The sequence below is a fragment of the Bradyrhizobium sp. USDA 4541 genome (assembly GCF_024171085.1).
GTDB lineage: Bacteria > Pseudomonadota > Alphaproteobacteria > Rhizobiales > Xanthobacteraceae > Bradyrhizobium > Bradyrhizobium australafricanum.
In genome coordinates this window covers 1,997,461-2,052,988 of record NZ_JALJZF010000001.1, presented here as the reverse complement: position 1 = coordinate 2,052,988, position 55,528 = coordinate 1,997,461, and the positions used below count along the sequence as shown (strand labels likewise).

General features: G+C 61.9%; 57 protein-coding genes and 2 pseudogenes (2 of these 59 running past the window's edge). 29 read left to right on the top strand and 30 right to left on the bottom strand.

Annotation, left to right across the window (positions count from 1 at the left end; all coding sequences use genetic code 11):
* Positions 1–666, bottom strand: partial view of a GntR family transcriptional regulator gene (locus J2R80_RS09565; RefSeq protein ID WP_253638431.1) — the 5' portion only. The gene continues 3 nt to the left of window position 1, outside the view; the window shows 666 of its 669 coding nt (coding positions 1–666); the start codon lies at positions 664–666; its stop codon lies beyond the left edge, outside the window.
* A 471-nt stretch (positions 667–1,137) separates the two neighbouring features.
* On the opposite strand from J2R80_RS09565, the gene J2R80_RS09560 reads away from it, so the two are divergent.
* A complete protein-coding gene (locus J2R80_RS09560) occupies positions 1,138–1,365 on the top strand; it encodes a helix-turn-helix domain-containing protein (protein ID WP_253638430.1) in 228 nt (75 codons plus the stop codon).
* Between the two features lie 375 nt (positions 1,366–1,740).
* Here the strand turns inward: J2R80_RS09560 and J2R80_RS09555 are convergent, their stop codons facing one another.
* Positions 1,741–2,304, bottom strand: a complete 564-nt coding sequence (locus tag J2R80_RS09555; protein WP_253638429.1) for a hypothetical protein — start codon at positions 2,302–2,304, stop codon at positions 1,741–1,743.
* A gap of 195 nt (positions 2,305–2,499) precedes the next feature.
* Here J2R80_RS09555 and J2R80_RS09550 point away from each other — a divergent pair, with 195 nt between their 5' ends.
* The 3 genes from J2R80_RS09550 to J2R80_RS09540 all read left to right on the top strand — a co-directional run bounded on the left by J2R80_RS09550 (position 2,500) and on the right by J2R80_RS09540 (position 4,626).
* Positions 2,500–3,432: a hypothetical protein gene (locus J2R80_RS09550; RefSeq protein ID WP_253638428.1), complete on the top strand. Its 933-nt coding sequence runs from the start codon at positions 2,500–2,502 to the stop codon at positions 3,430–3,432.
* Between the two features lie 16 nt (positions 3,433–3,448).
* Positions 3,449–4,099 carry a hypothetical protein gene (locus J2R80_RS09545; protein WP_253638427.1) on the top strand — a complete coding sequence of 217 codons (651 nt, stop codon included), beginning with the start codon at positions 3,449–3,451 and terminating at the stop codon, positions 4,097–4,099.
* Positions 4,100–4,383: 284 nt separating this feature from the next.
* Positions 4,384–4,626: a helix-turn-helix domain-containing protein gene (locus J2R80_RS09540; RefSeq protein ID WP_253638426.1), complete on the top strand. Its 243-nt coding sequence runs from the start codon at positions 4,384–4,386 to the stop codon at positions 4,624–4,626.
* 669 nt (positions 4,627–5,295) lie between these two features.
* On the opposite strand, the gene dcd is transcribed toward J2R80_RS09540, so the two are convergent.
* The 6 genes from dcd to J2R80_RS09510 all read right to left on the bottom strand — a co-directional run bounded on the left by dcd (position 5,296) and on the right by J2R80_RS09510 (position 9,284).
* Positions 5,296–5,913 (bottom strand): dCTP deaminase, encoded by a 618-nt coding sequence (gene dcd / locus J2R80_RS09535; RefSeq protein ID WP_253638425.1) that lies wholly within the window; start codon positions 5,911–5,913, stop codon positions 5,296–5,298.
* A complete protein-coding gene (locus J2R80_RS09530; RefSeq protein ID WP_253638424.1) occupies positions 5,906–7,150 on the bottom strand; it encodes a hypothetical protein in 1,245 nt (414 codons plus the stop codon). The genes dcd and J2R80_RS09530 overlap by 8 nt, the downstream gene beginning before the upstream one ends.
* The gene (locus J2R80_RS09525) at positions 7,089–7,547 is read right to left on the bottom strand and encodes a hypothetical protein (RefSeq protein ID WP_253638423.1); all 459 of its coding nucleotides are present in this window, start codon (positions 7,545–7,547) and stop codon (positions 7,089–7,091) included. The genes J2R80_RS09530 and J2R80_RS09525 overlap by 62 nt, the downstream gene beginning before the upstream one ends.
* A 100-nt stretch (positions 7,548–7,647) precedes the next feature.
* Complete coding sequence (locus tag J2R80_RS09520; RefSeq protein WP_253638422.1) at positions 7,648–7,998, bottom strand: hypothetical protein; 351 nt, start codon at positions 7,996–7,998, stop codon at positions 7,648–7,650.
* A 3-nt stretch (positions 7,999–8,001) separates the two neighbouring features.
* Positions 8,002–8,925 (bottom strand): ImmA/IrrE family metallo-endopeptidase, encoded by a 924-nt coding sequence (locus J2R80_RS09515; RefSeq protein WP_253638421.1) that lies wholly within the window; start codon positions 8,923–8,925, stop codon positions 8,002–8,004.
* Positions 8,922–9,284, bottom strand: coding sequence for a helix-turn-helix domain-containing protein (locus J2R80_RS09510; protein ID WP_253638420.1), 363 nt, complete (start codon positions 9,282–9,284; stop codon positions 8,922–8,924). The genes J2R80_RS09515 and J2R80_RS09510 overlap by 4 nt, the downstream gene beginning before the upstream one ends.
* Positions 9,285–9,437: 153 nt before the next feature.
* On the opposite strand from J2R80_RS09510, the gene J2R80_RS09505 reads away from it, so the two are divergent.
* The 4 genes from J2R80_RS09505 to J2R80_RS09490 are packed head-to-tail and all read left to right on the top strand — an operon-like array spanning position 9,438 to position 11,976.
* Entirely contained in the window at positions 9,438–9,848 is a 411-nt protein-coding gene (locus tag J2R80_RS09505) for a multiubiquitin domain-containing protein (RefSeq protein ID WP_253638419.1), read from the top strand.
* Between the two features lie 3 nt (positions 9,849–9,851).
* Positions 9,852–10,235, top strand: coding sequence for an E2/UBC family protein (locus J2R80_RS09500; RefSeq protein ID WP_253638418.1), 384 nt, complete (start codon positions 9,852–9,854; stop codon positions 10,233–10,235).
* A gap of 11 nt (positions 10,236–10,246) precedes the next feature.
* Positions 10,247–11,623 (top strand): ThiF family adenylyltransferase, encoded by a 1,377-nt coding sequence (locus J2R80_RS09495; RefSeq protein WP_253638417.1) that lies wholly within the window; start codon positions 10,247–10,249, stop codon positions 11,621–11,623.
* The gene (locus J2R80_RS09490) at positions 11,620–11,976 is read left to right on the top strand and encodes a DUF6527 family protein (protein ID WP_253638416.1); all 357 of its coding nucleotides are present in this window, start codon (positions 11,620–11,622) and stop codon (positions 11,974–11,976) included. The genes J2R80_RS09495 and J2R80_RS09490 overlap by 4 nt, the downstream gene beginning before the upstream one ends.
* Positions 11,977–12,086: 110 nt before the next feature.
* Here the strand turns inward: J2R80_RS09490 and J2R80_RS09485 are convergent.
* The 4 genes and pseudogenes from J2R80_RS09485 to J2R80_RS09465 all read right to left on the bottom strand — a co-directional run bounded on the left by J2R80_RS09485 (position 12,087) and on the right by J2R80_RS09465 (position 15,802).
* Positions 12,087–12,582 (bottom strand): annotated as a pseudogene (locus J2R80_RS09485) (NUDIX domain-containing protein).
* Between the two features lie 847 nt (positions 12,583–13,429).
* Positions 13,430–14,431: a hypothetical protein gene (locus tag J2R80_RS09475; protein ID WP_253638414.1), complete on the bottom strand. Its 1,002-nt coding sequence runs from the start codon at positions 14,429–14,431 to the stop codon at positions 13,430–13,432.
* Positions 14,432–14,642: 211 nt separating this feature from the next.
* The gene (locus tag J2R80_RS09470) at positions 14,643–14,999 is read right to left on the bottom strand and encodes a hypothetical protein (RefSeq protein WP_253638413.1); all 357 of its coding nucleotides are present in this window, start codon (positions 14,997–14,999) and stop codon (positions 14,643–14,645) included.
* Positions 14,996–15,802 carry a hypothetical protein gene (locus J2R80_RS09465; RefSeq protein WP_375162568.1) on the bottom strand — a complete coding sequence of 269 codons (807 nt, stop codon included), beginning with the start codon at positions 15,800–15,802 and terminating at the stop codon, positions 14,996–14,998. Before J2R80_RS09465 ends, J2R80_RS09470 begins: the two co-directional genes overlap by 4 nt.
* Before the next feature lie 138 nt (positions 15,803–15,940).
* Here J2R80_RS09465 and J2R80_RS43660 point away from each other — a divergent pair, with 138 nt between their 5' ends.
* From J2R80_RS43660 to J2R80_RS09445, 5 genes are all read left to right on the top strand, one after another.
* The gene (locus tag J2R80_RS43660; protein WP_375162567.1) at positions 15,941–16,447 is read left to right on the top strand and encodes a helix-turn-helix domain-containing protein; all 507 of its coding nucleotides are present in this window, start codon (positions 15,941–15,943) and stop codon (positions 16,445–16,447) included.
* On the top strand, positions 16,341–17,018 hold the full coding sequence (locus tag J2R80_RS09460; protein WP_375162566.1) for a hypothetical protein: 678 nt from the start codon (positions 16,341–16,343) through the stop codon (positions 17,016–17,018). The genes J2R80_RS43660 and J2R80_RS09460 overlap by 107 nt, the downstream gene beginning before the upstream one ends.
* A 572-nt stretch (positions 17,019–17,590) precedes the next feature.
* The gene (locus tag J2R80_RS09455) at positions 17,591–18,787 is read left to right on the top strand and encodes an ABC-three component system protein (RefSeq protein WP_253638410.1); all 1,197 of its coding nucleotides are present in this window, start codon (positions 17,591–17,593) and stop codon (positions 18,785–18,787) included.
* Positions 18,784–19,272, top strand: a complete 489-nt coding sequence (locus J2R80_RS09450) for a three component ABC system middle component (RefSeq protein ID WP_253638409.1) — start codon at positions 18,784–18,786, stop codon at positions 19,270–19,272. The genes J2R80_RS09455 and J2R80_RS09450 overlap by 4 nt, the downstream gene beginning before the upstream one ends.
* Entirely contained in the window at positions 19,269–21,221 is a 1,953-nt protein-coding gene (locus J2R80_RS09445) for a DUF3732 domain-containing protein (protein WP_253638408.1), read from the top strand. Before J2R80_RS09450 ends, J2R80_RS09445 begins: the two co-directional genes overlap by 4 nt.
* A gap of 205 nt (positions 21,222–21,426) precedes the next feature.
* Here the strand turns inward: J2R80_RS09445 and J2R80_RS09440 are convergent, their stop codons facing one another.
* From J2R80_RS09440 to J2R80_RS09425, 4 genes are all read right to left on the bottom strand, one after another.
* On the bottom strand, positions 21,427–22,368 hold the full coding sequence (locus tag J2R80_RS09440; protein ID WP_253638407.1) for an HNH endonuclease: 942 nt from the start codon (positions 22,366–22,368) through the stop codon (positions 21,427–21,429).
* Positions 22,369–22,410: 42 nt separating this feature from the next.
* Positions 22,411–23,343, bottom strand: coding sequence for an HNH endonuclease (locus tag J2R80_RS09435; protein ID WP_253638406.1), 933 nt, complete (start codon positions 23,341–23,343; stop codon positions 22,411–22,413).
* Positions 23,344–23,425: 82 nt separating this feature from the next.
* Positions 23,426–24,733 (bottom strand): type II toxin-antitoxin system HipA family toxin, encoded by a 1,308-nt coding sequence (locus tag J2R80_RS09430; RefSeq protein ID WP_253638405.1) that lies wholly within the window; start codon positions 24,731–24,733, stop codon positions 23,426–23,428.
* Positions 24,733–24,984 carry a helix-turn-helix domain-containing protein gene (locus tag J2R80_RS09425; protein WP_253638404.1) on the bottom strand — a complete coding sequence of 84 codons (252 nt, stop codon included), beginning with the start codon at positions 24,982–24,984 and terminating at the stop codon, positions 24,733–24,735. The genes J2R80_RS09430 and J2R80_RS09425 overlap by 1 nt, the downstream gene beginning before the upstream one ends.
* A 498-nt stretch (positions 24,985–25,482) precedes the next feature.
* Between J2R80_RS09425 and J2R80_RS09420 the strand changes: the two genes are divergently transcribed.
* From J2R80_RS09420 to J2R80_RS09390, 7 genes and pseudogenes are all read left to right on the top strand, one after another.
* A complete protein-coding gene (locus J2R80_RS09420; RefSeq protein ID WP_253638403.1) occupies positions 25,483–26,679 on the top strand; it encodes a hypothetical protein in 1,197 nt (398 codons plus the stop codon).
* Position 26,680: 1 nt separating this feature from the next.
* Positions 26,681–27,418, top strand: a complete 738-nt coding sequence (locus J2R80_RS09415; protein ID WP_253638402.1) for a hypothetical protein — start codon at positions 26,681–26,683, stop codon at positions 27,416–27,418.
* A 562-nt stretch (positions 27,419–27,980) separates the two neighbouring features.
* Positions 27,981–28,148: pseudogene (locus J2R80_RS09410) on the top strand (JAB domain-containing protein); the annotation flags it as partial.
* A gap of 364 nt (positions 28,149–28,512) precedes the next feature.
* The gene (gene glgX / locus J2R80_RS09405) at positions 28,513–30,636 is read left to right on the top strand and encodes a glycogen debranching protein GlgX (RefSeq protein ID WP_253588670.1); all 2,124 of its coding nucleotides are present in this window, start codon (positions 28,513–28,515) and stop codon (positions 30,634–30,636) included.
* A gap of 241 nt (positions 30,637–30,877) precedes the next feature.
* The gene (locus J2R80_RS09400) at positions 30,878–32,743 is read left to right on the top strand and encodes a sigma-54-dependent Fis family transcriptional regulator (RefSeq protein WP_253588669.1); all 1,866 of its coding nucleotides are present in this window, start codon (positions 30,878–30,880) and stop codon (positions 32,741–32,743) included.
* An 83-nt stretch (positions 32,744–32,826) separates the two neighbouring features.
* The gene (locus J2R80_RS09395) at positions 32,827–34,410 is read left to right on the top strand and encodes a hypothetical protein (protein WP_253588668.1); all 1,584 of its coding nucleotides are present in this window, start codon (positions 32,827–32,829) and stop codon (positions 34,408–34,410) included.
* The gene (locus J2R80_RS09390) at positions 34,410–34,814 is read left to right on the top strand and encodes a hypothetical protein (protein WP_229192436.1); all 405 of its coding nucleotides are present in this window, start codon (positions 34,410–34,412) and stop codon (positions 34,812–34,814) included. Before J2R80_RS09395 ends, J2R80_RS09390 begins: the two co-directional genes overlap by 1 nt.
* 9 nt (positions 34,815–34,823) lie before the next feature.
* Here J2R80_RS09390 and J2R80_RS09385 read toward each other — a convergent pair whose 3' ends face one another.
* Entirely contained in the window at positions 34,824–35,579 is a 756-nt protein-coding gene (locus J2R80_RS09385) for an SDR family oxidoreductase (protein ID WP_253588667.1), read from the bottom strand.
* 383 nt (positions 35,580–35,962) lie between these two features.
* Between J2R80_RS09385 and J2R80_RS09380 the strand changes: the two genes are divergently transcribed.
* Positions 35,963–36,439 carry a hypothetical protein gene (locus J2R80_RS09380; protein WP_057018924.1) on the top strand — a complete coding sequence of 159 codons (477 nt, stop codon included), beginning with the start codon at positions 35,963–35,965 and terminating at the stop codon, positions 36,437–36,439.
* Positions 36,440–36,652: 213 nt separating this feature from the next.
* Here J2R80_RS09380 and J2R80_RS09375 read toward each other — a convergent pair whose 3' ends face one another.
* From J2R80_RS09375 to J2R80_RS09365, 3 genes are all read right to left on the bottom strand, one after another.
* Positions 36,653–37,207 carry a flavin reductase family protein gene (locus tag J2R80_RS09375; RefSeq protein WP_057018925.1) on the bottom strand — a complete coding sequence of 185 codons (555 nt, stop codon included), beginning with the start codon at positions 37,205–37,207 and terminating at the stop codon, positions 36,653–36,655.
* 109 nt (positions 37,208–37,316) lie between these two features.
* A complete protein-coding gene (locus J2R80_RS09370) occupies positions 37,317–38,417 on the bottom strand; it encodes an LLM class flavin-dependent oxidoreductase (RefSeq protein WP_076831185.1) in 1,101 nt (366 codons plus the stop codon).
* A 343-nt stretch (positions 38,418–38,760) separates the two neighbouring features.
* On the bottom strand, positions 38,761–41,106 hold the full coding sequence (locus tag J2R80_RS09365; protein WP_253588666.1) for a mechanosensitive ion channel family protein: 2,346 nt from the start codon (positions 41,104–41,106) through the stop codon (positions 38,761–38,763).
* A 310-nt stretch (positions 41,107–41,416) separates the two neighbouring features.
* Between J2R80_RS09365 and J2R80_RS09360 the strand changes: the two genes are divergently transcribed.
* Entirely contained in the window at positions 41,417–43,147 is a 1,731-nt protein-coding gene (locus J2R80_RS09360) for an ATP-dependent Clp protease adaptor ClpS (protein ID WP_253638401.1), read from the top strand.
* Between the two features lie 7 nt (positions 43,148–43,154).
* Here the strand turns inward: J2R80_RS09360 and J2R80_RS09355 are convergent, their stop codons facing one another.
* On the bottom strand, positions 43,155–45,245 hold the full coding sequence (locus J2R80_RS09355; protein WP_253590542.1) for a tetratricopeptide repeat protein: 2,091 nt from the start codon (positions 45,243–45,245) through the stop codon (positions 43,155–43,157).
* A gap of 317 nt (positions 45,246–45,562) precedes the next feature.
* Between J2R80_RS09355 and J2R80_RS09350 the strand changes: the two genes are divergently transcribed.
* Both J2R80_RS09350 and J2R80_RS09345 read left to right on the top strand, forming a co-directional pair.
* Positions 45,563–46,027, top strand: a complete 465-nt coding sequence (locus tag J2R80_RS09350) for an Rrf2 family transcriptional regulator (protein ID WP_253588664.1) — start codon at positions 45,563–45,565, stop codon at positions 46,025–46,027.
* Positions 46,014–46,832: a class I SAM-dependent methyltransferase gene (locus tag J2R80_RS09345; RefSeq protein WP_233475585.1), complete on the top strand. Its 819-nt coding sequence runs from the start codon at positions 46,014–46,016 to the stop codon at positions 46,830–46,832. The genes J2R80_RS09350 and J2R80_RS09345 overlap by 14 nt, the downstream gene beginning before the upstream one ends.
* Positions 46,833–46,872: 40 nt before the next feature.
* Here the strand turns inward: J2R80_RS09345 and J2R80_RS09340 are convergent, their stop codons facing one another.
* The 9 genes from J2R80_RS09340 to J2R80_RS09300 form a co-directional block, all read right to left on the bottom strand.
* A complete protein-coding gene (locus tag J2R80_RS09340; protein WP_168857300.1) occupies positions 46,873–47,040 on the bottom strand; it encodes a hypothetical protein in 168 nt (55 codons plus the stop codon).
* A gap of 50 nt (positions 47,041–47,090) precedes the next feature.
* Complete coding sequence (mscL, locus tag J2R80_RS09335; protein WP_057018930.1) at positions 47,091–47,510, bottom strand: large conductance mechanosensitive channel protein MscL; 420 nt, start codon at positions 47,508–47,510, stop codon at positions 47,091–47,093.
* A 78-nt stretch (positions 47,511–47,588) separates the two neighbouring features.
* Positions 47,589–47,873 carry a hypothetical protein gene (locus tag J2R80_RS09330; protein ID WP_253588663.1) on the bottom strand — a complete coding sequence of 95 codons (285 nt, stop codon included), beginning with the start codon at positions 47,871–47,873 and terminating at the stop codon, positions 47,589–47,591.
* A 77-nt stretch (positions 47,874–47,950) separates the two neighbouring features.
* A complete protein-coding gene (locus J2R80_RS09325; protein ID WP_253588662.1) occupies positions 47,951–48,355 on the bottom strand; it encodes a DUF3597 domain-containing protein in 405 nt (134 codons plus the stop codon).
* Positions 48,356–48,636: 281 nt separating this feature from the next.
* Positions 48,637–49,137, bottom strand: coding sequence for a GTP-binding protein (locus J2R80_RS09320; RefSeq protein WP_057018933.1), 501 nt, complete (start codon positions 49,135–49,137; stop codon positions 48,637–48,639).
* On the bottom strand, positions 49,137–50,888 hold the full coding sequence (locus J2R80_RS09315; protein WP_253588661.1) for an OmpA family protein: 1,752 nt from the start codon (positions 50,886–50,888) through the stop codon (positions 49,137–49,139). The genes J2R80_RS09320 and J2R80_RS09315 overlap by 1 nt, the downstream gene beginning before the upstream one ends.
* A gap of 1 nt (position 50,889) precedes the next feature.
* On the bottom strand, positions 50,890–51,255 hold the full coding sequence (locus J2R80_RS09310) for a hypothetical protein (protein WP_233442850.1): 366 nt from the start codon (positions 51,253–51,255) through the stop codon (positions 50,890–50,892).
* A gap of 160 nt (positions 51,256–51,415) precedes the next feature.
* Positions 51,416–52,072 (bottom strand): response regulator transcription factor, encoded by a 657-nt coding sequence (locus J2R80_RS09305; RefSeq protein ID WP_028335911.1) that lies wholly within the window; start codon positions 52,070–52,072, stop codon positions 51,416–51,418.
* Positions 52,073–52,121: 49 nt separating this feature from the next.
* The gene (locus tag J2R80_RS09300) at positions 52,122–53,192 is read right to left on the bottom strand and encodes a sensor histidine kinase (protein WP_253588660.1); all 1,071 of its coding nucleotides are present in this window, start codon (positions 53,190–53,192) and stop codon (positions 52,122–52,124) included.
* 248 nt (positions 53,193–53,440) lie between these two features.
* On the opposite strand from J2R80_RS09300, the gene J2R80_RS09295 reads away from it, so the two are divergent.
* The 5 genes from J2R80_RS09295 to J2R80_RS09275 all read left to right on the top strand — a co-directional run.
* Complete coding sequence (locus J2R80_RS09295) at positions 53,441–53,755, top strand: hypothetical protein (RefSeq protein WP_253588659.1); 315 nt, start codon at positions 53,441–53,443, stop codon at positions 53,753–53,755.
* Positions 53,756–53,977: 222 nt separating this feature from the next.
* Positions 53,978–54,430 (top strand): MarR family winged helix-turn-helix transcriptional regulator, encoded by a 453-nt coding sequence (locus tag J2R80_RS09290; protein ID WP_057018938.1) that lies wholly within the window; start codon positions 53,978–53,980, stop codon positions 54,428–54,430.
* 41 nt (positions 54,431–54,471) lie between these two features.
* A complete protein-coding gene (locus J2R80_RS09285; protein ID WP_168857306.1) occupies positions 54,472–55,086 on the top strand; it encodes an isochorismatase family protein in 615 nt (204 codons plus the stop codon).
* Positions 55,073–55,402, top strand: a complete 330-nt coding sequence (locus J2R80_RS09280) for a hypothetical protein (protein WP_253588658.1) — start codon at positions 55,073–55,075, stop codon at positions 55,400–55,402. Before J2R80_RS09285 ends, J2R80_RS09280 begins: the two co-directional genes overlap by 14 nt.
* Positions 55,399–55,528, top strand: partial view of an MFS transporter gene (locus tag J2R80_RS09275; RefSeq protein WP_253588657.1) — the start only. Its footprint extends 1,133 nt past the window's final position; only the first 130 of its 1,263 coding nucleotides appear in the window; its start codon is at positions 55,399–55,401; its stop codon lies beyond the right edge, outside the window. Before J2R80_RS09280 ends, J2R80_RS09275 begins: the two co-directional genes overlap by 4 nt.

Sequence of the window (55,528 nt, the reverse complement as noted above, 5' to 3'; positions counted from 1 at the left end):
GCCAGTCTGCGAAGGGGTTTGGAAGTGTTCAATGATTGCGCGTCCCCCGAGGGTTATGTCATTCATAATCGCTGCCGCGGCGGCTTGGCTGTCATGGCGCCTGAGGGCGTCTACAACTGGATAATGATAATCGATCATCGAGCGTCCGCCTGCCTGATAGGAATCGGCGATGAGTGGACCCATCTGAAGCCAGATACGACTTAATATGCCGTTCAGCACTGGCAACTTCGCAATTGTCGGCAGAGCAAAGTGGAAGGCCTGATTAAGTGTTGTCCCCTGAACTCGATCACCATCCGCGATAGCCTTTTCGTTCTCCCGCAAGATTTTCTCGAGAGTTTCGATATCCTTGCTTGACGCGACTTGGGCTGCCGTCTCGGCCGCCAGGGCCTCTAGTCGCAATCGAATCGATCGGATTTCGAGATAGCGCTCTTGGGTGACTCTGGGAATGCGTATATCGCGCGGCGACTGAAACGTTATGGCTTCGTCGTGGGCTAGCCGCAGAATTGCATCTCGAATTGGTGTGACGCTCGTTCCCAGCCTCTCAGCAAGATCACGAATCTTGAGGCGTTCCCCAGGCTGAAACTGTCCCTTGATCAGCGCATCGCAAAGCGTTGTGTAGACGGTGTTGCTGAGATTGTCGTGCTCAAGGGTCTTTAAGTGAGACATCGCTTCCTTCGATTAGCTTGCATAAAATGACATAAGTCGGACGAACATTTGATACCATATGATGCATCAACTGTCCGATTTTACCGTCCGATGGGGTACCGCGATTCAAAACTTCGGTAGAGTTTTCCCCATCCCGATGGAAAGAAATGAAACTGGATCCGAATATGCACCCTGACGACAAATGACGTCGTACAGCAATTGCGATCGGACTAAAATCCTCCGTTCGGCGCCCGCCGCACTCTTTCCCATCTTTGACCGGGACTAACCGTAACCCCTACGCCCCGGGCGAAAACCTTGTCCGTTTGTAGAGCATGCGACATCTATTTTCCCCGCAGCAGCATGAGCGCCCATACGTTAGACCCAAGGCGATAATGCTGAGCGGTATGTTCAACCAGCCGCTCTGTGTCCTCGATTGGCGACACGTTTTGGCGGCACGTTGCGAATTTGTGGCCGTCCGTGGGAGATAATCCGGTGGAGAGCAAATTTCTGACCGCAGAAGAAGTGGCAAAACGCTACCGTGGGGGTGTGTCTGTTGGGACACTCAGGAACTGGCGCGCTATGAGAATCGGACCCTCATTTGTGAAGATCGGAAAAGCAGTTCTCTATCCCGTCGATGAGCTCGAGGCGTGGGACGCGAAAAATCGAGTACAATGCCATCCGCCAAAACGGCTCAGCGAACACGGGCATGACCAGCAGTGAGAACTTTACGAGCGGTCATTTCCCCCTCACCTCCTTCGACTATCGGCGGGGCCACGTTGCAAGAATTCATCGGATACCGGCCGGATGGGAGCGCCTATCCAAGGTTCCCGCGTTCACCAGACACCGCTCGATCGTCCCGCATTCATCGGGTGAGAGACCACGGCGACCTCGGAATCCCGGTGTTGTGCAGCGGGGATGGATTGACACGATTTGACGCCCTCACCGACATTTGCCCATTCGCCGCCACCCGCGCGTGCCGCAGCCGCCGCTATGACCTGGTCGCGCTGATGTCTCATCATCAGCATGGCGAGAATGGTTGTGGAGGTCAGCCGAGAGACCCGGAAGAAGGCGTCGCACACCTCATAGTAGACCGTTTCATCCTGCTTCGGGTCGGTACCCGCTGATCTCAAGTGTCGCCATGCGCGTTTCCGGGTTCGTGTCAGCGATCGCGGTGTAGAGGTGCCGAAAGCTGAGATGCACGAAGTCGGAGGTCTGCGCGTATAGTGGTTCGATCCAGGGGTGGCCCTCGGCAAGTTTTCTTTTCAGGAAGGCATCGGTGAGGCGTTCCGGCCTTCCACCGCCAACCGGCGTGCCGGACATCAGGCGATCGAAGGTGCGCTCTCCCTTGAAAAGCCTCTGAATGTCAGCCTCAATGTCGCCCATCATCGTCAGCCCGTTGATGCGCATCGCCGTGTCGATCTGGGTGCGCAACAGGATCGTTGCCGAAGGAAAGTTCTTCGTTTCAATCAGCGTGCGGAAGCCGCGGGATTGCGAAAGCGTCCGCTGGGTGGCGCCGAGGATAAAGAAGTCAACGATATTGACGGCACCGTTGGGCAGCATCTCGTGGGCCTTGGCGACGAGCTCCTGTTCGTGCTCCTTGATACTTTCTAGCCGGCGCTTCAGTGTTGGTTGCGCCGGCGGGCTATTCTCCTCCGTCATTTGCTTGTCCTTTAAAATGCATGAAACAGCACTCGACGATGTGGGTCAGCATGTCAGATCGAACACCCTATCGAGCGAAGGTCCGCGACTCTATTGCGAGCGGACCGAAAGCACTAAATCGACGCAGCGATCTAGTTAGGAAAAATGAATTGTCGTCCTTGATGCTTGCGTTATCTTTGTAGCAAGGGGAACGAGATGGAACCATGGCCTAGAATACCTGAAGATGTAGTCGCATGGTTCCGAGATGCATTTGAACAGGCAAATCGAAGGGTCTGTGAGCGCCTCGCGAACCTTCCTAACATCCGCGAAACTTCGCTCGACGATGGCCTGATCGAGGCGCTGATTCCCGATAGCGCGCCAAGGCTGCTGCCATCCGGGGCAATCGTGCGAATGGACACGCACAACATCGGCGGCTTGCGGCGGCTAGGCGCGCCACGTTGCGATTGGGATTTGCCCCAGCGTCGTCGCTGGGAGACAGCAGACATCGCAATCCTCGTCTTCGTCTACCTGCGCGACACCCTCATCGCGAAGAAGATCGGCCTCCTACAATCGAAGCGACTATTCCCGACGAACCAGGACGTCGATGATGAGGATGAGATCGGCTTCCTGCATGGCATGAATGCCTTCATCCGGCACGACGGACACCAGGTAGCGGCGGCGCTCCATCGGACCTATCGCTTCGACGCGTCTTGCGCCTACTCTGCGATCCATGCGGCCGATCGGCAGGTCGGCCTGATCGACACGCTCAATCGCGACTTCGGTAAGGCTGTCTACTATCTGCTCTATAACCCACCCGAGCTTCCCTTCTCTGTCGACTATCCCCTCCGGCAGCGTATCCGGATTGAGAATATGTCCGTGGGCAACCGGGTTCTGGACGCGGATGACGTGCACCGAGTGCTGGCTGGTCTTGGTGACGGCCAATCGCCAACTTTCGCACGGCTGCAAGCTGCAAGCGGCGTCCGCAACTGGCCACTCGAAACCTGGGCGGCCGATTTACTGCTCACCTGCCAGGTGGGGCAGCAATTCGATGACAGCAACGACGATCGTGTGCGATATTTTCTCGAGCGGCGTTCCGGCCCGATCGGCGCCGCACTTGCCGTGTCGATCACCCTATCCGAAGAAGCGTGACGGGCCTGTTTAAGCCATGCGAAGCAACGACATACCCTTCAACTTCGACGTGACCGATATTGTTGCGCGTGCTCGGCGTCAAATATCCGGGCGCGTAGGCAACATCACCCTCAGCCTTCCGTTCCTCAGTATCGAGGTCAGCCCGAAGGATCGCGAGCGTCAGGTGGCCCGAGAGATCGTGCTGCGACTGCGCGATCGTCGCGTGCTCTCGGCCTGGGAGTGCTGTGATAACTGCATCGACAACGCACTCGCCTCGCTCCGCGAGATCCGGCAGCTCATTGTCGACAAAGAAGTCGAACTCGCTGATATGCAGGTCGGGCCGCTGTTCCTGCTACTTGACGCGATGGCTGTCGGCATTCGGCAGTTCATGACGTTCGAGGAATTGCTACGCCGCGACGAGGGGGCCGCACCCCATCCTCGATTCGGCGATTTCCATCGCCCCGCGGACGTCCGGCAGGCCTATTTCGACGGGCTCGAAATATTGCGCGGACATCTCAGCCGCTGCCTTGGCCAGATCGCGCGCATCGCCGGCATGCCAGTGCCAGATGAGGGGGTAATCGCGCACTATCAAGGGCCTTGGCAACTTGAGGCTTATGCCGAGCCAGCGCGGCTTCCTTCAATGGCTAAGACACCGTCCGATGGCGAGTTCGACGACGCTCCCGACTAACTCGATCGCGCGCCTGCAGGAGCTCCTCCCGCGCGCTCTCAGGATTACTAGACTAGCGACCGAGTGCTAGGGCGATTTCTGAGCGGCGAATCGCCGGCGCTAGCGGCCGACTGCGATCGCCGAATGGTCCTCCACCTGAACGATGACGCCACCGTACATCGGCCGACGACCTTCTAAGTCGTTCGAAGCCAAACGCAGCGGAATCAATTCTGCTTATCAATCCATGTGACCGCAGGCCTTTGTGCAACAGCCCGTTGCACAATGATCGAAGCCTAGGAGATTTTGTGTCTAGTTCTGTTTATTTAACTCTGGAAGAAGTTGTCGAACGCTATCGAAATCAAGTTAGCGAGGGCACGTTGCGCAACTGGCGATCGAAGAAGATCGGGCCATCGTTCATTAAAATCGGCAAATCGGTTCTGTACCCGGTCAACGAGCTAGATCGCTGGGATCGTTCAAACCTCGTCCCATGCCAAAGCGCGCGACATCTCCCTTTTGATACTACTGACACCGAGACCAGCGTGATCTGAGCGTCGGCATGAGCCTCGTCCCGTTGTCGAGGGGCTCATGCCTACTGAAGCAAACGGCTGCGAACATCGCTTCCAGCGAGGCACTTGTCGCGATCTGCATTCCCCCCTAACCGTAGTTGCCACAGTGACTCGTGCTCCTGCATGCGTTTCCGGAAGCTGGAAGGATCGGGCGGAATACGGCGGGATAGTCACAGAACGTCATTTGCTCCAGACCCCGAACCCATACCCCAGTTCACCATCTTAAGCACATAACATACTGATAAATAAAGACTTATTTCCTTGGCTATTTTGATCCACAACAATCCGTCGCGCGACCATTAGTCACGAAGGATCACGGCTGGGCACTAACGTTTGGTGATCGAACGTGATTTTACCAGATCGTGTTTGTCTGACGCGCCGGGGCTTCTTTCTCCATCGAGCCGATATAGTCTCGCTCGTCTTTCACGAGATCGGCAACTAAAAGTGTCGGCGATCACCCCTGTTTCGACTTCTGTCTACGACATACGGCCCGGGACAATCTAACCACTAGGTCCGCGTCGAGCAGCCCGGACTGTTGCGCATTCAAAGGGGGTAATGGTGCAGCGACCAGCTTATTTCGGCGCACCCTGTGCCAAGCCAACCACGGCGGTCGTCAGCCGCGCTATCGACCACGTTACCGGTGCTCGCCGTCTAGTGCCCGTCACGCAACTTGCGAAACACCGCATCGCCTTGAGGCAAAGGTAGCGTCGGCTTACGTCTGCCCGAAAACTGTCCCATATCCGCGGCCTCGCACGGATCGACTCGATGTAGGAATATTTGGCAGACCTCCATCCCGGGATAGATCTCGAGTGGCACTTCGCCGATGTTCGCAAGTTCGAGCGTGAGGCAACCCGAAAACAAAGGATGGATGCCGGCGGCGGTCTCTATCACCAACCCGTGCCGTCCGAGCGAGGACTTGCCCGTGACGTAGCCTGAGAGTCCGGCCGGCAACCTCAACCATTCGAGCGTCGCCCCCAGCACGAAGCGTCCTGGATGCAATACGTAGCAATCGCCGAAGGGGACGAAATGCTGGCGTGTCCTCGACATCTCGGTCGGCGGAGGCGCGTAATTTGCGTCCCGGCCAACGAGTGAGACCGAATTCGTGCGCGTTTGCTTGAACGACCGAAACCAGCGGCCTAGCCGGAGATCCACGGACGCTCCGCCGCGCTGACGAACCCGCGCGAGATCGGGCAAAGGCACGATGGCCAACCGCTGATTCTCTTCTGCCCCCGCGGACAGCGCGCCGGCGATATCGTCAGCGCTAAGCATGTGCGCCTACCCGAAGATGGAATTCCGATACTTCGATCGACTTGAGCATCAGTTCGTTGAGCATGTCGTGCTCGAGCCGTTCTTCGGCGGATGAGAGCCCGCCCCGATCGCGAAGGTACTTCCATCCCGCCGTCGTGATTTCGGCGAGAGACGCGCCATCGCCGTCGGGGATGTGCCCCTTGAAGGCGTCCATGACCCGTTGGACAACATGTTGGCGATTGCGCGGCACTTTTCGCTTCGCGAGCAACTCGAAGACGAGCTTCCGCACGGCTGGAACGGACTGCGCTACGGCCGCGTCGGCGAACGAGAGCACGTCCGCCTGCAGAGTGTCCCGCACGGTCGACGGTTGCCATCCCGCAAAGAGATCAGGATCGACATCTAGAGCGAGGACACCCGCAGCGTCCTGCAGATATCCGACACGATCGGTAGCGGACGGATAACCCATCGTCCGGGCACCGCCTCCAGGAGCAAGAAAGTACTCGTATGCATACAGATACGCTTCGCCAAAGACGAAAAGGCCGAACAGATCGCAAAACACCTCTTCAAGCTGGCGAACGGCAGTGAAAAGGCAGGCGTTCTGCAAATAGGAGAGGTCGAGACCCGTCTTCGACAACTCGACCAGCACTCGGTCCCGTTCCGAGGGATTTGCCGCAATCACATCGTCGATCGCCTTCGTAAGGCCGGCCTGAACTTGGGCCTTGACGTCGTGGGCGCGCCAAGCGGAGTGACCTATCTCGTGACCCGCGAGAGGTACGATCAGGACGTTTCCGGACTCGGGAGCGGGACCGCCGACGAGTACGAAGTCCGGAAGCAGGTTGAGGTTCATTGGATAGGTGAAGGGAACGAAATTCCACTCGGAAGACATCACGAGTCGCGCTTCGGACGAGATGACCTGTTCGACCAACCTCTTGAGCGGGAAATGAACCTCGAAGGCATTCCGGACGTTGGTCGAGCGAAGGATGAATCCCAGCACCTCGGTGTGGCGTTCGAGAAATAACGTCGTGTTCGTACAGATCTCGCGCACGACTGCTTCGGAAACCGACGGCGGGAGACTCTCGAGCGACTTCAGACGAATCGCGAAATGCTGCTTGATGAACTCGAGCGCTTCCCGTCCGTCAGCATGGGGGAAATCGGACGCCTCGAGGTGGCCGATCTGATCAAGGAACGCACGGACCCTACGCCTGGCGGATGCCAGACGGAGGGTCGTTGCCGAGGTTGCGCCATTCGTGGACGACAAGTACGTCTTCCGCAGTTATTTCCTGGATCAGTTCCTGATGAAGCGCGATACAGAAACCGATTAGTTCTGACGCTAGGCCCTTGTCGCCCTGCACCACGTGAGACAGCTTTTCGCTCGCCCGCTTAATGAATTCCTGGATACCCTCAATGGCGCTAGTTTGAGGTGATTCCCGTAGACGATACAATCTCTCAAAGGGTTCGTAATACCCTGGCTCCACAAAACGGAAGGGCGCATCCGCCACCCCGGGGTCGGACGTCTGCAGCAAAGTCGCGGCCAGCCTGTCGAGGACCGCGTCGTCGTGAGGCACCCCACCCTTGATCCGCTCAAGTTCGATGGCCGACTGCAGTGCAAGGTCAGCTAGGGCGTACTTTGAGGGGGAGGCGGCGGTCAATGGCATGACTAAGGTAGCCCTTCCTCGGTTCGGATCGAACGGCGGCGGACTCTATGAACGCTGATGCGGCAGACAAAACGAAATCTGATGCAGGTTATTTTTGGACTCAAATTGAGTCAAATTGGTTAACGCCCAGGCAGAAAGTTAACCACCGTTCTTTCAGTTCGGCCCGGAAGAGGATGGCGGCAGCCGGACCGGGCTTGAGTCCCGTTGCAGCGGCATGCGCCGAAAAGGCTTCCTTCGTGACATCGAAACGTTGATGTGCCGTGATTTTCATCCTCTCGCCCTGCCCCATATCGGCGTCGAAATCGGCTTTCAGGATCCGAAGCCGATTCACGCGCAACTCGCGGACGATGAGCAAGTTTGCGAGCGCGCTGACGTCGAGTCCGCCGCTTGCCGCGAGATCCTGAAAGGCGGCGGCCTGAGCTGGCGTGAGATAACCTGTGATTTGGGCCATGCCCTATGAATAAGGCGAGACAACCGAAGATGGAAGAACGATGCCTCGGATCGGCCTCGGGTCGGCGTGCAGAAGTACGAACGTCTGATGGGGCGTCTTGAAGGCCTCGGCAATGAATCCACGCCGATCACCGTTCGCATCCGTCAGGGCGAGCGACCGCGGATTGGTCATCCTGCGAACCGGTACCATGGAGCCGAACTGGTCCGCCGGCGTGACGGCTCCGGGCCACGGGTAGGCGCCGAACTGGAGATCGAAGGCCGGCGAAGTCACGGCGCGACGCAACATGCTGACGGTCCCCATCGGGCCTGCAACGGGAGGGTCGTAGACGAGAACGGCGCAGACACGGTCGCTCGTCGAGACGTATCGGCGGACGGTGGCATACACCGACGCCCCATATCGCTTGGCGAGAATGAGGGGGGCCTTGAGCCCGACGGCGAGATCGCGGGCCTCGACGGTAAAGGTATTCCGCTGGAAGAGCACTTCCGAAGCGAAGACATTCGCCTCCCGTTCAAACTGCGCCTTCACATCGGGATCCAGCGTTTTTCGACAATCTTCGAAGATCCCGAATATGCTTTGCCAAGGAAGCACGGCATGCCCGCCTTCGTGAAGCTTGAGGAAGGGAAGCTTGTTCTTCGGCGTCTCCGGATCGATGAAGGCAACGCGCGCCTTCGGATCAAAAACACCCCAGACCTTGCTCAAGGCACTAAGCAGAGCCGTGCCCGCCGCCTCCGCCTTTTGGCGGAGGCGGGCGAGGTATCCGTCGTCCAGTTGCAGCGGCACGATCTCGACCTTCGCCGCACGCATGATCTGGTCGACCGGAGTCGGAAAGCACTCGAAAGCCCCGCCTTCGCGCAGCAGGCGGTCTGCCGCTGCGCGAATTTCCGCGAGTTGATCGCTTGCGACCGACGAGTCGTCGGGAAGGCTCACTTATTCTTGCTCCGCATGTAGGTCAGGTAGTTCAGGAGTTCCTGCTCTTCCTGCGGCGTGAGATCGCCCAGAACCGAGGTGGCAGCCCGATTCGAGGGAACCTCGGCCTCACTGACGAAACCGGCGCGCTCCATAAGCGTGCCGTAGTCGATCGCATAGACCGCCGAAAGACGGTGCAACATTACCGCGGACGGCTTCCCGATTCCGCCATTCTCGAGTTGGCTTAGATAGCCATTGGACACCTTACCGTCCGTCACACGCTCTACATCGCGCAATGTCATCCGGCGTGACTCCCTGATATCTTTCAGGAATTTTCCAAGCTCTGGTCGCGCTTCATCGTTGATCCTCTCTCCTGTCATGGGTTTCACCCGATTCTTTGTGGGGGCATTCAATGTAAGACATCTGCTTAGTGCGTCAAGCAGAGCTTCGGGTACTTGACAATTTAGCGATGCTTCGTAGATTTAGCACAGCAGGAGCCATCCGGCGCCGGCATGAGCATCGTGAGGTTAAAAATGAATACGCATACCGTTCCCGGCACTCCCGAGGCCGAGGTGATCCTGGTGGAAGACCGCGGCACCGGCGAAGTTCTCGTCGAGGTCGAAGTCCTGCAGGATCACGGTCACGAAGTAATCGTGATCGACATCGTCGATATCGAGGAGTGCGGCCGAGACAACCGTCCGCCGCCTCACGCCCATCGCTACAAGGTGAAGATCGACCACAACTACTTCGTGTTCGATCGCCGAATCGTCACCGGTCGCGAGATTCTCGAACGCGCCGGAAAGACCCCGGTCACCAAGTACGAACTCGAGAAGCGCATGCATGGCGGTCATTACGTCGCCGTGGGCCTCGAAGAGAAGGTGGACCTCGGCCAGCACGGCATCGAAGTCTTTGAGACCTTTCCCCTCGACGAGACCGAGGGCTAAGCCGTGCGACGAGAGTTCGACCTCGGCCCCGAAGACGTCCGTGCGCTCGACGCGCTCGGACGTCCCTGGGAAGCCATCAAATCGGACGCGGCCCGATACGTGCTCGTGCACGATCATCCGGTTCCGGCCGGCTACAACGTTCGGGCCGCTCGCATGGCGGTTCGCGTGGACACGTACCCGCCCGGTCCGCTGGACATGGTGTACTTCCTTCCTCCGCTCGCGCGCACCGACGGCAAGGCCATTAACAATCTCAGCACCACGACGATCGATGGCGCAACCTATCAGCAGTGGTCGCGCCACTACGCGTGGAGCGCGGGCGTCGACGATCTGTGCCGGCATCTTCGTCGGATACGGAGTTGGCTCACCCACGAATTCCTCAAGCGATAAGGAGAACTCCCGTGAACATTCTTCGCATGACGACGCCGCAACACCGGCGACTGGATTCCCATCTGTTTCCCGGCGACGGGAAGGAAGCGGTCGCGGTCGCTCTCTGCGGTCGCGGCGAAGGTGGCGACCGCAGTCTTTGGACGGTGCATCAGATCGTCGAAATCCCCTACGAAGAATGCATCAGGTCGCCCGACGCGGTGACCTGGCCGACGCGCCGCCTGAAGGCGCTGCTGTCCTCGGCCGGCAACGCCGGCATGGGCATCCTCAAGATTCACTCCCATCCGAGCGGCTACGATGCGTTCTCCGATGCCGACGATCGCAGCGACGTCGAGTTGTTCGAAGCCGTGGCACGCCGACTGCCCGGCGAACATGTTTCGGCGGTGATGTTGCCGGACGGACGCATCTTCGCGCGCATGGTGAACGCCGCGGGTCTCGGCAAACGGATGGAGCGTGTCAGCGTGGTCGGGGACGATCTGGTGTTCTGGGATTCGGCCCCTGAGGCCGAACGACAGGATTTCGACCTTCGACACCGTCAGATGTTCGGCGATCGTACGACGAACGTGTTGGCGACGCTTTCGGTCGCCGTCGTCGGCGTATCGGGCACGGGCAGCCCGACGGTCGAGATGCTGATGCGGCTTGGCGTCGGCCGTATCGTCCTCGTCGAACCCGACCATGTCGAGGCGAAGAACCTGAACCGAATCTACGGAGCGAAGCGCGGCGACGCCGACGCCAAGCGCAACAAGGCCGAGATGATGCGGGATCATGTCCTCGCATGCGGACTAGGCACAGTCGTCGAGATCTGTCCGAAACGCGTGGACTCGCCGGAAGCGATCGCGCTGCTTAGCACCTGCGACATCGTCATCGGGTGCGTCGATTCCGTCGAGGGCCGCGACGCGCTGAACCGGATCGCGACGTTCTACAGCCTGCCCTATTTCGATCTGGGAGTACGGCTGGACGCCGACGGTGAAGGCGGCGTCGCGAGCGTATCTGCCGCCGTCCACTTCTTGCAGCCCGGCGGCTCCAGCCTGCGCTCGCGCGGAGTCTACACGGAAGCCGACCTCTATGCGGAATATCTCCGTCGTACCGATCCGTCGTTCTATGAAGACCAGGTCCGTCGCGGCTACGTTCGCGGCGTCCGCGTCGACCGCCCCGCCGTCATCAGCATCAACACGGCCGTCTCCGCGGCGGCCGTGAACGAACTTCTGGCGCGAATCCACCCGTATCGTACCTCGCACAATCGGGAATTCGCGATCCAGAAGCTCTTGTTCGCCCATGGCCGGACCACTCACCGTCCCGATGGCGAACCGGATCCCGAACTCGCACAACACGTCGGTCGCGGCACCTGCCGACCGCTGTTGATGCTGCCGCGACTGGATCGCGCCGCATGATCATCATCGATCTCTTTAGAAGACTGGCGAGCGCGGCCCGGCGCCTCGGCTCCGACCTAGTCGGCCGCTTGACGCCATCAGTCCGCGTGACCTTCGTCGGCGACCGACCGACTCATCTACGCCGCAACATTCTCTACGTGACATCCGGCGCCGAGGGACCCGCTTTCGGCTTCCTTCGATGTCCCTGCGGTTGCGGCGAGACATTGCATCTCCGATTCTTCGGAACGCGCCATCCGCAATGGCGATTGACGACCGACCGCAAGCGGATCGTGACATTGACGCCATCGGTGTGGCGACAGACGGGCTGCAAGAGCCATTTCGTGCTGCGCAAGGGAAGGATCTTTTGGTGCTGATATCGCGCTCGGCAAAAGCCCGCACAGCCTCCGGCCTCAGCAGGCCATGCGTGTCCGAGACGATACCGATCTTAAGAGCCATACCGAAAACTGTGCCTCTTTAGCGATGACTACCATTGCTTGTTGGCCATGATGCGGTCCAGAAAGGCAGCTTGCGCGGGCAGGATTTTCGCCTTTGCGGTATCGAGAGTGAACCATTCGGCGCGGTCCACCTCCGGAAATGTTTGGCGGCGTCCGCTCCTCGGTGGCCATTCAATCTCGAACGAATTGCTGGCCAGGCTGGTCGGTTCGAAGTCGCTCTTCCCGGAGAACGCGATCACGCGCTTCCCGCCTCGCTGGCGGATCTCGCCCAGCGCCCACAGCCGGCCGATCGAAGCATTCGGTCCGAGTTCTTCCGCGAACTCTCGCCGCGCGGCGCGCTCAGGGTCCTCGTCGAAATCGATCTCGCCCTTTTTTTGGGATCGACCATGCACCTTCGTCCCTATTCCGCCAGAACGGGCCTCCCGGATGGACAAGGAGCACTTCGAGCCCCTCCGCACCCTTTCGATACGCCAAAATGCCGGCGCTGATCTTGGAATTTGCCCGTGTTGTTTTCGATGTAGTCATCTCGGCAGCACCGTCGGTCATGAGCGGGCTTACTTTGCCCTCTCATCGCACATGTAACCCTTGGGAGCCGGCCGTTGGGCTCACATCGATTGGCCGGCAGAAAGCCGTCCAAATGCGTTGCAGTGGCGAGGTACCGTTTGTGCAACAGGTTGTTGCACAACTAGCCCTTCCTTAGGAGAAGCTGTGTCCACCCCTCTTTATCTCACATTCGAAGAAGTCGTTCTGCGTTACCGCAATCAGGTCAGCGAGGGTACGCTGGGTAACTGGCGGTCTTATAGAATTGACCCGTCATTCATCAAGATAGGCAAGGCGGTTTTGCATCCAGTCGAGGAGTTGGATCGTTGGGACCGGTCAAACCTCATTGCATGCAAACGAACGAGATCCCATCCGCTTGAAGCCACCGGCATCGGGATTGCAAAAACCTAGTCGTTTCCCGACCTTCACGATCGCTTCCTTTAGCAAAGCAGCGAAGCAACATGTTTCTCTGCTGAGCATAATGGCAAACAACATAGAGTTGGATTCGGATCCGTGCTACAAAGTGATCGTACCATCTCGTGAGAGCCGCTGCGTGACATCTCGGGTTTATCACGATCCGCAACTACGAACGAACCCCAATCACATACCCCTCTCGAACTTAGAGAATTACTAGAGGCTTGCTTCTAAAAGAGATTCTTCCTGCAGGTATGTTGATGCACAACTATCCCGCTCAATACCCGTCGAGAAATCTGGGTCACGCCTAGTCCCGCTCGATCACGAAATTCTATGTGCCTCAGCGGGTTAGCGTGGCAAGGGCCCGCCTGCAATCAAGGCCATGTCTGTCGAAGGTTCGCCGGTATTTGCCCTCACATCACTGACGTATACCGGTGCGCGGCAACATCGAAAGATCGCCATTCACCTCACGCAAGTTCTGCACTTTAAAATGGTCATCAGTACCGAAATAGACCACTAAACCATCGATCGCCTCAGCAGGCACTACTACAAGGCCTACGGAGTAGTTCTGCGTAAAAAAGCCGGTGTACTGATAAAAGGCGGCGTAGATTATATTGAGAGCCGCCCGCTCCCTATCGCTGTACAATCGGCGGATATCCGCCATCACCAACGATAGACCAGCCATGTATTGCCGGACCAATGGAATTACCGGCACCATCCGCTCCCCTGCCCGTGGACCATCCTCCGCGACACCCTCGATCTCCTCAAGCGTGCTTGCCTTGAACTTCCTGTTCTGGCGCAGATCAGTGAGAAGTATGTATGGCGTTGTCCTGACGAACTGATCCTGGCTCTCGTCCTTAGCGTTTGAAGGTAATTTGGCATGGCTCACACCCGAAACCGAGACGCCATGGTGTTGAGCGTGATTACGCAGAGCGCTCATGAAGCGATAGCCGAGTGACGCATCGAACGCCTGGTTAAGACTGGCCTTCAATGCGGATAGATCATTTGTGCTCGCTGCTCCACCGATCGACGATGCCAACTTCTGGCTCTGATCCTGAAAGGCTTTCGATGCCGAAAGGAGATTTGCTAGCGCGCGATGGCAAGAGCGCCGCGCAGTGTCAAAATGATCGTCTTTCCCATGAGGGCGACGCTGCGCGATCTCAAGGGCCGAGAGCCGCAATACCGTCTCCTCGAGATCAAGATAATTCCCCATGGCGACGTCATAGGCTTCCTCGAAGGCGAGGAGCCCGTGGAGGAGAAGGCGGCCGGCTTGGAAACTCTCGTATTGTTCGACCGACATCGGGCGTGAGCGTTCGGGCATCCTTTGCCAAGCGCCTCCCGATGAGAAGCCCACCACTTGGTATGCTCCCTCATTGGGCAGCGCAAAAAGGTTGCTGAAATCCGGCGATACGAGCTTCATTGCCACAGCTTAGCATCTCTGCAGTGCAGGGAATACGGGCCACGTGTAGCGGATGTCTCCCCCCTTTCTCGGCCTTCTCTCCGCTGAGTCCGCCAACCTTCGTGAGGGCGCGTACGCAAAAACTACGATTCGGTTCGACTTCCTCGTGCTGCGCTACCCTTTCTGACCAGATTGCGAGAGTCGTTGTCTTGCACTGCGGCAACATAATCCTTCACCGATTCGCGCAGAACATGGTCGGCCATTGCGAGGAACGTCTTGAGGCGCTGCCTGTATCGAGGCCCCATGCAAGAATTATCCAGACGAATACGACCAGGAAAGCGGCTTGGGGCGGCGTAAAGCTGCCATCCTTGGGGAAAACCAGCCAGGCGCAGGCTTCAGTGCTTGGCAAGCGGCATGGCTGGCTCACCAACGAGAAGAACTCGAAGTAGAGAACAAGAGTGATCGCGAGCAGCGCCAACGGGATTTGCACCCCAAGATGCAACTGGGCGCGTAGTCGCGTCACCGGCGATACGATTGCGTAGAACGCAATGAAAAGCGCGAGAAAACTCAGAAAACCGTCCAGCGTCACTGAGCTTCTCCCGCGGGTCTCGGATGCAAACCCAAGCCTAGAATACTGTCCGAACCACTATTGTCGAAGTCGACGTAGTCTTTGAAGATCGGAATCAAGGCATCGGCCTCAATCGGGGTGTACCCTGGGGATTGGCAGAGGATCACATAGTCGAACAGTTCGGCCGCCCGATAGGCGTCAACCGGAATCTTTCGAAACGCGATGGGCGGCTCAAGGGTGTGCGGCAGGGCACGGAGTTCTTCCCTTGAATGGGCGTCGTGGACACGCGGCACATATCGCAACTCCATGACGCCGCATGCCGGATCGAAATCTCGGAAAAAGAAGGGCATCAGGTCGTCGCCGCTCTGTGTATGATGCACATAAGTCAGGGTTCGGAGCCACCGACACGCCAAGGCATATGACAGATAATTGGCTGGCGAGATTCGCTCCATACCGTTCTTTGGGATTGCTGTGTGCCGATCTTTTGGGGGCAGCCCAAGCAGCCGCCCACCGATGTCTTTCCACGACAGGTCGCCGAACCCGGTTCCCAGGTCGGAATGGGCGTCGATGTGGGTCAGGGTTAGCGGTATGGCGCCGTTTTGGGAGAGCGCTTCGAGGACAGGAAATGCCTCATCGTGGCGGACGACAAACCGCCCCTTGGGCCGGTGGGAGGATGGACCGCATCTCAGTCCGCACTGGTGTGTGAGAAAGCGCCGGAGTTGCTCCTCATTCCAAGGGCGTATCGTCGAAGGTGCCCGAGGCCGCCGATCGACTGAACAGATTTCGTCTAGGAATATATCGAGATCGATATCGGCAATATTCAAGAGTTGCGTCCGTCCGTTGGCGATGGTGAGAAGTACTGTTGCCGAAGGACAGATTTCTCCAGCGCGCGTTAATCTCGATATGTGACGATGAAATGTTGCCAACAGAATTTGGCTGGTGAAGGCTGCAGGGATTGAAGAATGCACAATAGACCAACGGCCCCGACCATAGAGGGCATTCGATCTGGCCTCGTCGCTGAAGGCCAGCGCTACGAGTTCAAGGCGCGCCTGAATCTCGATGAACAACGCGGAAAGTCCAACTTCGTCGATGACGTCGTGGCTTTTCTGAACGCAGGCTCTGGCTACCTGATCGTTGGTGTTCATGAAAAGAAAGGAGCGTTCGAGCGCTTCGAGCCGATGGATGGCGATCGCGACGCGCTGCAACGCCGGATCACCTCGATCATTCAGGACAACATCGATCCGAGGCCATTGGGCGCTGGTGTCGAGTTCCTCGATCTGGACACTGGAGGGTTTATTGTGTCTCGTTCTGCCCGAGCATCGCCTGCGGCCCTATCAGAACAAGATCACTGGCGGCTTCTATATGCGCACCGGCGCTCAAAACACGCCGATCCCCCGCGACCAACTCCATGCACTGTTCACGCCGATCGAAAAGCTGGAAGGCGATACGATACAACTGATGGAGCGTGAAAATGCGGCAGTCGAAGCGCGGGATATCATGCAGAACAACGGCGCAACACTGCATATCGCGATCGTACCGCAAGAGCATTACGAACGTGGGCGTGCGCCCTTCGACCCCGGTCGGTCCGTTCTGAAAGTGATGCCCCATTATCACGGCGGCAACCACGGCATTTTCAAGGGATGTGAAAATGGCGTCGAGGTTCGTGACGCGACGTTTCAGGAGGGGCGCTCGATTTCGCGCTTCTTCATCTCTGATGATTGGCTCGTCCACTCCTATGTTTCTCATCCATTCTCCGTCCGGGATGGAGAGGGACGCCTGACGATCCACGAGTTTCGGGAGGAATTCGCCCGGCATTTGGGAGATATTCAGCTCATTCTGGACGAGTCTGGTATTCGGGGACCATTCGGGGTTCAGTTCGCGGTGAAAAATCTGCGCCGCAACGCAAAACTTGAATGGGCATTCCCGAATGCAAACGTTGCTAACCTGGGTCGCCCGGTACGGGTTGAGCGTGTCGACGAACAAGGTCTCGTGGATCGTTTCTATGACAAGGTCAGAAGCGTTTCGGTCTACGGCCGCTGATCGGTAGGCCGGATGGACCCGACGGGCATTGCGGGTCACGCGTGATCCCGGATGATCAAGATGCAGAGAATTTCCAGTGACTTAGAGGAATCCCGAATGACCGCGGTGGGATGATAAATTACGAAATCTCTTCCAAACTGCTCTCTGTGCTGATTTTGCGATTTTGTTCATTTAAAACAGTATCTTATGGTATAGTTAGACCTGCGAGCCGGTAAAACATTCGCGTATCCAATGTGCTTTTCTGAGGGCACACTCAAGGATGTCGGCGCGTCAGAACAAACCTGTGGTCCCTTCTGGAATTGCCTGGTTGGATGCCAGCTTTTTGGCGCCGCGAGTGAAACGATGGAGCGTCCAGCACCATCTCCACAGTGACCCTGCTTTGCCGACAATCTCGCGGTAGTCCTGCTCCCGACGTGCTCCTCGCTATAGTATGGCCCCGCGCCCAGTACAAAATCGTCGGTTGCTTTGGTCGCAGCTTGGAATAATTATTATGCCCAAATAACAGCAATATGCGTTGTGCGGGGGCAGATGCAGCGACGATATGGAAGGAAATCGAACGGAATTCGTCCATAATGGGGGAATCCGGCTCGCCCTTTTCTGCAGCCGAACAAGGCTTAGGCTATATATTCCAGCCACGATTTGCGCTGCTTAAGATTTTGGAGCTTCCCGAGAGCAGCGCAGTCTTCCTCGAGAAGGAAGACGATGTCGAGTTCGTTACCGAAAATGGCATCAGATCACTCGCCTCACTCAAGCATAAGGCGGGAGGCGACAAGCTGACCAATCTGTCGACCGATTTCTGGAAATCGGTCAGGATATGGTTATCATATTATCGCAAGACCGGAGGCATCGCGTCCGATGGTCAGTTACTGCTCTTTACGACGGCCGAACTCGGTGAGGACACATTCCTTTCCCTGTTCACCGAAAGCGCGGTCGGCGGCAATGATCGGGTCGAGCAAGCGCAGGCGATACTCGCCACCAGTACATCGGCGTTGATCGGCAAGATACGCGAAGAACTCGAACAGTTGAGTGAAGACGAGCTCACAGATTTCTATAACCGGATCACCATCATCGACGCGACGCCCCGAATCAACGATCTGCCAGCGTTGATCAACGTCCATCTGCGCACCATCCGGCGGGAGTCCCGCATGGCCGTGTTCGAGCGCTTAGAAGGCTGGTGGATGGATCTCGCCATCAAGATGCTAACCGGCGAGCGCAGAGAATCCGTCCATGGGTACGAGGTCTCAGACAAATTGTCCGCGATCGCCGAGGAATATCGCACCGACAATCTGCCTATCACTTTCCGGGGACGCCTACCCGACGGTCAGATCGACGTCGCCAATGATCCACGGCTATTCGTCGAGCAATTGCGCGTCCTCGACCTATCGGCGATCCGCATACGCAATGCTATTGTCGACTATTATCGCGCCTTCGAACAGCGCTCGAGCTGGGCACGCGAGAGTCTGCTGATTTCCGATGAAATCGAGGAATACGAGGACCGGTTGGTTGACGAGTGGACGCGCTATCGCGAGATCGTCTTCGAACGGTTGAGCGACACCAGCGATGAAGAGGCCTGCCTTATAGCGGGAAAAGAACTCTACCGCTGGGCAGAAATGGAGACGATGACACTACGCATCCGTGAGCGGGTCACCGAGCCCTATGTGGTGCGGGGGGCCTTCCACATACTCGCCAATGCGAGCCCGCGGCCAAGAGTCTATTGGCATCCCCGTTTCTTCGAGCGCCTTCGACAATTGCTTGGGATCGCTGCATGAAGCGGTGGGACGAACGACCGGTCGAGATTCGCAATCTCTTCAACCCTGCCTTTTGCGGCCTTGTCCTGATGCGCGCGTTATGTGGCTATGAAGAAGAGGACGAACGCGGCATGCCTTTCTCCCTCGTGCTCCTGGTGCTGCCACTCTGTCTCCACAAGCACTCGCGTGAGATCCTGCATGCGGGCAATCGCAGCTATCTGCTGAAGATTGTCGCGACGCACCCCGAATTGCTCGTTGGCTTCCCACATCGCACCACCAATCTATTACCCTACACCCTTGAGGCTCTGGGCTTCTTGATGCAGATGGGCCTGTTCACTGTCGATGCGCAAGGGCGGCTGAAAGCGATGCCGGCTGGCATCCGCAAGTCGGTCACCGGCACTACCGAGACAGTATCCTGCCAGCGCGTCGCGCGTTTTGTCGGAAAGGAATTCGCCCGCGTCGGCGATCGGAGCACCCTCTACATGACGATGGGCGTTCGGCCATGAAGATCAAATCGATCCACATCTACAGCCATGACCGCCGTCGGCGCGACCTGTCCTTTCATGACGGCCTCAACGTTATCACCGGGCGCTCGTCGACCGGCAAGTCGGCGCTATCAGACATCATCGAATATTGCATGGGGCGGTCAACCTTCAACATTCCCGAAGGCATCATCCAAGAGCGCGTCTCCTGGTACGCGGTCCTCTATGCTTTTGAAGGCGAGGAAGTGCTTGTGGCCAAGCCAGCACCGGAACCAGGACGCGGCAGCTGTAGCCTCGCCATGGTGCGCCGTGGGGCTAAGGTCGCCATTCCAGAATTCGAAGATCTCATAGTCAATGACGATGATGATGGCGTGGTGAACCTTCTGTCACGGCGGCTTGGCATTCCGGAAAACACTACCGATGTGCCCATGGATAATAGCCGGGAAAGCTACGACGCCAATATCAAGCACACCTATTTCTATCTATTCCAGAAGCAGACCATCGTCGCAAACAAGGACCAGCTCTTTTACCGCCAGAACGAGCAGTTTCAGCCGCAGACGATCAAGGACACGTTGCCAATCTTGCTGGGTGTGTCGTCGCGAGATCGGTTCAATCTGGAGTCTCGGTTGCGCGCCGCCCAACGCGAACTGCGCCTGAATACCAAATTGATAGACGAGGCTAGATCCGCCATCGACACCTCTGAGGAGCGCGCGATCGGATTGCAGTCCGAAGCGCGGGCGGTCGGCATCCTCCAAGCCGGCCCTGCGGCGGACCTAAAGATCGTCGACCAGTTGCGGGAAGCTCTAACTTGGAAACCGACGCCGGTCCCCGAGGACGATGGTAGGCGTTTGACCGGGATCGAAAATGAACTGGTGACGCTGCGCGAGCAACGTCGCGAAATTCAGCGCCGTCTCGATGCGGCTGAGCAATATGCGAGGCGTGCCGATGGATTCCAGACTGAGGCGGTCGAGCAGCATGACCGACTGACCTCGATCAAGGCCCTACCGGTCAACAAGGCGACCGGCGAATGGCAATGGCCGTTCGCGGAGACGAATCTGGCGTTGGAAAGCCCGATCGCAAAGTTGCTGCTTGCCGATCTGGAGGCGCTCGATCGCGAGATGAACGCCGTCGTCGGCGAGCGCCCGCAGCTCGATGCTTATCTGGACGAGCAGCGGCGTGAACTTCAGACGATCGGAGACCAAATCCGGGCCAAAGAGGTAGAACTGTCGAGCGCGATCGCGGCGAGCGAAATAATCGTGCAATTGGGCAATCGTAACAATGCTGCTTCGCGCGTCGTCGGCCGAATCAGCCTATTCTTAGAAGGCCTACTGCCTGACACCGAACTTGCGCGGCTCGAGAAGGAGCAGCGCCGCTTGAGAGCGCGGGTGGCTGATCTCGAACAACGCATCGGCGCGGACGATTCAGGCGCCCGGCTTGCCTCGACGTTGAACAATATCTCGATGCATATGTCGGGCTATATCGCAGCGCTTGGTGGCGAGTTCAGCCAATATCCGGCACGGCTTGACCTGCACAATTTGACGGTCGCGCTCGACCGCCCCGGTCGCCTGATCTTAATGCAGCGAACCGGAGGCGGCGAGAACCATCTCGCCTATCATCTCGCAGCTCTGCTGGCGCTCCATCGCTTCGCTGCGAACCAGAACCAGCCTCTACCGCGCTTCCTGCTGATCGATCAACCCACCCAGGTCTATTTCCCGTCAGAAGCTTCCTATGAAGCAGCCGGCGGCTCGATCGAAAAGACCGAACAGGACGCCGATCTCGAAGCGGTGAGACGGCTGTTCGAACTGCTGGATAAATTCGCGCGTGAGGACGCACCTGGTTTTCAAATCATCGTCACCGAGCATGCCAATCTGCGCAATCCTTGGTTCCAGGAGGCTTTAGTTGAGCGACCTTGGACGAAACCGCCCGCACTAGTACCGGAAGATTGGCCAGACCTCGCAGAACTCGCGAACTGACTTTTTGGGCCATCGGCCAGATGGGACTGATCCGTGTGCTCGACGAGATTGTCGCGCGGGGCAAGGAGCTTCATCGCCGCGACCTTGAGGAATTCCAACGCTTTCCTGGCTGACCTGTTGCGTCCCCCCGTCATTATAGGCTCGCCTCACGCGTTCGCTCTGTCTAGCGGCAAGGTTAATGCGGCAGTATAGGAGCGGACGCGGTTCAGAGCCCGCGGCTTGTGCTACTGCGAAACTGAGAAAACCTTTCAGCAAGACGATCTCGGTCTGGATAGTCCTGGGCTCGTGTCGGGAATTTGATCAGCTGCCCTGCCATAGCCTTGAGCCCATGCTCAAACATAGGGCCGTCATTCATAGAAAGCAGAGTCTCACTCACATGGATTCGATAATCCGGATCGATACCGATAAGATTTGCATCGAACGCCGCGTGATGAATTTTCGAGAGCGGAAGGCCGTTTTGCACAATCGGTTGCCCCAGCTCTTCGTCTTTATCCGGCATGATGTGAGCAGCGTCGAGCAGCCGCGCCTCCGGCAAGCCTGTTATCGCACATCTGTTGCCATAGGCGTTTAAGATCGCCTCCCGGAACGTCGCCTGATGAAGCCGCTGCCGGACCAGCCGCAAGCCGTATCGCCGCTCCGGCGCGTCCGGAATGGACCATTCCTTGTTCGCTGTGGCTGGAGCTCCGAAGGCGAGGCGCGCCTTCAGCTCCGAGGCTGACCAATCGGCAACGTAGACAGGCCAGATGAAGGTGTAGCGTTGAGGTGCGACGCCAAGAAAATAGAGGATAGGTATCTCGTTGTCTCGTGCCTCTCGGAGCCATCGATTGTCAGCTGCGTCTGCATCCGTTCCCATGAACGCATAGTCGACGAGCTCATCGCCACGCTCGATTTGCGTGTGAACCGTCCGTTGATCATCGTACCAGACGCGCGCGCCGGTCCGCGGATAGACGGTCCGGACGCTCAGCAGATGCTTCATCAACGCCGGTTTGAAGATACCGCGTTGGGGGTTGATCAGCGGAATTCGCTGGCCATCAACGAAGAATCCGGCCCGCAATTCTTCCGCTGTGACTACACCACCGGCGCTCACACGTTTGATGTGCTCTACAGCGGCCAGGCGAATGCGCGTATCAGCAGGATCGTCGGCCATCGTACGATTCCTAGGGAACGAAAGGTGTTATAAAGGACGCGTTCATCCAAGGTACCGATGCTCTCGATGCCAGGCCAGAGCTTCCCCGGATGGTAGGGCCTCCTTGTATCGCGGTGGGCGGACAGAGGTCCCTTGAAGATCATAGTAATGCCGACCGTTATCGAAATCGGCCTTTAGGCGGCGGCTGACCTCGAATCGACTCTCCGGTGAGACGGTTACGTATCCCAAGTCAAAAAGCCTATGGATGTCAGTTCGCAAGAGCAAGCCGTTCGACGGCGCATGCTCTCCACCGGCCTCAAAAGCGTGGATATGGGCCGCGTCCAAGATGGGTAGGGTTTTTTCACCGGAGACCGCGCAGCGCCGCTCATAGCTGTCAGTGATCGTCAACCGAAATGCTCCCTGACCCAATCGCGGCTTGATCAGCGTCGGCTTGCCGAAGCGCTCAGCCATGATAGGCTCCGTATTTCGAATCTCGGGAACCGAGCTCAATCGCTCTGCGACCGCGGACCATAGATGTTGGCCGTCTCTTTCCTCCGTGCTGAATCCCTTGCCGGTCACAATGTTTGGCGACCAGCTCTCCGGAACGGGCAGCCAGAGCTCCCTCGGCCAAAAGAACGGCTGGGTCAGAATTCGGCAGCCAATAACGGGATCCTGTCGATCGTCCAGGATAATCGGATCGCGGCGATAGCTCGCAATTCGTGTCCGCATTTCAGAGCGGCTGGAAACGCCGTTCTTGAGGCCAAAGGCCTCCCAGGCCAGAGACAGCGGCGCGATTGACGCGTGACCGAAAATTCCACCACCAACGATGAAGTTGTTTGGCGCATGTAGCTTGAAGAGGAACAGCTCGCCAGGCTGGAGGGCCCGAAACTGTGTGGTGCCGCTGGGTTGCCAGAAATTGACTTCGTCGTGTGGAGCAGACGCGCTCAACTGGTCAAACCAGGATTTGTCCGTAACAGCGACGAAGAGGCGGACCATGGTCAATCCCGCTGGTCCATTGTGGCCAGGCGCAGACATGCCCCTCGGCTCCGACTAGCTGGTCGCACATCGATCTTTGGCATCACGCGTCCTCCAACCTGCGCAGACGAGCCTTGACCCCATTGCTGATGCTGTCAGCTACTTCGGCAGGAAATGCTTTAGGGAGCGATGCGGTAACCTGCTCGACCGCCGCCAGCGCTTGTGTGCGCAGCTCATCAAAGATCGCGGTAACGACTCCCGCGCCAATCCCTGCCTTGGCGGCGGTCTGGACAAAGTGGCGAGGCATGACGCTGTCGACGACGTAGTGACGGCTGTCACCAACGGCCATGGCCAGTTTCATCTTGTTACGCTTGATCTGGTCTGCGTCGAGGCTGGGCTGCGCCGAAATCACATCGTAGAGCGGGGTCATGCGGAAGCGGCCACCGGGAGAGAGAAAGACGCTGAAATTTTTGGCGTGCCCATCCGTGGCTCCGAGAAGCCAGAAAGCAATCACGGCTTTCAGAAACATCGTTTGATCTGCCTCCGGCTTATCGCTCCCTTTCAGCAGATTGAGGATAGCTGGAATGCCGGGCCCGCCCTCGGATTCGTATTTCAAGGATGGCGGCACGGACAAAGCCTGGCAGCAGTCCTCCTGGGGCAAACGTAGGAGACGGTTGTCGCTGGTCCAGCGGCGATCGAACCTCTCGACCACGAGCACACGGTTGCCTTTAAACTCCTCGATCGCGATGGCGGCGCTCGGAAGTCCAAGAGCTGCTGTCAGCTTGAGGCAGAAGAACTCATTCTCGACGCTGTAGGAAAGATCGATGCCGTTCGGCAGTCGGCCAATCTGTGGTTTGAGGATGTGCGTCGTGGCTGTAGTCGCCAGCGGCTTGTACCAACGCCCTTTCCAGAACAAGAGCGCGGTCTTTTCCTGGGCGCCGGCGATCGAGATCCGGAAGTCCTCGTCCTCGCCGAGCCCAAGGGGAGCTGATGCAAGATCGCCGAGAAGCCGGGCGATTCCCTTGTCGTCGATAAGTTTGCCGTCGATAGCGCCGGCGGCGCCGGGTTCGACGCCGTCCGGCAGGAATTGCAATGCGCCGACGCAGTCCCGTCCGACAGCGGCGAGCAGGTCGTAGGCGTCTATTCCCTGAGCGTGGACTCGCTCCGCCATGCGACGGCGGATGGGCGTGCTGTCGGGTAGGAGATTGTCGAAGACAGCGATGACAGGCGCACCGATATAGCGGTCCTCACGGAGAGGCAAAGATAGCGAGACGGGTAGCGCATGCTCCCAGGCAAGCCAGGACGGATCGTACTGAAAATCGATTGCGCCGCTGGATTGCCTGTTCAGGCGCCCGACGAGACGGCCGTTCAGGAAGACATTGAGCGGGATGTGCCGCCGCGGGCGGGCCATCAGAAGATGTCCTCGATCTCGGCCGGCTTCGCCTTCGTCCTGGGACGGATGACGAACTCGAGGTCGAGCGCTGCGAGAATGTCGCAAAGCGTTCCGAGCTGAGTCCCGGATGCGCCATTCTCGACGGCCGAGATGGTTGCTTGCCGTAGCTTTGTCTTGTCCTTGATGCTGGTTTGGTTCAGGCCCAGCTTACGGCGCTGCCGGCGGATGGCATCTCCGATTTGCTTGGGCGTTCGGGCGATCTGGTCCACGGCGTACCTCTCAAGGCACGCTATATACGCTCCAGGGGATAAATGTCAATATACGCTGGAGAGAATAAGAATCGGCATACTCTTCGGCGTATACAGTAGATAAATACTCTATAGCGTATAATCGCCCCCGTACCTTGCGGAGCGGCTTTCAGGGGCTCTCGCTCCTCATATCCTCCTGATCTCGCGGTAACGACGAACGGTCCTGCAAGCGCGCGTTCACCGGCTTCGGATTGAGGAGCGCCCCCGCAAACGTGGCGCTATCTCGAACCGTCAGCTCAACAACCGCAAAGCTGTCCTCCTGGAGCTCCAAGCGAGCTCGGTCAGGGCTTTCATTGGGACCGTTCATCACGTCATCACCGCCTTCACACTCCGACGTCTATATATCGGCCGCCCCGCTCCATCCATCCGGTACCATCGAGCACCAAAGGCAGGCGAGAGCGTCGCGTCTTCGCAACACTCAATGACTACGGTGGAGTCGAACTGACCCAGAGGATTGGATTGACCACCATTTCTCGTGAGGCACTTTACGATCTTGTCTGGACAGAGCCGGTGCGCACAATCGCGCAGCGCATGGGCGTCTCTGATGTGTGGCTGAAAAAGTGCTGCGCCAAGGCCGACATTCCCGTACCGGACCGGGGCTATTGGGCAAAACTCCGCGCAGACAAGAAGGTCGTCCGCCAGAAACTGCCGCCACGGTCACCGGGAATGGCGATAGACGTGACGATCGGAACCGGTCCGCGCGCTTATCCATGGCCTCCCAATCCTGAGGCCGAACTTGCCGCACCGCCGCCAACTGAACCCACGTTCGCCGAATCTATCGAAGCTGTCATCGCCAGAGTCGACCAGTCACTCGGGAAGGTCCGCTTTGTGCGCGATCTCGGATCGGCACATAGTTTGATCCGCCATCTCCTCGACGAAGATGCGTTGCGTCGTCTGAAACCCAGCGATGCTCCGTACAGGCTCCGTTACAGCGAACCGCTTTTTGATAGCCCATTCGAACGAAGACGGCTGCGGATCCTGAACAACCTGTTCCTTGCCCTGACCAAGGCCGGTCACCAGCCTTGGCTTGGAGAACAGGCCCGCAACGTCGGTGTGACGGTGGGCAGCCAGAGGATCTCGTTCACGCTCGACCACCCCAGGGCCAGGACGCAGCCCAACGGACGAATCCAAACACCGCATGAAGCTTACGAAATCCTGCGGCTGGAAATCTCAGCCACCGGGGATTCCTGGACAGATGATCACAGCGGCCGCATCGAGGATCGACTTAGAGAAATCGTCCTGAAGCTGATCGTGGCTGGTGAGGTTCAGTACCGTGCCAACGTTCACACCGCCTATGAAAACGCATGCCGACGCCGTGCCGAGATGGAGCACAGGCTGGCCGAACAACGCGCTGAGGCAGCCCGACTTGCGCGCGAGAAGGCCCTCAAGGCGGAAGCGGAGGAACGCAAAACATTGCTTCGAATGGCAGCCGACCACCGTGCCGCCCAGGATATTCGCACATTTGTCAAAGCCGCGATGGCGGCCTTCGGTCGGGACAAGGCGATGGAAAGAGCCGCCACAGACTGGGCGGCTTGGGCCTTGGGAGTCGCAGACCAAATCGATCCGGTGGGCCGCCTTCAGATCACCGAGGATGGAACGCCCATTGAGAAACCGGCGGTTGCCCCGGAAGCGGAGCCGGAGAGCCAAAGGAAGTGAGATGCCAGAAGACAACAGGTTGCAGGCTATCAAGCATCTCCTTTTCAATCATGTGCGGAGCCCCTCCTTGCGCCACATCCGGGATCCGCATGCGGTCATCGTGCTCGCGAACGAGATCATGCGCGTCGTCGACGGCCGTAATTCAGTTTGGCTCAAATGGGACGAGCAGCGGGAGAAACTCGTAAAATCGGCCGTAGGCTGCTGGATTCCGTTCGACGATTTGCGCGACTTTCTGAACGGGATGCCTGGACCGGCCCTGACAACGACGGACGTCACCCAGCGTATGCGGGCTTTCGAAGACGAAGACTATTTCTCCTACCCCAAGGAAGAACTGCAGCCGGGCTGTTTGGCGATTTATGAACGTGAGAAAGCCAACGGAACTGAGCTGCCGGCCATTATCGGGCTCTTGCGCGACCATGTCGAACGCGAGGAAGAGCGCCTCAGGACCGAGCAAAGACAACAATATGAGCAATGGCGCGAAAAGGACCGGGTCGCCCGGGAGCAGCGACTTCTGTCCGGCGCCGATTGCAAGTGGACTCAGCTAGCGAAATCGCCCGACTGGCATTGCCGCACGAATGGACGGCTGTACCGGCTCTCGCCTACAAAGGACAAGATGTGGAACCTCTACCGGGCAAACAGCGTCGACAGCCCAAACGGTTCGCTGATCGGAAAATACCAAAGACGGGGTGATGCGTCGAAGGCCGTCGCCCAAGTGGCGTATCAGCCCGACCAACTTTAGGCGGCTGCCAAGCTTCGACGTGGCTGTCTTCCTTGTCAGGATAACACTTCGGGATTCCCATTCTCCGTGATGATCAACCAATCGTGCAACAGGCTGTTGCACGATGGCAGCTACAAAGAATGTCCGTGTCGAGCCTACCTACCTAACGATTGATGAAACTATAGAGCGACACGGCGGCCAAATCGGCGAACGCACATTGCGCAACTGGCGATCATTGCGAATCGGACCATCGTTTATCAACGATCGGCAAAGTAACCCTCCATCTAGTTGAGGAGCTCAATCGCTGCGATCGATCGAACCTGGTCGTGCGTCGACGATCAGGGATCTTTCAAACAAACGAGCCAGCCATTGCAAAGCAAGAAGCCGTAGCTTTTGAGCATTTCGCGCGAATGATGTAGAGCTATCGATGACTGAACGTGCTCTGAGAATTCTCAACATGACTAGATGTTGTCGAGGATGAAGAACACGTTGGATCACAGACTACCGGCCCCAGATCTATACCCCAGCGATTTCTTGACTCAGCTAAAATACCTTCTGGTTCAATGCGATACCTTCTGAGAGAATATTGGTGCACAACCATCCGTCCGGCGACCCGACGCCGTCGCAGGCCGACATCCAGATGACGAAAGCCATCGTCGACATCGCAAAGCCGCTCGGAATCGCCGTGCACGATCACATCATCGTCGGCAAGAACGGGCATACCAGCTTCAAGGGCATGCGGCTGATTTAGCATTGCACTCAACAAGCCCTCCGCTGTCGTCCCGGCTTAGTGCGCAATTGCACACGGGGGCCGGGACCCATAACTACGGGGTTGCGTTGTCGAAGCACGCTGTGGCTCCAGCTTTGCAAGCCAATTTGCTTTCGTGGTTATGGGTCCCGGGTCGCGCAGCGCTTGCCCGGGACGACATCGAGATTGTGGCAGAGAGTCATACGACCGCATTCTCGCGACATCTCTTGCCGAGCCTTGCATCTCGTTCCGCCCGCGTCATACGAACCAAGCGTAACTGCCGCTAAACTAGCCCATGCAACGTTTCCCGCGCGGCGGCGTTTGTTGCAGATTGATCTGACGGCCTGTCAGGGGCCTTGGGGGACCGATGTCCGATTACGTCATTGAGGAGGGGCTGCCCTATCCGCTGGGCGCCCACTGGAGCGGCCACGGCACCAATTTCGCGGTGTTTTCCGCCAACGCGACCAAGGTCGAGGTCTGCCTGTTCGACGGCGAGCGCGAGACGCACCGCTTCGAGCTGCCCGAATATACCGACCAGGTGTTTCACGGCTTCATCAATGGCGTGCAGCCGGGGACGTTCTACGGCTATCGCGTTTACGGTCCCTACCAGCCGGACGGCGGCCACCGCTTCAACCCGAACAAGCTGCTGCTCGATCCCTACGCCTGCGCCCATGCCGGCAGCCTGACCTGGAATCCGGCGGTGTTCGGCTACAAGATGGAGAGCGGCGACGACCTCACCTTCGACGAGCGCGACAGCGCGCCGTTCATGCCGAAATGCGTGGTGGTCGATCCCAATTTCGACTGGGTCCAGGAGGCGCAGCGGCAGGACGTGCATTGGGACGAGACCGTGGTCTACGAGATCCACGTCAAGGGGTTCACCAAACAGCACCCGGGCATCGACGAACATTTGCGCGGCACCTATGCCGGCTTCGGCTCGAACGCTGCGATCGACCATCTCAAGGCGCTCGGCATCACCTCGGTCGAGCTGCTGCCGGTGCATTCCTTCATCAACGACAGCAACCTGCTGGACAAGCACCTCACCAATTACTGGGGCTACAACACCATCGGCTTCTTCGCGCCGGATCCGCGCTACGCCGCCGACGTGCCGAACAGCCTGCGCGAATTCAAGGAGATGGTGTCGCGGCTGCATGGCGCCGGCCTCGAAGTCATTCTCGACGTCGTCTACAACCACACCGCCGAAGGCAACGAGCGCGGCCCGACGCTGTCGTTCAAGGGCATCGACAATGCGAGCTATTACCGGCTGCTGCCGGACAAGCGGCGCTACTACATCAACGACACCGGCACCGGCAACACGGTGAACCTGTCGCATCCGCGGGTGATCCAGATGGTGATGGACAGCCTGCGCTACTGGGCCGGCCACATGCATGTCGACGGCTTCCGCTTCGATCTCGGCACCATCCTGGCACGTGAGGTCTACGGCTTCGACGAGCAGTCCGGCTTCCTCAAGGCGATGAACCAGGACCCGCTGCTCGCGACCGTCAAGCTGATCGCCGAACCCTGGGATTGCGGCCCCGGCGGTTACCAGGTCGGCGGCTTCCCGGCGGGCTGGGCGGAGTGGAACGACAAATACCGCAACGTTGTGCGCGATTTCTGGCGCGGCGAGGCGGCGCCAGGCAGCCTGGCACCGCGGCTGCTCGGCTCGCACGACGTGTTCAACCGCGAGGGCCGCCGCACCTGGGCCAGCGTCAACTTCATCACCGCCCATGACGGCTTCACGCTGAACGACTGGGCGAGCTACAACAACAAGCACAACGAGGCCAACGGCGAGCACAACAACGACGGCTCGTCGGACAACCACTCCTGGAATTGCGGCGCCGAAGGGCCCACGGACAATCCGGAGATCCGCACTTTGCGCGAACGGCAGAAGCGCAACATGCTGGCGACGCTGCTCGCCTCGCAGGGCACGCCGATGCTGCTCGGCGGCGACGAGTTCGGCCGCACCCAGCGCGGCAACAACAATGCGTACTGCCAGGACAACGACATCTCGTGGTTCGACTGGAATTTTTCCGACGACGCCGGGAAGCTGCTCGCCTTCACCAAGCGGATGATCAAGCTGCGGCGCGACTACCCGATCCTGCGCCGCAGCCGCTTCCTCTCCGGCGATCGCGATCCCCAACTCGAGATTCGCGACGTGGTCTGGATCAGCACGACAGGCGCCGAGATGACGCAGGCCGACTGGAGCACCGGCTGGATCAAATGCTTCGGCGTCGTGCTCGACGGCCGCGCGCGCAAGACCGCGATCGCGCGTGAGGGCGAGGACGACACTGTGCTTGTCATCCTCAACAGCTACGAGGGCGAGGTCGACTTCAAGCTGCCGCCGACGTCAGCCGGACCGCGCTGGTCGCGGCTGCTCGACACCAACGCGCCGGAACAGCCGGCAGGCGCGCAGTTTGCGTTCGACGGCACGTACAAGGCGGTAGGGCGTTCGTTCGTGCTCTTCACCGCTGGCGAGGTGAAGTCATCCCCGTAGCCCGTTGGCTCCACTCGGGCTGCGATCCGCCTTCTCCTTCCCCCTGAAAGGGGGAAGGTCGGGATGGGGGTCAGCCGCAGGCGATGCTGCAAGAGAGCAGATCCCCCACCCGCTTTGCTCTCACCAGCAAAGCGACCTCCCCTTTGCAAGGGGAGGTAAGAGTCCCGCGACGCCGTCGGCCAATTGACATTCGGCCGCGGACTGCCAGACTTCGCGGAAAATTAGGGGTGGAGACCTCTGGATGGCCAATCTTTCGGCCTCAAATCACGTCGCCCGTGTTCTGTCGGCGGCCAACCAGGTGGCCGGCGTCGACACCGAGACGCGGATCGCCGCGTCCTGGCGGCGCTGCCTGGTCAATCACAACCTCGATCCGGCCCGGCGCGGGCCGCCGCAGACCCTGACCGAGGCGGAGATCCGGCACATCGCCGAGCCGATGGAGGATTTGATCCAGGTCGCGATCCCCGAGCTCGAGGACCTCGCCCGCGTGCTCCACGATTCCGGCTACTGCGTCAATCTCGCCGATCCCAACGCCACCATGCTGGTGAGCCGGCTGCCCGGGGGCGACTACGCGCGGATGTTCCTGGAGTGGAAGATCTACACCGGCTCGAACTTCGCCGAGACGTTCGAGGGCACCAACGGGCTCGGCACCGCGCTCGCCGAGCAGCGGCCGATCCTGGTGCATGGCGACGAGCATTTCCGCGAGCAGTGGCACATGTTCACCTGCGCGGTGTCGCCGCTGTTCGATCACGCCGGGCGCCTTGCCGGCGCCGTCAACATCACCTCGTGCCGCAGCGACCTCGGCCGCAGCGCGCATGAACTGGCGCTCGCCGTCACCACGGAGGCGACGCGGCGGATCGAGCAGTCGTTCTTCCGCCGGCGCTACCGCGCCTCCTGGATCGCGATGCTGCCCGGCGACGGGCACGGCATGCTGGCCTATGACGACGACCGCCGTGTCGTCGGCGCCTGCCGCACCGCGCGCGCCGCGTTCGGCCTGACCGATGCGATGATCGAGGACGGCATCGACCTGTCGCATCTTATTCAACTCGACGATCGCGCGACGCGTGCCGCGGACGAGCAGGTCGCGCTGCGCCGCGCCGACGGCACGCCGTGGGGCCGCGGCCATCTGGCGCCGCCGGTGCGGGCGCGTTCGCCGCGTCCACCATCCACGCCGCCGCGCGAAAAGCCGGCCGGACAGTTTTCCGGCCTGCACCGGCTGGCGGGCCGCGATCCCGTGCTGATCAAGGGCGTGAAGCGGCTGATGACGGTCGGCAATCTCGATCTGCCGATCCTGCTGCATGGCGAGACCGGCGCCGGCAAGGACGTGTTCGCGCGCGCCATCCATGCGGCGAGCAATCGCGCCGGCCGCAACTACGTCGCGCTGAACTGCGCAGCGATGCCGGAGAGCCTGATCGATGCCGAGCTGTTCGGCTACGAAGCCGGCGCCTTCACCGGCGCGCGGCGCGAGGGATCGAAGGGGCTGATCGTGCAAGCCAGCGGCGGCACGTTGTTCCTCGACGAGATCGGCGACATGCCGCTTTCGCTGCAAACCAGGCTGCTGCGCGTGCTGGAAAACCGCGAGGTCTGGCCGCTCGGCGCGCTGAAGCCTGTCGCGGTCGACATCCGCCTGATCAGCGCCACGCACCGCGACCTGGCGCGGATGGCTGAGGACGGCAGCTTCCGCTCCGATCTGTATTATCGGCTGCGCGGCATGGAGATCCGCCTGCCCGCGTTGCGCGAGCGTGCCGACCGCAAGGACGTCATCGCACAGATCGCCGACGAGGAAGCGCCGCACTGCCGCATCGCGGCCGACGCCTGGGCGCAGCTGATGGCCTATCCGTTCCCCGGCAACATGCGCCAGCTTCGCCACGTGCTGCGGCTCGCCGGCGCCACCGCGGAGCACGGCGTCATCACCGAGGCCGATCTCGATCTGCCGCCGTTCAGCGCACGCGGCGCGGAGGCCGATCACACAGCGGGCGAGCGCACCGCGATCGTCGATGCATTGCGAGCCAATGACGGAAGAGTGACGGACGCGGCCACGGCGCTCGGGCTCAGCCGCGCGACGTTGTACCGGAAGATCAAAGCGTTAGGGATCGCGCTGGACAGCTAGACCAGAACGGCCCCTGCTGTTCCGGCGGTGCGGGAAAGGTGATATCGTACGGTTTTCGCCTTCAACGCCACGGAGCGGGTCCCATGACACGGTTTCCCCTCGCTGTCGTCGTTGGCCTCATTGCCGCGACCATTTCGCAGCCTGCCGCCTCGGATTCTACTGAGCAACGATTGGGCAAAGTCCATTTTGTAACATCCTGCAAGCCCGAAGCGCAGGAGCTGTTCGATCGCGCCATGCTGTATCAGCATTCGTTCTGGTACAGCGCGTCGCGACGAACCTTCGAGGAGGTGCTGGAGGCGGACCCGCAATGCGCCATCGCCTATTGGGGCATCGCGCTCAGCTATCTCTACAATCCGCACGCGCCTCCGCCGCCGGAAAACCTTCCGCTCGGCCTTGAAGCTGCGAAAAAAGGCCAGGCGCTGAATGCCGGCACCCCGCGCGAGCGCGAATACATCGATGCGATCGCGGCGATGTATGTCGACTACGACAAGGTCGATCACCGCACCCGCGTGCAGCGATTCCTCGCCGCCGAAGAGCAGGTCGCGACGCACTATGCCGACGATGACGAGGCGCAGATCGCCTATGCGATCACGCTCAACGTCGCGGCCTCGCCGGGCGACAAGACCTATGCCAACCAGCTGAAGGGCGCGGCGCTGCTCGAACCGATCTTCAAGCGCCAGCCCGAGCACCCCGGCATCGCCCACTATCTGATCCATCTCTACGACTACCCGGCGCTCGCGGAGAAGGGCCTCCCCGCGGCGATGCGCTATGCCAAGATCGCCGAACACGCGCCGCATGCCCAGCACATGCCGTCGCACATCTTCACGCGCGTCGGCTATTGGAAGGAGTCGATCGCCTCGAACAAGGAATCCGCGCGCATCGCCAAGCAAGACGGCGAACAGCAGGACCAGGCGCACGCGATGGACTATCTGGTCTATGCCTATCTCCAGCTCGGCCAGGACAAGGAAGCGCGTGCGGTGATCGACGAGCTCGGCAAGCTCCAGTTCAAGCTCGACCGGTTCGCAGGCCCCTTCGCGGTGGCGGCAAGCCAGGCCCGCTATGTCTTCGAACGCGGCGACTGGAAGGGTGCCGCCGCGCTTCAAGTGCATCCCACCAAATACGCCTATGCGGATGCCATCACCTATTTCGCCCGCGCGGTCGGCGCCGCGCGCTCGGGTGACCCCGCCGCCGCCAAAGCCGATGTCGCCAAGCTGGTCGAGTTGCGCGACAAGTTGAAGGACGCCAAGGACGCCTACTGGTCCAACATCGTCGACATCCAGCAGCAGATCGCGAGCGCCTGGGTGCTGTACGCGGAAGGCAAATACGACGATGCGCTCAGCGCGATGAATGCCGCCGCGGAGGCGGAAGACAAGACCGAGAAGCACCCCGTCACGCCGGGACCGCTGGCGCCGGCGCGCGAGCTCTACGCGGCGATGCTGCTCGATCGCGGCACGGCCAGGGAGGCGCTCGCCGCCTATGAGGCCGTGCTCAAGAAGGAGCCCAACCGGCTAGCGACTTATCTCGGCATGATCAAGAGCGCCAAGGCGGCCGGCGATCAGGCCAAGATCCGGGAATGCGCTGATCAGATTGCCCGGCTCACCGCGGATGCCGATCTGTCGCGGCCGGAGTTGATCGAATTGCGCCAGACGACCGGAAGCAAGCTGTGATGCCACGGGCGACATGGCGCAACGGTGGAGCGGCGCTGCTCGGCGCCGTTGCGCTATCGCTTTGCCATACCCTGCCGCTTGGCGCGATGGAGATCCTCGGCCAGGCCGGCGTGCTCGGCGAATGGGAGCTGACCGGACATCTCACCGAAAGCGCGCCGGGCGCGCCGAGGCAGTTCTCCGGACCGCTCAAGATGAAGCATGTGGGCATCTGCACGCAAGACGGGCCGGACGAACGCGCCGGAGAAATCAAGCTGCAAATCACGGGCGCGGATTCGCAGGTCACCGCCGAGCTGGTGCTGGACGGCGCGCCCTGCACCTACAGCGCCCGCAAGACGCGCAATTACGAGGGCACGCTGTCCTGCGAAGGACGCGCGCCCGTCCCACTGCTGGTGTGGCTCAAATAGCCGATACCGTCAGGCCGCCGGTCGCGCGCGGCGCAGCCATTCGTTCAGATCGATGCGGCCGAGGCGCGCCTCGCCGAGCGGCACCAGCGAGTGCTGCTCGACCCGGCCGCCCCAGTAAAGCGCGTCAGGGTCTTTCACCACCTCGCGCGGGTCGCCCTTTGCCTTCAGATAGCGCGCCACGATCTCGTTGAACGGCGCGCGGTCGGGACCTGCGATCTCGACGATGCCGTTGCGTGGCGGCTCGAGCGCGATATCGGCGACGAACGCGGAGACGTCCTCCGCCGCGATCGGCTGGAACAGGCCGGGCGAGAGCCTCACCGTGTTTCCGACTGCGCCCGCATCGGCGATCGCGCCGACGAATTCCATGAACTGGGTCGCGCGGATGATGGTGTAGGGAATCCCGGACGCCTCGATCAGCTTCTCCTGCGCCACCTTGGCGCGGAAGTAGCCGTTCTCGGGCGTCCGGTCGGTGCCGACGATCGACAGCGCGACATGGTGCTTGACGCCGGCCGGCTTCTCCGCCGCCAGCAGGTTGCGGCCGGAGGTCTCGAAGAATTCCATCACCGCCTTGTCCTCGAACGAGGGCGAATTGGCGAGGTCGATCACGACGGCCGCGCCGGCCAGCGCCCCCTTCAACCCCTCGCCGGTGATGGCGTTGATGCCGTTCTTCGGCGAGGCGGCGACGACGTCATGGCCGCGCTGGCGCAGAATGGCAACGGTCCTTGAGCCGATCAGTCCGGTACCGCCGATCACAACGATCTTCATGGTGATACTCCTTGTCGGTGACGAGGTTTCTTGAGACATGCTTTGCCGGATTTGCCGGCGGCAATCGTCATTGGTACGTCGCGCGACCTCTTGTGTCGCTCTCTCGCACGCAACCACACTATAGCACGCCACGGCTGTTCTGATGTCGCGGAGTCTGTCGTCGTCTGACGAGCATGAGCCGTTGGTGTCTACGCTTGCTGAACCTCCTACCGTCGCGTAGACTAATGCGTGCGTTCCAGCCAGCGTGCTGGGGTACCGAAAGCTTCGGCCGCTGCCGGGATATAACCGCGGGCTCTCTTTCGTGCTGCAACGCAAATGCTGGGCATGACGTATAGCCCGCTGTGCACTCCTTGATTTGATTTCAGCAAACGCAGGAGGAGTCTATGCGGAATTTTATCACCTTTTTCGTTTCCAGCGTGGCAATCGTCGTTGCGGGGTCGACCGCGTTAGCGGGTGAGAAGGTGCTCGAGTTCAAGCTCGTCACCAAGCCTGTCGACGTCAAGGTCATCGAGGCAGCAAACGTCGAGGGGCAGACGGTCGTTTCCGGCAAGTTCTTTGGTGTCGCCATCTTCAGTGATGGCCATATCGGGGTGAAGGAGTTCGTCCATTCAGGAGACATGCTGAAGGGCTCGGGCTCCTATTACGGTTACAGCACCTACACGTTCGAGGAAGGCGCGATCACCGCGCGTTACACCGGCGCGATCAAGGACGGAAAATCAAACGGCGAATATACGATCCTTTCGGGCACGGGCGCTTATGCGAATGCAACGGGCACAGGAACGATCGAAAGCGCGCCGAACCCCTTCAAGGGGGTCAATCTTCTGAACATCAAACTGGTCGTGAGAACGCCGGGGTCATAGCAGCGCAGCGTCCGCGGGACCACGGCAAGGACAGCGACGCCTCACATGAGCGTTGGCTCGGCCAGCGGTCGCACGGCCGGGCCAAAGCCATCAAACGCGTGCAAGACGGGTCGTCAGCATTGCGCCCTCAAGGCGACGCAGCCCGACAGCTCTCAAACGATTGAGAGAGGATCGGGTACCTGGACCCGTCCGCCTCGCGGATGTCAGTACGTTTCAGGAAAATTCGTTCCAGCTCACACGCCGCGCATCGACGTCGCCGAGCTCGACCGGATCATGGATGTTGCGCACGCTCTGGAAGCCGGAGCGCAGATAGATCAGCGGGTCGACTGTGGTCGCGGCGCGGACGTGCTGGACCTCGCCGATGAAGATCGAATGGGTCTTGGTCTCGAGCTCCTGCGCCAGCACGCAGTCGAACGCCGCGACGGCATCCTCCAGCACCGGGGCGCCGGTGGCGCCGGTGGTCCAGCGCCCAAACGCAAAACGGTCGTCGCCGTTGACGCCCTTCTGTCCGGAGAAGGTCAGCGCCAGCAGCGCGTGGTCCTCGTTCAGGAAGTTGATGACGAAATGGCGCTCCTCGCGGATGCGCTGATGCGCGCTGGCGTTACGGTTAACGCAGACCAGCACCGAGGGCGGATTGTCCGACAGCGAGCAGGCCGAGGTCACGGTCAGGCCGGTGCGCTGCCCGGTCTCCGAGCCGACCGTCACCAGCGCGACGGCGCCCGCGCAATGGCGCATCGCCTGCTTGAAACTCTGTGCGTCGACCGTCATGCCGCAAACCCTGTCTGAGCATGATCCGCCGGATCATGCTTCGGTAAAAACACTTCGTTCAAGATATGCGAGGCGGGGTGCGAGGCAAGCCCCGCACCCCGCGCAGCTGTCATGCAGCCTTCTCGAACTCGGCTCCGAGATGCTTGAGCCGCGGCATCACCTCGTTCTTGAGCAGGTCCAGCGAGTGCCGCCAGGCTTCCGGCTTGTGCTTGTAGTCGAAGCCGAACACACAGAGGACGCCGAAGCCGCCGACCTCCCGGTAGATCTTCTCGATCCTCTCGGTGACGGTCGCGGGCGAGCCGACGATCCAATTCCGGCGTGCGCAATATTCGACGGTGACGTCGCTGTCGGGCACGTCGGGCGCGTGCTTCAGATAGTCCTTGAAGCCGAAATGGCCGAGCAGCGGCAGGAAGTACTCGCCCATCATCCGGCCCATCATGTCGCCGGTCGACAGCTTCCACGCCTCCTCATCGGTATCCGCCACGAACACCTCGCGCACCAGCCGCCAGTCCTTGCGGCTCGGCTTGCGGCCGGTCTTGGCGGCGCCGGCCTCGACCGAATCCCAGTGGCTGCCGACATAGGCCGGGTTGAGGTTGAGGCTCATCGGGATGAAGCCGCGCTCGCCGGCGAGCTTCAAGGTGTCCGAATTCTTCGACAGGCCGGCGACGCCGATCGGCGGATGCGGCCCCTGCAACGGCTTGATGTGCGGCTTGAGGAAGTCGAACATCGTGTCCGGCTTGCTCACTGTCCAGTACTTGCCCTTGTGCGTCCAGGGTCCCGGCTCGGACCACATCTTCAGGATGATCTCGAGCGCCTCGCGGGTCATGTCGCGGTTCTGGCCCGACATGCCGTCGACATTGAACATCGCCCAGTCGCTGGGCAGGCCCGAGGCCGCGACGCCGAAGTTGAGGCGCCCGTTCGAGAGATGATCGAGCATCGCAACGCGGTTCGCGAGCTCGGCGGGATGATGATACGGCAGCAGGAAGCCGCCGGGCCCGATGCGCAGATTCTTGGTCTGCAGCAGCGCCTGCGCCACCAGCAGGTCGGGCGACGGGTGCGGCTCCCAGGGTGCGGTGTGATGCTCGCCGATCCAGGCTTCCTGGTAGCCGAGCTCGTCGAGCCAGCGCAGCGTCTGCAGGTCCCAGTCGTGGCCCTCCTTCAATCCGCACTCCGGCGGGTGCGAGGGCATGGTGAAGTATCCAAGCTCCATGTGCGTTTCCTTCGTTCGCGTTGGGTTCAGTCGTGCAATGCGTCTTGCCGCGCATTGCATGACGATCAGCAAGCGCTGTGCCAGCGGAGGAAGTCGCAGGGAATGGGTGAGAACGGCCGGATTTCGGCCGGCTGCGCGCCGGTCAGCGGGCTTGGCAAGGCTAGCGGCGTCTCACCGTCGCGAGACGTGTCGCAACCATGAGACGCGCCGGCAAGCATTCCCGCTGGTTGGCTCGGGCTGCCTTCGCACACACGGAAGCAGATACTCTCGCGGAGACTCCCCCTCACCCGAATTCGAGCTTCGCTCGAATTCGACCCCTCCCCGCAAAGCGGGGCGCGCCGGATCAGCCCGCAGCGCGGCGCGGCTGGGCGTTGGTATCGGGCTCGGAGGGTGGAGGAAGCTGCATCAGGATGGTCTGGCCCATCGAGGCGATCTCGATGCCCTCCTCCTGGAAGCGCCGTTTCATGCGGCGGTTGAACTCGCGTTGCACCGCCCAGCGGCCGCTATCGGTGCAGCGGATCTGGCCGACGATGGTCACGACCGAGCCGTCGACCTTGTCGACGCCCCACAATTCGAGGTCGCCTCGAATGAATGCGCGATACGCCGTCTCCTGGCGCATCTGGGCGACGATGTCCTTCAGCACCTCGCCGGCGCGGTCGGTGTCCTCCTTGTAGGACACGTTGACGCTGACCGCGGCATTGCCGGCGCCGCGGCTGGAATTGGTGATCGTCGTCACCGCGCTGAACGGCACGACGTGCACCGAGCCGTCGCCGGCGCGCAGCCGCATGGTGCGGATCGAGACGTTCTCGACCACGCCCGAGAGGCCCGACACCGTGACGTTGTCACCGACCTGCACGGTGTTCTCGATCAGGAGGAACAGCCCGGTGATCAGGTCCTGCACCAGCTTCTGCGAACCGAAGCCGATCGCGATGCCTACGATGCCGGCGCCGGCCAGCAGCGGCGCGACATTGACGCCGATCTCGCTGAGCGCCGTGAGGCCGACCACCGCGACGATCATGCAGAACAGCGCGGTTCGCAGCATCGGCTGAAAGGTGCGCAAGCGCGCGGCGCGGGCGTAATGCCCGTCGCGCGACAGGGTCTCGATCTGCCGATCCATCAGCGCATTGGCGACTTCCCAGATCACGGCCGCGGCCAGCGCGGCAATGCCGATCGTCACCAGCGCCGAGATCAGGCGGCTTCCGATCTGGCCGCCATAGAACCAGACGATGGCATCGACGCCCCAGACCTCGAGCAGCGCGACGAAGCCAATGAAGGCGATCACTGCCGTGACCACCTTGCGCAGCAGCGGCAGATAGCGGTTGGCGCGGGTCTCGAGTCCTGGGAAGCGCTGGATCAACTCCGGGCTGATGCGGAAGCCGCGATCGATCAGGCTCAGCACCACCATGGTGACGAGGCGGGTAACCAGCAGCACCGCGACAGTGCCGACGAAATATTGCAGCAGCAGCGAATAGCCGTTGCGGATGTTGAGCGCCCACACTGCCCACAGCGCGAGGTCGAGCGCGATCGCCAGCACATGCCAGAGCGCCGCGAGACGGTTGCGCGTTCGCGCCGCAAGCCCGGTGCGATCGGCCGGCGCGCGGATGGCGTCGGCGACCTGGCGGCGGCACTGCAGGATGATGACGACGACGAACAGATGCACGACCAACATCACGAGCCGGATCAGCGCGGCATAGCCGGCGCGATGCAGCCCGAGCAGCAGCGCGACATTGGCAAAGGCGATGCCGGAGACGCCGACGGCGACGATGCGCCGGGCCCAGATCTCGATATAGGCCGCGGTCTCGGCACGGACGCGGAACAGGCCGAACGGCCCCGCCAGCGCGCGCACCGCGCAAATCAAGACGCGCGAGAACACATAGGCGTTGACGACGGCCAGGATCACGAGCCGCGTGGTCGATTGATCGCCGATCTCGGTGCCGAGCAGCGCGGTGGCGATGCCGCCGAACACGACGACCGGCAGCAATTCGAGCAAAAGGCGCCCAAGCACGAAGGGCAGCCGGACCAGCGACTGCCAGGCCCGCGCCAGGCTGAGCCGGCGCCGCTGCAACTCGGGCGCCGGCGTGACGTCGGCAACCGACGACGGCGGATCGACGATGGCGAGCGTCTGCACCGGCATGCGCGCGGTCTGCGGCAGCCGCGCTTCCAGGAACGCGACCGGCCGCTTGATCAGGCGGAACACCACCCATTCGGCGGCCAGCGCGCAGCCGAACACCAGCGCCAGCTTCCAGGCGATATCGATCAAGAGGCCATAGGCGACCGGATCGTTGGCGGTACGCACGAACCAGTAGTAGAACGCCGGGAAATGCGTCAGCGTGCGCGCGACGTCGGCGACCTCGCGCGACATCTCGCCGACCTGCTCGGACACCATCAGCAACAGCTGTGCGCCGAGGCTGTCGGCGGTGAGCGGGATCGGCGAATGCTGCTCCGGCGCAGGCGCCGGCTGGGCCGCCGCCTGCGGCGAGGCATTGGCGATGGCGCGCAGCGTGTTGATGATCTCGCCGCGCTTCTTGTCGTCCTGCAGCGTGTCGAGCGCACGTTTCGCCTGCTCGGGCGTCAGCGCGTCGCCGGTAGCGGGTTGCGGCGGCGCCGGCTTGGCGGCCGGCTGCGCCAGCGCGGGAGAGACGAACAAGGTGAAGACGAGAAGCAGCGCAAGGCGAAGTTTGTGCGACACGAGGGCCTCATAAAATAACTGCGCGACCGCAAACCCTTGGGAGGAATCTGCTCTCGCGCTCGCGCCATGTCGGATACTCCTTTTCGCCCCGATGGTGTGTCGGAAGTTTGCCGCTGTGACGGCCATCTCTTGGCATTTACCGCAACACAATCGTCACAGGCGTTGAGCCGCGTTTACACTTCCAGTGCGCGTTCCCGGCCGGCTCACTACACGTCAGGGGTGAGACCGCAGAATCTTTCGCTTGACGCGCAGGAGCCGCCGTGATGTTCTTACTTTGTTCTTTTGTTCCCAATTGCGTTTCGGGGGTTTCATGCACGACGTTTTTGCCGAGAACGGTCCGGTCAGGCTCTTCATCCATGATGACGACGAGACACCGATAGAATTCATGCGCAACCTGCTGCGCACGGTATTCGGCAAGTCCCGGAAAGAGGCTGTTGCCGTCACCGCGCGAATCGAGGCCCAGAACGGATTCGCATGCGGCCCCTATCCCGCGACGGTGGCCAAGGCACTGCTGGAGTCCGCCCAACAGCTGATCCGCAACAACGGGCATCCATTGCTGATCACCGCATCGGCCGCCGACGCGGCCCGGCCGTGCGATCTCTGTGGCGCGCTGGAGCCCGTCACCGACGTGTTTCTCATCCGCCGGACAGTCTGCCTGTGCGGCAACTGCCTGATCGCCGCGCGGGCAAGCTCGGAAAATCTACCGAGCGAGGAGTTCAGATATGCCTTCATGGCGCTCGATTGGCATTTTGCCGGGACGCCGCGCAATCAGATCATGACCCGGTCGCGACAATTTCCCGGTCACATGCGAGCGGACGTTCAGATCGCGATCGACAGGTTGTTCGATGTGCCGATCCATTTCTTCGGCATTCATGAGCAACACCGCTATGAGACCCTCGCGATTGCCTCGCTGATGGAGAACAGCCGCAACGCGCCGCCGATCGCGCCGCCGCAGTATCACGACGTCGACGTTGGCGAGCCTGAGTCGGTGAAATGCCTGACCAATGGCTTGTGGCTATGCCAAACCGGAGAGCTGCGCTACGCGGTGCTGCTCAGCTACCATCGTGATTATCAGACCGAGCCGGGCTTGCGGATCGAGCTCGCGGTGCCCGCAGGCGTCGCCGGAAACGCCTTGGTGCAGCGGACCTTTGCCGAGCTGGAAGCGGCCGTGTACGCGGCACGATCCTATCGCGGCAAGATCCTGTCGCTCGAGGATGCCGCCGACTATCGCGGCCGCGCCCGCGGCGTGACCGTGCATCGCCTGCCGACGGTCGCGCGCGATGACGTGATCCTGCCGGACCGGACGCTGCGGCTGCTCGACCGCAACGTGCTCGACTTCGTCGAAAGCCGCGATCTGTTGCGCAAGCTCGGGCAGTCGACCCGCAAGGGCATCCTGCTCTACGGCCCGCCCGGCACCGGCAAGACCCACACCATTCGCTATCTCGCCACCAACCTGCCGGATCACACCACGCTGATCATCACCGCCGAGCAGGTCGGCCTGCTCGGCGCCTATATGAGCCTCGCGCGGCTGCTGCAGCCGACCATGGTCGTGATCGAGGATGTCGACCTGATCGCGCGCGACCGCGAGGACATGGGCGGACCGTGCGAGGAATCGCTGCTCAACAAGCTGCTCAACGAGATGGACGGCCTGAAGGAGGACTGCGACATCCTGTTCGTGCTGACCACCAACCGGCCCGAGGAGCTGGAAGGCGCGCTGGCCGGCCGGCCCGGCCGCATCGACCAGGCCATCGAGGTGCCGGTGCCCGACGAGACCGGGCGCGGCAAGCTGATCCGACTGTACGGCAAGGGCCTGCCGCTCGAACCGCCCGTGGTTGACGCAGCGGTGCAGCGCACCGCCGGGGTCAGCGCCGCATTCATCAAGGAGCTGATGCGCCGCATCGCTCAGGCCAGCATCGCCCGCGGGGGAGGCCAGGATGTCACTGCTGACGACATCGGCGCAGCGCTGAACGAGATGCTGTTCGACGGCGGCCGGCTCAACGTGAAGCTGCTCGGCGGCGCGCAGGGGATGAGTGCGGGGTGATGGCCGGTCAACGCACTAAACGTGCCGGCAACAGCAACTCGCGCTCTCCGCCGGCGAGCCGCGCGAGTTCGTCCGACACGCGCGCCAGCGCGCGATCCCAGGCCTGCGGTCTGTCCTGGCGGAACAGCCGCATGGTCGGATACCAGGGCGTGTCGGCGCGATCGCGCAGCCAGCGCCAGTCGAGCGCATAGGGACACAGCATCCAGACCGGGCGGCCGAGCGCGCCGGCGAGATGCGCCACCGAGGTGTCGACGGCGATGACGAGATCGAGCGCGCAGCAGGCTGCCGCGGTGTCGGCGAAATCGCCGAGCGTCGGCGCGAGGTCGATGATGTCGGCGCCAAGGCCCCGCAGCACCGGAGCATCGTCCGGCCGCGGCTCCTTCTGCAGGCTGTACAGCTGCACGCCCGATGTGACCAGCCGCGGCAGCACGGCGTCCGCCGGCAGCGAGCGCTGGCGGTCGCCCTTGTGCCTGGGATTGCCGGCCCAGACCACGCCGACCTTCAGCGCGGTCACGCCGGCGAGCGCCTCGCGCCAGCGCGCGAGCTTGCCGGCATCCGCCCGCAGATAGGATATCGCTGCGGGAATGGTCTCGACGGTGGTGCGGAAGATCCGCGGCAGGCTCAGCAGCGGCAGTTGCAGATCGAACGGCGGCAGCGGCTCGCCGCGCGCGAACACCGCGACATCGGGCAGCATCGGCCGCAGCAGCGCGACCAGCCCCGGCTGCACCTGCAGAATGATCCGACCGCCCCTGCCCTCCAGCATCGGCACATAGCGGACGAAATTGATGGCGTCGCCGAGTCCATATTCGGCAAACAGCAGCAGCGTGCGTCCCGCCAGCGGCTCGCCCTGCCATTCCGGCTCGTCGAACACCGGATCGCCGTCGCTGAGCATCTTGGATTTGCGCCGCCACTGATACTCTTCGAACCCCTCCTCGAACTCGCCGTTCATCAGCAGGAAATGGGCGTGGTTGTAATGCGCCAGTGGCTGCGTGGGATCGAGCGTGATGGCGCGGCGCGAGGCCACCAGCGCGGCGTCGATTTCGCCGGCATTGCGCAGCGCGACCGCAAGATTGGCGTGGCCCTTGGCATAGAGCGGGTCGAGCTCGATGGCGCGCCGATGCGCCGCGACCGCCGCCTCGACCAGATTCTGCGCCTCGAAGATGATCCCGAGATTGGTGTGCGCGGCGGCGTAGTCCGGCTTGAGCGCGAGCGCGAGCTCGGCGCAGGCGATGGCGTCGTCGACCTGTCCGAGCTCGAACAGGCCGGCGCCGAGATTGTTGAGGATAACGTGATCGGACGGGTCGCGGGCCGAGACCTGCCGGTAGATGCGGACGGCCTCCGCGCGCTCGCCCGCCTCGTGCAGCACCATCGCCAGCAGGCGCTGCGGCGCGAGGTTGCCGGGATCGAGCGCGATCGCGCGGCGGTAGTGCAGGATCGCATCCTCCAGCAAGCCCTGGCGATAGAGCGCGGCGCCAAGGCCACAATGCAGCCCGGCATTGTCAGGATCCGCGGCAAGTCCGCGGCGATAGGCCGTGGCGGCCGCTTCGTGCCTTTTCTGATCGCTCAACACATTGCCGAGGTTGAGCCAGACGCCGCGATAGACCGGATCGCGCGCGATCACCTCGCGATAGGCCTGTTCCGCCTCGACCGGTCGCTGCTGCCCGGCCAGCGCGACGGCGAGGTTGAACCGCGCCCGCGTCAGGCCACCATCGAGCGCAATCGCGCGCCGGAACGCGGCCTCGGCCTCGTCGAAGCGCGACAGATCACACAATGCGACGCCGAGCTTGATGTACAGGCCGGCATCCTGCGGCCGCAGCGTCACGCCGCGCTCGAACGCCGCCACCGCGCCCTCGTGCTCGCCCTTCACGGCGAGCGCATCGCCGAGGGTGGCGAAGGACGGTGCATGGTCCGGATCGAGGTTGAACACCCGGTTGAGCAATGCCGCGCCTTCCGCGGCACGATCGGTCACGAAGGCGATGACGGCGGACAGATGCAGCGCCGGAACATGGTCGGGATCGGCGATGAGGATGTCGCCGCACAGCGTGCCGGCCTCCGCCGCGCGGCCCGCGCCATAATGCGCCACCGCATCCCGCAACATCCGATCGACCGCCACGCTGCCCACGATACCGCCCCTGCCAACGACCCCGATGCGGATTAAACGGGCGACGCCGCGAAATCCGGCACGCTATTCCAGATTGAAGAATCACAACCGGGCGCAGGCTGATCTTCTCCTTCCCCCTGAAAGGGGGAAGGTCGGGATGGGGGTCAGCCGCGGACGACGCTGCAAGTGGAGAGAGCTGATCCCCACCCGCTTTGCTCTGGCGAGCAAAGCGACCTCCCCTTTTCAAGGGGAGGTAGGAGGGCGACCAGGAGCCCCCCTTGACGGCCGCCGCTTCATGTAACATATGACGTTACATGATCCGCGATAGCCGCCTGTCCAGTGTCCTGCATGGCCTGCTCCACATGATCGGGGCCGGCGAGCCGGTGACGTCGGAGCAACTTGCGCAGGCGATGGCCACCAACCCGGTGGTCGTGCGCCGTGTGATGGCGGGGCTGCGCGAGCAGGGTCTCGTGCATTCGGAGAAGGGCCATGGCGGCGGCTGGACGCTGGCGCGCGATCCCTCCGACATCACGCTTGCCGACATCTATCGCGCGGTGGGCGCGCCCACGATCGTCGCGATGGGCCATCGCTCGGAAAATCCCGGCTGCCTGGTCGAACAGGCCGTCAACGACGCGCTCGGAGACACGTTTCGCGAGGTCGAGGCGCTGTTCCTGAAGCGGCTCGGCGCGGTGACGCTCGATGCGCTCGCGAAAGATTTCAAGCGCCGGCTCGCCAAACACAGACAAAATCTCGAGGACCAGATTCATGCAGTCAAGTGAGCAGGCGAAACCTCTGCCGTACAACGATCCCGCGCACTGGGACAAAATGGTCGCCGCCTATGAGGCGCAGTCGCAGCCGTTCACGACACTGTTCGCCGACGCCGCGGTCGCAACGCTTCCGATCGACCCGTCATCCAGGGTGATCGACGTCGCCACCGGCACGGGCGCCGCGGCGCTGGCCGCCGCCCGCACCGGAGCCGAAGTCACCGCGATCGATTTCTCCGCCGGCATGGTGGCACGTGTCCGCGCGCATGGTGTGGCGAATATCGAGGCGCGGCAGATGGACGGCCAGGCGCTCGACCTGCCGGATGCCGCCTTCGACGCGGCAGTGTCGGTGTTCGGCGTGATGCTGTTTCCGGACTGGCGCGCCGGCCTCTGCGAGATGGCACGGGTGACGCGACCGGGCGGATCGGCGGCGATTGCGGTCTGGAAGAGCGCCGATGGCGCCGCCGTGCATCTCCTGCTCTCGCAGATCATCCGGCGGCTCTATCCCGACAATGTCACGCCGATGCCGTGCACGGGCCTCGCCGAGCTCGCCGACCCCGACCGCCTCGCCGCTGCGCTCATCGCCGCCGGCTTCTCCGATCCGGCGATTGCCGAGATCACCCACGACTTCAAGCTCAATGTCGCCAATCCCGCCGACGTCGACAAATTGTTCGAGTTCATGCCGCATTGGAGCGGGCTCGATGCCGACCAGAGCGCCGCAGTCGCGCGCGCCTTCCGCGCCGAGATCGAGCGCAGGCGGGTCGGCGACAGCTTCGCGATTCCGTCGACCGCGCTGATCGCGACGGCCCGGCGGGCTTGACCGAAACGGCCGCGATCCGGCCATGCGAGGTCACGGCCGCCTAGCGCTTGTCGTCGTCCGGCTTTTCTTCATCGCTCGGCGGCTGCAGGCCGGGACTGTTGGCCCAGCGATCGAGTTCCTCGATGACCCGCCGGTGGCTCGGCCGTAGCGGCTCTGCACCGCCGGGCTCTTGCGACAATTTTCGGGGCAGCTTGACCTGATCTGGCATGGCTAGGCTCCAGAGCTGGGGGCTGTACGCAGTGGCATTCGCAGCGATTGCTACGCGCGTGACTTGAGGAGATCGCGGATCTCGGTGAGCAGCTCCTGATCCTTGGTCGGCTTCGGCGGTTCGGCCGGCGCCGCGGGCGCTTCGCGCTTGAGCTGGTTCATGAGGCGGACCACGATGAACAGCACGAAGGCGACGATCAGGAAGTTGAGCGTCAGCGTCAGGAAGTTACCCCAGGCCAGCACCGCGCCCTGCTTCTTGGCATCGGCCAGGTTGGTCGCGGTCACCGACTTCGAAAGCGCGGTGAAATAGTTGGAGAAGTCGAGCCCACCGCTGACCGCGCCGATGATCGGCATGATGACATCGGCCACCATCGACGAGACGATCGCGCCGAATGCCGCGCCGATGATCACGCCGACGGCGAGATCGACGACGTTGCCCTTCATGGCGAATTCCCTGAATTCCTTCAGCATCTGATCTCCTGTTTTCCAAATGAATGCGGTGGCACGCCCCGGCGACTGGATCGCCGGCCGCTCCAAGGGGGCGAAAGACTATTTGCGATCGGCCGGCTTCGCGGGCGCCGCGACTGGCTGCGCAGGCGCGGCCTGCTCCCATGGCGCCGGCAGGATGACCCGCGCCGGCGGCGGGTTCTGCGCGCGGCGCTGCACATTCGCATTTTCCGACCGCGGCTCGTCGCGGGCGTTATCCGCGCGGGCGGTGGCGACAAGGATGCCGAGCGTCAGCGCGACGGATCCGAGTGCCGCGCCGACCAATGCGACGGACCGCACCACACCAGCGCGCGGCCTGTTCAGGATGGCAGGATGAGATGAGGTCATCGCAACTGCTCCTCACGCAATAGACATCGTTCGGAACCGCTCGGGCGCGAGCGCCGCGCACGGCTCGAGGCGGGACGTCAGGTCTTGATGTCGTCCGGCAGCTTGCCGCCATTGGCGGCGAGCTTCGCCATCACCTGCTGATGCAGCCAGACATTCATGGTGGCGGTGTTGCTGGTGTCGCCGGTGTAGTGCAGCTCCTTCGCGAGCTCCTTGCGCGCCGCAAGGCTGCTGTCGAGGCCGAGCGCCTTCATCAGGTCGACGATCGAGCTGCGCCAGTCGAGCTTCTCGCCGGTGGCCGCGGCCGCCTTGTCGACGATCGCGGCGACGTCGACGGATTGTGCCGCCGCCGTGCCGGGCGCAGCGGATGCAGCCGTCGACGTCGAAGGCGCTGCGCCGGGCGCGGCCGCCGTTGTGCTCTCAGCGGTTTTGGCCTGGGCGCCGTGGCCGAAGATTGCACCCATGATGCTTCCAAAAATGCTCATGATCTCTCGCTCCGTGCGCCCGAGACACCGTTCGTCCCGTGGCTGTTTCCGGTGACGGGGCGGACGATAGGCAGGCCATTGGCCGAGCGGAAGATGACCATCGTCACTATCGGAGTGTGGGACGGCGTGGTGCTGTCGGCGGAGAAAGCGTGCGGCTTTCTGCGGCCGCGCGAGAGCCTTTCATCGTACGCCCCACGTGCGATGAAGTCAGCCGTCCCGGCCCGATTCGCCAGCCCCGAGAAGTCGGGGCGGCTGACACAGACGTGTGCGCGTTGTCGCTACTAGAGCTGGCGGCGGCGGATGGTCTGGGCGAGTTCGACAAAGCTCTCGGCGATGCCGACGCCGGTCTTGGCGCTGACCGATTTGACGCTCGACTTCGCAAGCCCGGCAATCGCGCCCGCGCTGCCCGCGGCTTCCGGCAGATCGATCTTGTTCAGCAGCGCCCGGTAGGGCCGGCCGGGGAAGCGCTCCTCGAAGCCGCGGACCAGTTCCACCATGCGGGTCACCGTCTGCGGCCGCGTGACGTCGGACACGATGATGGCGGCGGATGCGCCGGTGACATAGACCGTGTCGAAGATCTGCGTGCCGAAATCGCCGTCGGTGTCCCACAGCACGAGGCGCATCGGATCGCTGCCATCCGCCGGCGCCACGTCGTGGCTCAGGATCTCGACGCCCAGCGTCGATTTGTACTGGCCCTCGAACCGGTTGTAGATCAGCCGATAGAGGATCGACGTCTTGCCGACCCCCATATCGCCGAGCAGCATGACTTTCGCGGTGAGCATCAGCGGGCCACTTCGCCTCGATAGACCGTCTCGAACGCCACGCGGCGATTACCGCCGACGGTGGAGTCGACCCGGTCAGTGATCGGCATCGTCGCCGCGCGCGAAACCAAAATCAGCCGCGACGAATCGACCCCGAGCGCGGTCAGCCTGCGCTGGACCTGCTCGGCCCGCTTGCGCGCCAGCGTCCGGTTGGTACCTTCCGTGCCGCTCTGATCGGCATAGCCGACGATGCGCAGCCTGAGATCGTTGTTCGCCATTAGTCCAGCGAGTTCGCGCAGCTGCTGCTCGGCCTGGTCGTTGTCGAGGACTTCGTCTGAATTGTTCGCGAAGAAGATCGCGGTGCTGGCGATGAAGCGGTCGAGCCGCGCCGCCGGACCGTCGGCGACGGCTTGCAGCTTCGAATATTGCTCGGCCAATTTGGCATACTGCTCGCCGAGCCTGTCATATTGCTCGGTCAGGGCGGCATATTTCTGGTCGCCCGACTTCGCCTGCGCACCGATCGCCTCGCGCATCTGGTCGAGGCTCGCCTGCAGCCGCGTCAGGCTCTGCTGCAGGCCCGCGATGCCGGCCTGCGATGCCGCGATTTGCTCGGGTGCGGACACCAGACCGATGTGGTTGACGATCTTGTACGGTGCCGCGGCCGCGGCGAGCGCATCGATCAACGGCGCGGTTTCCAGCTGGCTCGGCTCGATGCCTGAAACGGCCACGCTTCGGCTGCCGTGATCGAAGTCGAGCCGCAGCGGGAACGAGGCCAGCAACGGCTGCTTTGCGGCGAGCTGTCCCAGCGCCGCCTGGGTCCGCCGCTCCAACAGGCCGCGCGTCACCGATGTCGCGGCAAGCCAGAGCAGCAGCGCGGCCACGGCCGCGAGCAAGGCGAACAGGATCACCTTGCCGCGCCGGCTCGCGATCCGCCGTGGCGTATCGTCGGTCTCGATCGCGGCTGCCAGCGACGCCAGCATCGGCCCGTCGCAATCCGCGCCGCGGTCGATGCGCTCGATCGCATCGAAGAACAGCGAGTTGATCCTGGCATTGTCGGCTGGCCGCAACGGTCCCAGGCACTCCGCCGCCAGAATGAAGCGGGGCGAGGCGCGCAGCGCGAGCTGTCGTCCGCCGAAATCGAGCGTCTGCAGATTGCCTTCGCCGGCGAGCGCCTGCACCGAGAACTCCAGGATCGCCGCGACCATCGCGCTGAGCAGGTCGGCGCGTTCGTCGGCGGTCGCATCGCGCTTCCAGTCCGCGATCAGGCGGCCATTGCCGCGTTCGATGATCAGGAGCCGGTTGATCTGCGGCGGCTGATCGGCGAGCACGAATTCGCTGATCGGGCGTCCCGTCACCAGCGATTTGACGCGGCCGACCCACAATTGCGCCGAGGTCAACGCATTGATGCGCTGCTCGAGCGAGGCAACCAGCTCCCTGAACGAATTCGCCACCGCGGCGCTGACCAGCCGGCCGACGATCGGATAGAGCGCCTCGATCATCTGCTCGCGCGAGTTCTTGATCTCGCTGCGGATCGCCGAGACCACGACCGGCGCAATCGCGCTGGCGAGCTCGCGCGGCCGGTTGACCTCGGCGCGCTCCAGCGCCTCGACCAGGATGCCCGCGGTTGCCGTCTCCAGGCGGTCGGCGTTGCCGACATAGCGCTGCAGCGAGTCGAGGTCGGCCTCCAGCGACGTCAGGCGCGTCGCCTCGGGCTGAAACAGCAATGTCTTGAGCTGCTCGATCTCGCGGTTCTGGCCGGCAGCAGCTGCCATGCTATTTGCCCGTGCGGCCGGATCCCAATCCGCTGATGACCGAGCCGAGCTGGGTGATCGCCGCGCCGACATCCTTCAGCGAGTCGAGCCGCTTCTGCTCGGTATCCCGCTCGAGGTCGGAGAGCCGCGCAGAAAGCGCGGTGAGCTCGTTAGTGAAGTCCGCCTGCATCTGCTTGAGCGATGCCTGCATCTCCTCGCGCAGACCCGAGAGGTTGGTCTCGAGCGAACGTTGCGCGCCGCCGAACAGCAGGTCGCGAACCTGATCGATCGCCGCCATGCCATGCGCCGCCGGATCCACGCCGTTGCCGGCCGCCGCAGCGTCCGCCGGTCCGTCCGTACCTTTGGTCTGGCGCTCGATACCCTTCATGGTCATTTCCCGCTTACTCGTAGCCGCGCAATCCGGACCTGCGGTGTCAAAAAGCAAATCCGAAACAACCCTATAGCCAATTTTGCGGGCGCGGCCCAGAGAAAGGCGAGCAATCTCAGCCGGATCAACCGCGTGGTTGTGCGATCACGGCCAATTATTTCTAGTAAGTTATTGCCTTTATTGCGAGTTCTGTACGGTTCTTGACCTGGCATTTCTCCAGAATCGTGCTGACATAGTTCTTCACGGTTCCTTCGGCCAAATGCAGCTGCTCGCCGATCTCGGTGTTGCTCTTGCCCTCGACGATCAGCGTAAGAATTTCATTCTCCCGCGCCGTCAGCCCGTCGCGAACCGGCAGCTTCGCCGAGACGCGCGGGCCGCGCAGCCGCTTGAACTCGTCGAGGATGCGCGCGGCGACGCCGGGCGAAAGCCCGGACTGGCCGTTGATGACCGCGCGGATGGTCGAGGCGATCTCCTCCATCCTGGCGTCCTTCAAGAGATAAGCCTTGGCGCCTGCGCTCACCGCCTCGAAGATCAGGTCGTTGGTCTCGAACGTCGTCAGCACCACGATATGGGTCTGCGGCAATTCGCGGAGAATCCGCTGGGTCGCGGCGATGCCGTCGACCCGCGGCATCTGCAGATCCATCAGGATGACATCCGGCCGATAGCGCCGCGCGAATTCGATGGCCTGCTCGCCGTCGGCCGCGCCGGGAAGGATCTCGAAATCGTCGTTCTGCTGGGCGAGCAGCGTGGCGATACCTTCCCTGATCAGCGTCTGATCCTCGGCGATCAGCACCCGTATCTTCTCAATTCTGCTCACGGGCTTTCCGTCATCCTCTCGAAAACGTGTTGCATGCGCGGCAACGAATTCAATCGGCCAGCACGCCGGCAGACGCTGCCGGCGGTACCGCCACGGGGAGCGAGATCCGGACCAGCGTTCCCTGCCCGGGCGCGCTCTCCACCGCGCAGCTGCCGCCGACAAGTTCAGCAAATTCGGCCATGCCAATCAATCCGAAATGTCCTGGCGTCGGGATCGCGGGATCGAAGCCGCGGCCGTCATCGCGGATCTCGACAATCAGCTTGCGGCCGACCGCGGCCGGCTCGTCGAAGGCGTGAAAGAAGACGCGGCGCGCCTGCGCATGCGTCTGAACATTGCGCAGTGCCTCGCTGAGAATGCGCTGAACCGTCAAGCCGCAATCGCGCAAGCCGGGGCGCGCCGCTTCGTCGATCTGGATCGACACCCTGACACCGCTGCGCGCGGCGAAGTCGCTGAGCAGCCCCTCGACGTCGGGATCAAGCTTCAGATCGTCGGGCGTGCGCAGGCGATCGATGGCTTCGCGTGCGCGGTTCAGGCCGCTCGCGGCCGCATCTTCAGCTGTCGCGAGGCTGTCCGCCACACGGGCGGGATCGGCCGACAAATAATGCCGGATCAGTCGGATCTGGGTCAGCAGCGCCACGATCGAGTGCACCAGCGTATCGTGCAGATCGCGCGCCAGCCGCAGCCGCGTCCGCGCCAGCGAGGCAAAGCGCACCTCCGCGCTCGCCGCCTCGAGCTGCTGCTCCATCAGGCGCCGGGCGCGGCGCTCGCTGCCGAGCAGCGTTTCGACCTGACGGCCGGCAAAATCCGGCATGGCAATGACGAAGTAATGCGACTGCGCGCCGTTCCACAGCACGACCGCCGTCATCGGCTGCGTGATGTCAGGCGACGCGCCACGCACACCGGCCAGCGCAATCATGTCCCGCTGGCCGCTGGCAAGCGCCGCCAACTCGGCTTCCATGCCGACCAGCAACACACACTCGCAGCAATCGACGCCGGTTTCGGGAAGCCACTCGACCAGCCGGCCGATCTTCCGCTGCATGCTTCGATCGGCGCCGATGACGGCGAGACCGATGACGTCGGCTTCTGCGGCCGCAAGCAAATCCGCGCTCAGATCGATCATGCGTTGCCCATCAGCTCAGCGAGCAGCCCACTCTGGCGTAAGCCGGCAGCGGTCGCAAACGAATATGACTTTCGTCACAACCGGTCCTGACCTTCGTCAGATGCCGCGGCTGCTCGAAATGCGGTTCTGTCTCACGAATGAGCAACAGCGCAAGCCATGATGTGCCACATGCCGGCGTCCATGGCGATGCCGGCCGGGCGCCGGGCCTCGCGAAAGGTCGCGCCAGTCGGCCGGAATGTGAGCTGACAATGAAGGGCGCACCACGGAAACCGTCGGGCATCGAGCTGCGCATGCTGGCGGAAGCAAGCAAACCCGCGCGGCGCCGTCGCCTGAGCGCGACCCAGAAGGAGGCGTTGCAGGAAGCGCTCGCCGGCCGCCTGCAACTCTATCCGCGCGGATATGCCGCGAGCAAGACCGGACCATTCCACTCCCGACGCGCCATTCTCGGACTGGTGCGCGCCGGCCTGATGAGCCTCAGCGCGACGGCGCGCTATGCGGCCGTGACCAGGCGCGCGCGCGAGATGTACGAGGCCGCGGCAAGCAGCGACGCTGCGCCCGAGTAAGCGCGCGCCATTGCGCTGAGGCGCTCGAAGCCCTCACCGTCCATTTCATTTCTTCGCTGAGACCTGGCCGGCGTCACGCACGCGCGGGCGCTGTCGCGTGCCGCGCCGACTCCGGCCGCGAGCAGCGTCAGACCAGCCGGTTGGCTGCAGCAGGACACGTATGCAGATAAACTGCGAAGATAATCTTTACAGTTTACCTTCATATATGCTATCCGATCGGGCATGAGCAATGTACCGGCCCGCCCCGGCTCGGCGCGCACATCCGCGCTGGCCGAAGATCTTCGCCTGTTGATTGGAAGGCTGAAGCGGCGGCTTCGCGAGCAGGGTCAGCGCGAGGACCTCCCGCCTTCCCAGGTCGCGGTGCTGCTTCGCCTCGAAAAGGATGGCCCCGCGACCGTGTCCAGCCTGGCGCGATCGGAGGGTATGCGTCCGCAATCGATGAGCTCGGCGATATCGGCGCTCGAGGCTGCGGGCCTGGTCCGCGGCGCGCCGGATCCGGACGACGGCCGGCAGACCATCATGTCGCTCACCGATAGCTGCCGCGAGCGGCTGCGCACCGGCCGCGCCGCGCGGCAGGACTGGCTGTCGCGCACCATCGCCGCGCGGCTGTCGGCGCGGGAGCAGGACGAACTCGCCGCCGCCGTCGGCTTGCTGAAGCGGCTGGTCGAGGATTGAGGCCGGCTGCGCCGCGACAGCTTGCGAGAAAGGTAACGACCATGGCCCTGACCACGCTCGATCCGATCACCGCATTGATCGTCATCGATCTACAAAGCGGCCTCATGGGCTGGCCCTTCGCCCATCCGATCGGCGACATCGTGGCTCGCGCGGCCGCGCTTGGCGCTGCGTTCCGACGGCACGGTCTGCCGGTCGCGCTGGTCAATGTCGACGGCAGCTCGCCGGGACGAACCGAGCAGGCGCCGCGCCATGGAAATCCAATTGGAAATCCAATTGGAAATCCATTTGGCGGCCCGCTTCCCGACGGATGGACCGATCTCATTCCGGAGCTCGACCGACAGCCCGGCGACATCGTTGTGACCAAGCGAACGCGAGGCGCATTTGCCAGCACCGACCTCGAAAGCCTGCTGAGAGCGCGCGGCGTCACGCAAGTCGTGATCGCCGGCGTCGCCACCGCGGGCGGCGTCGAATCGACGGCGAGACAGGCCTATGAGGCGGGCTTCAACGTCACGCTCGCAATCGACGCCATGACCGATGCGCGGTCGCACGCACATGAATACAGCATCGAGCACGTGTTCCCGCGGCTTGGCGAAACCGGCTCGACGCAGGCGATCATCGATCTCGTTGAAAGGACCAACTCGCATGAACTGGCTTGATCTCGTCGCCTATTTCTTCGGCGGCGTCTTTCTCACCAATGCGATCCCCCACGTCGTCGCCGGCATGATGGGCGAAGCGTTCCAGAGCCCGTTCGCCAAACCGCCCGGCGAAGGCCTGTCCTCATCGACCGTCAACATCGTGTGGGGCTTCTTCAACCTCGCGGTCGGATATCTTCTGGTCTGCCGCGTCGGCGACTTTGGCTTGCGAACCACCAGCGACGTTGCAGCGCTCGGGCTCGGCGGTCTTCTGATCGGCCTGTTCCTGGCGCGGCGGTTCGGGCGGTTTCACGGCGGGAATGAACCTCAGAGAACATGAGACGCGTATTTCGATCGCTCGCGAGCTTCAACTACCGGGTCTGGGCGGCCGGCGCGCTGGTATCCAACATCGGCACCTGGATGCAGCGCGCGGCGCAGGACTGGCTGGTTCTCACCCAGCTGACAA

What these genes read in the sequence shown, in the direction of transcription:
- J2R80_RS09555 (WP_253638429.1), bottom strand. Translation starts at nt 2,304, where the DNA reads ATGACGGAGGAGAATAGCCCGCCGGCGCAACCAACACTGAAGCGCCGG.
- J2R80_RS09550 (WP_253638428.1), top strand. Translation starts at nt 2,500, where the DNA reads ATGGAACCATGGCCTAGAATACCTGAAGATGTAGTCGCATGGTTCCGA.
- J2R80_RS09545 (WP_253638427.1), top strand. Translation starts at nt 3,449, where the DNA reads ATGCGAAGCAACGACATACCCTTCAACTTCGACGTGACCGATATTGTT.
- dcd (WP_253638425.1), bottom strand. Translation starts at nt 5,913, where the DNA reads ATGCTTAGCGCTGACGATATCGCCGGCGCGCTGTCCGCGGGGGCAGAA.
- J2R80_RS09525 (WP_253638423.1), bottom strand. Translation starts at nt 7,547, where the DNA reads ATGCCATTGACCGCCGCCTCCCCCTCAAAGTACGCCCTAGCTGACCTT.
- J2R80_RS09520 (WP_253638422.1), bottom strand. Translation starts at nt 7,998, where the DNA reads ATGGCCCAAATCACAGGTTATCTCACGCCAGCTCAGGCCGCCGCCTTT.
- J2R80_RS09510 (WP_253638420.1), bottom strand. Translation starts at nt 9,284, where the DNA reads ATGACAGGAGAGAGGATCAACGATGAAGCGCGACCAGAGCTTGGAAAA.
- J2R80_RS09505 (WP_253638419.1), top strand. Translation starts at nt 9,438, where the DNA reads ATGAATACGCATACCGTTCCCGGCACTCCCGAGGCCGAGGTGATCCTG.
- J2R80_RS09490 (WP_253638416.1), top strand. Translation starts at nt 11,620, where the DNA reads ATGATCATCATCGATCTCTTTAGAAGACTGGCGAGCGCGGCCCGGCGC.
- J2R80_RS09475 (WP_253638414.1), bottom strand. Translation starts at nt 14,431, where the DNA reads ATGAAGCTCGTATCGCCGGATTTCAGCAACCTTTTTGCGCTGCCCAAT.
- J2R80_RS43660 (WP_375162567.1), top strand. Translation starts at nt 15,941, where the DNA reads ATGCACAATAGACCAACGGCCCCGACCATAGAGGGCATTCGATCTGGC.
- J2R80_RS09460 (WP_375162566.1), top strand. Translation starts at nt 16,341, where the DNA reads ATGCGCACCGGCGCTCAAAACACGCCGATCCCCCGCGACCAACTCCAT.
- J2R80_RS09455 (WP_253638410.1), top strand. Translation starts at nt 17,591, where the DNA reads ATGGGGGAATCCGGCTCGCCCTTTTCTGCAGCCGAACAAGGCTTAGGC.
- J2R80_RS09450 (WP_253638409.1), top strand. Translation starts at nt 18,784, where the DNA reads ATGAAGCGGTGGGACGAACGACCGGTCGAGATTCGCAATCTCTTCAAC.
- J2R80_RS09445 (WP_253638408.1), top strand. Translation starts at nt 19,269, where the DNA reads ATGAAGATCAAATCGATCCACATCTACAGCCATGACCGCCGTCGGCGC.
- J2R80_RS09440 (WP_253638407.1), bottom strand. Translation starts at nt 22,368, where the DNA reads ATGGCCGACGATCCTGCTGATACGCGCATTCGCCTGGCCGCTGTAGAG.
- J2R80_RS09435 (WP_253638406.1), bottom strand. Translation starts at nt 23,343, where the DNA reads ATGGTCCGCCTCTTCGTCGCTGTTACGGACAAATCCTGGTTTGACCAG.
- J2R80_RS09430 (WP_253638405.1), bottom strand. Translation starts at nt 24,733, where the DNA reads ATGGCCCGCCCGCGGCGGCACATCCCGCTCAATGTCTTCCTGAACGGC.
- J2R80_RS09415 (WP_253638402.1), top strand. Translation starts at nt 26,681, where the DNA reads ATGCCAGAAGACAACAGGTTGCAGGCTATCAAGCATCTCCTTTTCAAT.
- glgX (WP_253588670.1), top strand. Translation starts at nt 28,513, where the DNA reads ATGTCCGATTACGTCATTGAGGAGGGGCTGCCCTATCCGCTGGGCGCC.
- J2R80_RS09400 (WP_253588669.1), top strand. Translation starts at nt 30,878, where the DNA reads ATGGCCAATCTTTCGGCCTCAAATCACGTCGCCCGTGTTCTGTCGGCG.
- J2R80_RS09395 (WP_253588668.1), top strand. Translation starts at nt 32,827, where the DNA reads ATGACACGGTTTCCCCTCGCTGTCGTCGTTGGCCTCATTGCCGCGACC.
- J2R80_RS09390 (WP_229192436.1), top strand. Translation starts at nt 34,410, where the DNA reads ATGCCACGGGCGACATGGCGCAACGGTGGAGCGGCGCTGCTCGGCGCC.
- J2R80_RS09385 (WP_253588667.1), bottom strand. Translation starts at nt 35,579, where the DNA reads ATGAAGATCGTTGTGATCGGCGGTACCGGACTGATCGGCTCAAGGACC.
- J2R80_RS09380 (WP_057018924.1), top strand. Translation starts at nt 35,963, where the DNA reads ATGCGGAATTTTATCACCTTTTTCGTTTCCAGCGTGGCAATCGTCGTT.
- J2R80_RS09375 (WP_057018925.1), bottom strand. Translation starts at nt 37,207, where the DNA reads ATGACGGTCGACGCACAGAGTTTCAAGCAGGCGATGCGCCATTGCGCG.
- J2R80_RS09370 (WP_076831185.1), bottom strand. Translation starts at nt 38,417, where the DNA reads ATGGAGCTTGGATACTTCACCATGCCCTCGCACCCGCCGGAGTGCGGA.
- J2R80_RS09360 (WP_253638401.1), top strand. Translation starts at nt 41,417, where the DNA reads ATGCACGACGTTTTTGCCGAGAACGGTCCGGTCAGGCTCTTCATCCAT.
- J2R80_RS09355 (WP_253590542.1), bottom strand. Translation starts at nt 45,245, where the DNA reads ATGTTGCGGGATGCGGTGGCGCATTATGGCGCGGGCCGCGCGGCGGAG.
- J2R80_RS09350 (WP_253588664.1), top strand. Translation starts at nt 45,563, where the DNA reads ATGATCCGCGATAGCCGCCTGTCCAGTGTCCTGCATGGCCTGCTCCAC.
- J2R80_RS09345 (WP_233475585.1), top strand. Translation starts at nt 46,014, where the DNA reads ATGCAGTCAAGTGAGCAGGCGAAACCTCTGCCGTACAACGATCCCGCG.
- J2R80_RS09340 (WP_168857300.1), bottom strand. Translation starts at nt 47,040, where the DNA reads ATGCCAGATCAGGTCAAGCTGCCCCGAAAATTGTCGCAAGAGCCCGGC.
- mscL (WP_057018930.1), bottom strand. Translation starts at nt 47,510, where the DNA reads ATGCTGAAGGAATTCAGGGAATTCGCCATGAAGGGCAACGTCGTCGAT.
- J2R80_RS09330 (WP_253588663.1), bottom strand. Translation starts at nt 47,873, where the DNA reads ATGACCTCATCTCATCCTGCCATCCTGAACAGGCCGCGCGCTGGTGTG.
- J2R80_RS09325 (WP_253588662.1), bottom strand. Translation starts at nt 48,355, where the DNA reads ATGAGCATTTTTGGAAGCATCATGGGTGCAATCTTCGGCCACGGCGCC.
- J2R80_RS09320 (WP_057018933.1), bottom strand. Translation starts at nt 49,137, where the DNA reads ATGCTCACCGCGAAAGTCATGCTGCTCGGCGATATGGGGGTCGGCAAG.
- J2R80_RS09315 (WP_253588661.1), bottom strand. Translation starts at nt 50,888, where the DNA reads ATGGCAGCTGCTGCCGGCCAGAACCGCGAGATCGAGCAGCTCAAGACA.
- J2R80_RS09310 (WP_233442850.1), bottom strand. Translation starts at nt 51,255, where the DNA reads ATGAAGGGTATCGAGCGCCAGACCAAAGGTACGGACGGACCGGCGGAC.
- J2R80_RS09300 (WP_253588660.1), bottom strand. Translation starts at nt 53,192, where the DNA reads ATGATCGATCTGAGCGCGGATTTGCTTGCGGCCGCAGAAGCCGACGTC.
- J2R80_RS09295 (WP_253588659.1), top strand. Translation starts at nt 53,441, where the DNA reads ATGAAGGGCGCACCACGGAAACCGTCGGGCATCGAGCTGCGCATGCTG.
- J2R80_RS09290 (WP_057018938.1), top strand. Translation starts at nt 53,978, where the DNA reads ATGAGCAATGTACCGGCCCGCCCCGGCTCGGCGCGCACATCCGCGCTG.
- J2R80_RS09285 (WP_168857306.1), top strand. Translation starts at nt 54,472, where the DNA reads ATGGCCCTGACCACGCTCGATCCGATCACCGCATTGATCGTCATCGAT.
- J2R80_RS09280 (WP_253588658.1), top strand. Translation starts at nt 55,073, where the DNA reads ATGAACTGGCTTGATCTCGTCGCCTATTTCTTCGGCGGCGTCTTTCTC.